General features: G+C 76.0%; 48 protein-coding genes (1 of these 48 only partly in view). 19 read left to right on the forward strand and 29 right to left on the reverse strand.

Features of this window, described 5'->3' with window-relative positions; all coding sequences use genetic code 11:
• Positions 1-61 precede the first annotated feature (61 nt).
• From ABT238_RS06670 to ABT238_RS06680, 3 genes are all read right to left on the reverse strand, one after another.
• Positions 62-1,348, reverse strand: coding sequence for a glycerophosphodiester phosphodiesterase (locus ABT238_RS06670; RefSeq protein ID WP_350570935.1), 1,287 nt, complete (start codon positions 1,346-1,348; stop codon positions 62-64).
• A gap of 430 nt (positions 1,349-1,778) precedes the next feature.
• Complete coding sequence (locus ABT238_RS06675) at positions 1,779-2,327, reverse strand: RBBP9/YdeN family alpha/beta hydrolase (RefSeq protein ID WP_350570937.1); 549 nt, start codon at positions 2,325-2,327, stop codon at positions 1,779-1,781.
• A gap of 160 nt (positions 2,328-2,487) precedes the next feature.
• Positions 2,488-4,662: a TerD family protein gene (locus ABT238_RS06680; RefSeq protein WP_350755827.1), complete on the reverse strand. Its 2,175-nt coding sequence runs from the start codon at positions 4,660-4,662 to the stop codon at positions 2,488-2,490.
• Positions 4,663-4,887: 225 nt separating this feature from the next.
• Between ABT238_RS06680 and ABT238_RS06685 the strand changes: the two genes are divergently transcribed.
• The 3 genes from ABT238_RS06685 (at position 4,888) to ABT238_RS06695 (ending at position 7,581) form a co-directional block, all read left to right on the forward strand.
• Positions 4,888-5,454, forward strand: coding sequence for a DJ-1/PfpI family protein (locus ABT238_RS06685; RefSeq protein WP_350570940.1), 567 nt, complete (start codon positions 4,888-4,890; stop codon positions 5,452-5,454).
• Between the two features lie 207 nt (positions 5,455-5,661).
• A complete protein-coding gene (locus tag ABT238_RS06690; protein ID WP_350755829.1) occupies positions 5,662-6,948 on the forward strand; it encodes a serine hydrolase domain-containing protein in 1,287 nt (428 codons plus the stop codon).
• A gap of 87 nt (positions 6,949-7,035) precedes the next feature.
• A complete protein-coding gene (locus ABT238_RS06695; protein ID WP_350570945.1) occupies positions 7,036-7,581 on the forward strand; it encodes a gamma carbonic anhydrase family protein in 546 nt (181 codons plus the stop codon).
• Between the two features lie 12 nt (positions 7,582-7,593).
• Here ABT238_RS06695 and ABT238_RS06700 read toward each other — a convergent pair whose 3' ends face one another.
• Positions 7,594-8,847, reverse strand: a complete 1,254-nt coding sequence (locus ABT238_RS06700) for an MFS transporter (RefSeq protein WP_350755831.1) — start codon at positions 8,845-8,847, stop codon at positions 7,594-7,596.
• A gap of 149 nt (positions 8,848-8,996) precedes the next feature.
• On the opposite strand from ABT238_RS06700, the gene ABT238_RS06705 reads away from it, so the two are divergent.
• The 4 genes from ABT238_RS06705 (at position 8,997) to ABT238_RS06720 (ending at position 10,897) form a co-directional block, all read left to right on the forward strand.
• On the forward strand, positions 8,997-9,233 hold the full coding sequence (locus ABT238_RS06705) for a DUF2277 domain-containing protein (RefSeq protein ID WP_350570949.1): 237 nt from the start codon (positions 8,997-8,999) through the stop codon (positions 9,231-9,233).
• Positions 9,234-9,312: 79 nt separating this feature from the next.
• Positions 9,313-9,549: a DUF6296 family protein gene (locus ABT238_RS06710; RefSeq protein WP_350570950.1), complete on the forward strand. Its 237-nt coding sequence runs from the start codon at positions 9,313-9,315 to the stop codon at positions 9,547-9,549.
• Between the two features lie 43 nt (positions 9,550-9,592).
• Positions 9,593-9,877: a DUF427 domain-containing protein gene (locus tag ABT238_RS06715; RefSeq protein ID WP_350570951.1), complete on the forward strand. Its 285-nt coding sequence runs from the start codon at positions 9,593-9,595 to the stop codon at positions 9,875-9,877.
• 117 nt (positions 9,878-9,994) lie between these two features.
• Positions 9,995-10,897: a hypothetical protein gene (locus ABT238_RS06720; RefSeq protein ID WP_350755833.1), complete on the forward strand. Its 903-nt coding sequence runs from the start codon at positions 9,995-9,997 to the stop codon at positions 10,895-10,897.
• Positions 10,898-10,953: 56 nt separating this feature from the next.
• Here ABT238_RS06720 and ABT238_RS06725 read toward each other — a convergent pair whose 3' ends face one another.
• The 5 genes from ABT238_RS06725 to ABT238_RS06745 all read right to left on the reverse strand — a co-directional run bounded on the left by ABT238_RS06725 (position 10,954) and on the right by ABT238_RS06745 (position 15,099).
• Positions 10,954-11,271 carry a hypothetical protein gene (locus tag ABT238_RS06725; protein ID WP_350570965.1) on the reverse strand — a complete coding sequence of 106 codons (318 nt, stop codon included), beginning with the start codon at positions 11,269-11,271 and terminating at the stop codon, positions 10,954-10,956.
• 198 nt (positions 11,272-11,469) lie between these two features.
• A complete protein-coding gene (locus ABT238_RS06730) occupies positions 11,470-11,631 on the reverse strand; it encodes a hypothetical protein (protein ID WP_350570955.1) in 162 nt (53 codons plus the stop codon).
• A gap of 174 nt (positions 11,632-11,805) precedes the next feature.
• Complete coding sequence (locus ABT238_RS06735) at positions 11,806-13,011, reverse strand: cytochrome P450 (RefSeq protein WP_350755835.1); 1,206 nt, start codon at positions 13,009-13,011, stop codon at positions 11,806-11,808.
• An 86-nt stretch (positions 13,012-13,097) separates the two neighbouring features.
• Positions 13,098-13,316, reverse strand: coding sequence for a ferredoxin (locus ABT238_RS06740; protein ID WP_350570966.1), 219 nt, complete (start codon positions 13,314-13,316; stop codon positions 13,098-13,100).
• Positions 13,317-13,494: 178 nt separating this feature from the next.
• On the reverse strand, positions 13,495-15,099 hold the full coding sequence (locus tag ABT238_RS06745; RefSeq protein WP_350755837.1) for an ATP-dependent DNA ligase: 1,605 nt from the start codon (positions 15,097-15,099) through the stop codon (positions 13,495-13,497).
• 233 nt (positions 15,100-15,332) lie between these two features.
• Here ABT238_RS06745 and ABT238_RS06750 point away from each other — a divergent pair, with 233 nt between their 5' ends.
• The 3 genes from ABT238_RS06750 to ABT238_RS06760 all read left to right on the forward strand — a co-directional run bounded on the left by ABT238_RS06750 (position 15,333) and on the right by ABT238_RS06760 (position 18,923).
• Entirely contained in the window at positions 15,333-15,866 is a 534-nt protein-coding gene (locus ABT238_RS06750) for a GNAT family N-acetyltransferase (RefSeq protein WP_350755839.1), read from the forward strand.
• Positions 15,867-16,042: 176 nt separating this feature from the next.
• Positions 16,043-17,092 (forward strand): CAP domain-containing protein, encoded by a 1,050-nt coding sequence (locus ABT238_RS06755; protein WP_350755841.1) that lies wholly within the window; start codon positions 16,043-16,045, stop codon positions 17,090-17,092.
• Between the two features lie 184 nt (positions 17,093-17,276).
• Positions 17,277-18,923, forward strand: coding sequence for a sigma-70 family RNA polymerase sigma factor (locus ABT238_RS06760; RefSeq protein ID WP_350755843.1), 1,647 nt, complete (start codon positions 17,277-17,279; stop codon positions 18,921-18,923).
• Between the two features lie 21 nt (positions 18,924-18,944).
• On the opposite strand, the gene ABT238_RS06765 is transcribed toward ABT238_RS06760, so the two are convergent.
• The 4 genes from ABT238_RS06765 to ABT238_RS06780 form a co-directional block, all read right to left on the reverse strand.
• On the reverse strand, positions 18,945-19,187 hold the full coding sequence (locus ABT238_RS06765; RefSeq protein ID WP_350755845.1) for a hypothetical protein: 243 nt from the start codon (positions 19,185-19,187) through the stop codon (positions 18,945-18,947).
• Between the two features lie 85 nt (positions 19,188-19,272).
• The gene (locus ABT238_RS06770) at positions 19,273-20,190 is read right to left on the reverse strand and encodes a hypothetical protein (protein WP_350755847.1); all 918 of its coding nucleotides are present in this window, start codon (positions 20,188-20,190) and stop codon (positions 19,273-19,275) included.
• A complete protein-coding gene (locus ABT238_RS06775) occupies positions 20,177-20,698 on the reverse strand; it encodes a SigE family RNA polymerase sigma factor (RefSeq protein ID WP_350559259.1) in 522 nt (173 codons plus the stop codon). Before ABT238_RS06775 ends, ABT238_RS06770 begins: the two co-directional genes overlap by 14 nt.
• Before the next feature lie 462 nt (positions 20,699-21,160).
• Positions 21,161-22,669, reverse strand: coding sequence for a M1 family metallopeptidase (locus tag ABT238_RS06780; RefSeq protein ID WP_502891405.1), 1,509 nt, complete (start codon positions 22,667-22,669; stop codon positions 21,161-21,163).
• A gap of 347 nt (positions 22,670-23,016) precedes the next feature.
• On the opposite strand from ABT238_RS06780, the gene ABT238_RS06785 reads away from it, so the two are divergent.
• Positions 23,017-23,910: a carbohydrate kinase family protein gene (locus ABT238_RS06785; RefSeq protein WP_350559265.1), complete on the forward strand. Its 894-nt coding sequence runs from the start codon at positions 23,017-23,019 to the stop codon at positions 23,908-23,910.
• Between the two features lie 251 nt (positions 23,911-24,161).
• Positions 24,162-24,614, forward strand: a complete 453-nt coding sequence (locus tag ABT238_RS06790) for a hypothetical protein (protein WP_350755852.1) — start codon at positions 24,162-24,164, stop codon at positions 24,612-24,614.
• Positions 24,615-25,186: 572 nt separating this feature from the next.
• Here the strand turns inward: ABT238_RS06790 and ABT238_RS06795 are convergent.
• Entirely contained in the window at positions 25,187-25,723 is a 537-nt protein-coding gene (locus ABT238_RS06795; RefSeq protein WP_350755854.1) for a 2'-5' RNA ligase family protein, read from the reverse strand.
• The gene (locus ABT238_RS06800) at positions 25,710-26,243 is read right to left on the reverse strand and encodes a GNAT family N-acetyltransferase (protein ID WP_350559277.1); all 534 of its coding nucleotides are present in this window, start codon (positions 26,241-26,243) and stop codon (positions 25,710-25,712) included. The genes ABT238_RS06795 and ABT238_RS06800 overlap by 14 nt, the downstream gene beginning before the upstream one ends.
• A 307-nt stretch (positions 26,244-26,550) precedes the next feature.
• Between ABT238_RS06800 and ABT238_RS06805 the strand changes: the two genes are divergently transcribed.
• Complete coding sequence (locus ABT238_RS06805; RefSeq protein ID WP_350559280.1) at positions 26,551-27,357, forward strand: polysaccharide deacetylase family protein; 807 nt, start codon at positions 26,551-26,553, stop codon at positions 27,355-27,357.
• Between the two features lie 25 nt (positions 27,358-27,382).
• Here the strand turns inward: ABT238_RS06805 and ABT238_RS06810 are convergent, their stop codons facing one another.
• Entirely contained in the window at positions 27,383-27,820 is a 438-nt protein-coding gene (locus tag ABT238_RS06810) for a YchJ family protein (protein WP_350755856.1), read from the reverse strand.
• A 584-nt stretch (positions 27,821-28,404) separates the two neighbouring features.
• Here ABT238_RS06810 and ABT238_RS06815 point away from each other — a divergent pair.
• Positions 28,405-33,378, forward strand: a complete 4,974-nt coding sequence (locus ABT238_RS06815; protein WP_350755858.1) for a non-ribosomal peptide synthetase — start codon at positions 28,405-28,407, stop codon at positions 33,376-33,378.
• A 103-nt stretch (positions 33,379-33,481) separates the two neighbouring features.
• Entirely contained in the window at positions 33,482-39,013 is a 5,532-nt protein-coding gene (locus ABT238_RS06820) for a non-ribosomal peptide synthetase/MFS transporter (protein WP_350559289.1), read from the forward strand.
• 61 nt (positions 39,014-39,074) lie between these two features.
• Here the strand turns inward: ABT238_RS06820 and ABT238_RS06825 are convergent, their stop codons facing one another.
• Positions 39,075-39,731 carry an NADPH-dependent F420 reductase gene (locus tag ABT238_RS06825; RefSeq protein WP_350559292.1) on the reverse strand — a complete coding sequence of 219 codons (657 nt, stop codon included), beginning with the start codon at positions 39,729-39,731 and terminating at the stop codon, positions 39,075-39,077.
• 145 nt (positions 39,732-39,876) lie between these two features.
• Between ABT238_RS06825 and ABT238_RS06830 the strand changes: the two genes are divergently transcribed.
• Positions 39,877-41,508: an outer membrane protein assembly factor BamB family protein gene (locus ABT238_RS06830; protein ID WP_350755860.1), complete on the forward strand. Its 1,632-nt coding sequence runs from the start codon at positions 39,877-39,879 to the stop codon at positions 41,506-41,508.
• 54 nt (positions 41,509-41,562) lie between these two features.
• On the opposite strand, the gene ABT238_RS06835 is transcribed toward ABT238_RS06830, so the two are convergent.
• The 10 genes from ABT238_RS06835 to ABT238_RS06880 form a co-directional block, all read right to left on the reverse strand.
• The gene (locus ABT238_RS06835) at positions 41,563-41,895 is read right to left on the reverse strand and encodes a hypothetical protein (protein WP_350559298.1); all 333 of its coding nucleotides are present in this window, start codon (positions 41,893-41,895) and stop codon (positions 41,563-41,565) included.
• A 114-nt stretch (positions 41,896-42,009) separates the two neighbouring features.
• A complete protein-coding gene (locus tag ABT238_RS06840) occupies positions 42,010-43,389 on the reverse strand; it encodes an aldehyde dehydrogenase family protein (protein ID WP_350755862.1) in 1,380 nt (459 codons plus the stop codon).
• 46 nt (positions 43,390-43,435) lie between these two features.
• Positions 43,436-45,172 carry an asparagine synthetase B family protein gene (locus tag ABT238_RS06845; RefSeq protein ID WP_350755864.1) on the reverse strand — a complete coding sequence of 579 codons (1,737 nt, stop codon included), beginning with the start codon at positions 45,170-45,172 and terminating at the stop codon, positions 43,436-43,438.
• 69 nt (positions 45,173-45,241) lie between these two features.
• Positions 45,242-45,805, reverse strand: a complete 564-nt coding sequence (locus ABT238_RS06850) for a hypothetical protein (protein ID WP_350755866.1) — start codon at positions 45,803-45,805, stop codon at positions 45,242-45,244.
• A gap of 63 nt (positions 45,806-45,868) precedes the next feature.
• A complete protein-coding gene (locus ABT238_RS06855) occupies positions 45,869-46,711 on the reverse strand; it encodes a hypothetical protein (protein ID WP_350559310.1) in 843 nt (280 codons plus the stop codon).
• Positions 46,712-46,740: 29 nt separating this feature from the next.
• On the reverse strand, positions 46,741-47,916 hold the full coding sequence (locus ABT238_RS06860) for a hypothetical protein (protein WP_350559313.1): 1,176 nt from the start codon (positions 47,914-47,916) through the stop codon (positions 46,741-46,743).
• Positions 47,913-49,064, reverse strand: coding sequence for a hypothetical protein (locus ABT238_RS06865; protein WP_350755868.1), 1,152 nt, complete (start codon positions 49,062-49,064; stop codon positions 47,913-47,915). Before ABT238_RS06865 ends, ABT238_RS06860 begins: the two co-directional genes overlap by 4 nt.
• The gene (locus ABT238_RS06870) at positions 49,061-49,732 is read right to left on the reverse strand and encodes a cupin domain-containing protein (protein ID WP_350559319.1); all 672 of its coding nucleotides are present in this window, start codon (positions 49,730-49,732) and stop codon (positions 49,061-49,063) included. The genes ABT238_RS06865 and ABT238_RS06870 overlap by 4 nt, the downstream gene beginning before the upstream one ends.
• A 136-nt stretch (positions 49,733-49,868) precedes the next feature.
• Complete coding sequence (locus tag ABT238_RS06875; RefSeq protein WP_350559322.1) at positions 49,869-50,948, reverse strand: polyprenyl synthetase family protein; 1,080 nt, start codon at positions 50,946-50,948, stop codon at positions 49,869-49,871.
• A complete protein-coding gene (locus ABT238_RS06880) occupies positions 50,945-51,388 on the reverse strand; it encodes a hypothetical protein (protein WP_350559325.1) in 444 nt (147 codons plus the stop codon). Before ABT238_RS06880 ends, ABT238_RS06875 begins: the two co-directional genes overlap by 4 nt.
• A 354-nt stretch (positions 51,389-51,742) precedes the next feature.
• Here ABT238_RS06880 and ABT238_RS06885 point away from each other — a divergent pair, with 354 nt between their 5' ends.
• Positions 51,743-52,120 carry a hypothetical protein gene (locus tag ABT238_RS06885; RefSeq protein WP_350755870.1) on the forward strand — a complete coding sequence of 126 codons (378 nt, stop codon included), beginning with the start codon at positions 51,743-51,745 and terminating at the stop codon, positions 52,118-52,120.
• 79 nt (positions 52,121-52,199) lie between these two features.
• Here ABT238_RS06885 and qcrB read toward each other — a convergent pair whose 3' ends face one another.
• Positions 52,200-53,777, reverse strand: a complete 1,578-nt coding sequence (qcrB, locus tag ABT238_RS06890) for a cytochrome bc1 complex cytochrome b subunit (protein ID WP_350560048.1) — start codon at positions 53,775-53,777, stop codon at positions 52,200-52,202.
• 449 nt (positions 53,778-54,226) lie between these two features.
• Between qcrB and ABT238_RS06895 the strand changes: the two genes are divergently transcribed.
• Both ABT238_RS06895 and ABT238_RS06900 read left to right on the forward strand, forming a co-directional pair.
• On the forward strand, positions 54,227-54,574 hold the full coding sequence (locus ABT238_RS06895; RefSeq protein WP_350559331.1) for a hypothetical protein: 348 nt from the start codon (positions 54,227-54,229) through the stop codon (positions 54,572-54,574).
• A 117-nt stretch (positions 54,575-54,691) separates the two neighbouring features.
• The gene (locus tag ABT238_RS06900; protein ID WP_350559334.1) at positions 54,692-55,057 is read left to right on the forward strand and encodes an ArsR/SmtB family transcription factor; all 366 of its coding nucleotides are present in this window, start codon (positions 54,692-54,694) and stop codon (positions 55,055-55,057) included.
• Positions 55,058-55,098: 41 nt separating this feature from the next.
• Here the strand turns inward: ABT238_RS06900 and ABT238_RS06905 are convergent, their stop codons facing one another.
• Positions 55,099-56,988, reverse strand: partial view of a non-ribosomal peptide synthetase family protein gene (locus tag ABT238_RS06905; protein ID WP_350755872.1) — the end only. The gene runs 2,010 nt beyond the window's last position; the window shows 1,890 of its 3,900 coding nt (coding positions 2,011-3,900); its start codon lies beyond the right edge, outside the window; its stop codon occupies positions 55,099-55,101.

Consider the following 56,988-nt stretch of genomic DNA (forward strand, 5'->3'; position numbering starts at 1 on the left):
GCCCCGGAACGTCCGGCGACGTTCCGGGGCGCGGTGCCGTTCGGGCGCCTGGCGTCAGGCGTCAGTGCACGCCCTTGGCGGCCCAGAAGTCCTGGCGGGCCAGCACGCTGCTGTCCGCCTGGTCGGTGAAGAAGCCGTCCACCCCGAGCTCGTAGAGGTACTTCGCCCAGCCGATCGCGTCGCCGTACGCGTTCGGGTCGGTGCCCCGGCGGAAGTCCAGCGGCAGGAAGGCGTTCTCGTTGCGCACCGTGTACGGGTGCAGCAGCAGGCCCGCCGCGTGCGCGTCCCTGACCAGGGTGGTCGGCGGCAGCAGCTTGCCGGTCGCGTCGACGGGCGCGATCAGCGTGGTGGTCGGGCCGAGGCCGTGCGCGAAGGAGGCGATCCAGCGCAGGCCCTCGGGCTTCACCAGGTCGGCCACCGTGCGCGTGTCGCCGGACAGCACGAAGTCGTACGGCCGGCTGGTCGGGCCGCTGAGCAGGAAGACCTTCGGGTTGTCGACCAGCTTGGCGAGCCGCTGCAGGCTGCTCGGCTCGAAGGACTGCAGGATCGCCCGGCCGTTCCGCCCGGCCAGGCCGGTGCGGCGCAGGTCGTCGGCGAGGCGCTCCTCCAGCGGAAGGCCGATCGAGCGGAAGTAGCTCGGGTGCTTGGTCTCGGGGTAGACCCAGACGTCCCGGCCCAGCTCGCGGCCGCGCTTGCGGGCGAAGTCGGCCACCTCGCGGAAGGTCGGCACGGCCCAGCGGCCGTCGTAGAGGGTGTTGCGCTGGCGCTGCTGCGGCAGCCGCTCCTTGGCGCGCAGGGTGCGCAGCTCGGCGAGCGTGAAGTCCTCGGTGAACCAGCCGGTCTGCGCCGCGCCGTCGATGGTCCTGGTGGTGCGGCGGTCCGCGAACTCCTTGTGGTCGGCGACGTCCGTGGTGTCCGTGATGTTGTTCTCGTGGCGGACCACCAGGTGGCCGTCCTTGGTCGGGACGAGGTCCGGCTCGATGACGTCCGCGCCCAGCTGCAGCGCCAGGTCGTAGGAGCCCAGGGTGTGCTCGGGGCGGTAACCGGGGGCACCGCGGTGGCCGACGATCAGCGGGTGCGGCAGGCGGTCCAGGCCGGTGCCGGTGCGCACCGGCGGGCGGGTGCCGGCCGGGCGGCCCGCGGCGACGCCGCGCTCGTCGGCGGCACCGTACTGCTCGTCGCCCGGCTGGTCCCCGGCGGGGGCGGCGAAGGCCTCGCCGGCACCGGCCGCGAGGGCCGCCGCGCCGAGCCCGGCCGCACCGGTGGCCCGCAGGAAGGTCCGGCGGGAGGACGCGGTGGCGTCGGCGGACTGCGCCGGGGTGCTGCCGTCGGACGGACGGTACGTCATGGATGCTCCTAGCTCGCACTGATGGCGTCGCGGTGTGGGTGCCGCCCGCAGACTAGGAGCAGCGGCGCCCCGCCGGGTGGCCGGCGGGCGAACTGCGGGAGAAGTTCCCGCACCCGCCGTCCGCCGCACCCGCCGTCCGCCGCGTCACCATCCGCCGTACCGCCGTCCGCCCGCGCCCGGACGCCCGCGTGCGGGAGTGCCCGGACACGGGGGTGCGCGGACACCGCGGTGCCCGGCCGCGGGTGGGCCGGCCGCGGTCACGCACCGCGGCCGGCCGTCGGTCCGGGGGACGGACCGCTCGGGAGGCCGGCCGGCGCGATCGCTGGTCCGCGCCGGTCGGCCTGCGCCCAGTCTGTCCCGAGGGGCGGGCGCCGTCCCATCCCCGGATCCTGGGATGCTCCGGGCCATCGCCGCCCTCCGTCCCGCCCGTTCAGAGCGCGGCGAGCAGTTCCCGCCCGAGCGGCCAGTCGCCCAGCCCGGAGTCGGAGTTGAGGTGCCCGAAGGCGCCGGGCTCGACGTAGCGCGCGCCCCAGGCCTCGGCGAACCGCCGGGCGCGCTCCGGGGTGACCCACGGGTCGTCGGTGCTGGAGACCACGGTGGCCGGGAACGGCAGGGCGGCCAGCGCCACCGGGCGGAAGCCCAGCAGCTCGGGCACGTCCGCGTGGTCGACGTCGGCGGGCGCGACCAGCAGCGCGCCCCGCACGGCGGCCGTCCGCCCGGCCGGCGCGCCGGCCGCCCAGCGGGCGATCGTCACGCAGCCGAGGCTGTGCGCCACCAGCACCACGGGCCCCTCGGCCGCCGCCGCGGCGACCGCCTCGTCCACCCGGGCCACCCAGGAGTCCGGGTCCGGGTGGTCCCAGTCGTCCTGCCGCACCCGCACGAACGCCGCCGGGTCGGCGGCCTCCCAGCGGCTCTGCCAGTGCGCCGGCCCGGAGTTCTGGTAGCCGGGCAGAACGAGGAAGGTGGTGCGGTCGGACATCGGGGCGGGGTCCCTCCGGGGAAGTCACGGACACGACGACGCCGGGGCGCGGAAACCGCACCCCGGCGTTGGGTCGACGGCGAGGAGAGCGAAGGGGCTGGATTCAATAAGGAGTGAGAAGGAAGCCCCTTCATGGCCTCGCCGGGGCTCACGCTACCAGTCAGGCCGGGACCAGGTCGCGCAGATTTCCGGGGGTGACGACCCGGGAGTCCGGGTGGAGCCCCTCCGGCCGCTCCAGGCCGATGTAGGTCACGGGTCCGGCGGGGACCGCCGCGCCGTCCCACAGGGTGACGGAGGCGGCCCGCTGCCCCATCAGGTCGGTGAGGTGGCGGACCGTGAGGTAGTCGCGTTCGACGACGCCGCGCAGCAGCGTCGCGACCGACAGCTGGTTCTCCTCGACCCGGTTGGCGGCGGGCATGCCGACGAGGTGCAGGTGCAGCCACTTGGCGCGCCAGCGGCCGTCGGCCCCGCGCAGGAACGCCAGCGGCAGGGCTACCCGTCCCGGGCCGCGCAGGTCCGACTTCATCCGCACGGTGCGCGGCTCGAAGGGCCGCCCCGCCTGCTCGCCGTCCCGCAGCATGAAGCCGAAGAACGACTCCTCGACCTCCTCGAAGTCCTCGCCCGCGTAGACGTCGACCTGCGGCACGACGAACGCGCCCCGCACCGCGTCCAGCCGCAGGTTGATGAACTCCGAAGCGCCCTCGGGCGCTTCGGTGACGTCTCCGGAGTGCTCGCCGCCGATCTCGGTGAGCGAGGTGTACGAGAGCCAGGAGACGGTCTCGTACGACTCGTCCAGCATCAGCGCCGTCAGGTCGAGGTCGGTGCGCCGCTCGCGCTGCTTCCAGTACATGAAGAAGCGCAGCAACTCGCCGTCGACCGGGCAGAGCGAGCCGCGGGGCAGCACGCCCAGGCCCGCGGACGTCGCGTTGCCGCTGAGCGGCAGGGCGACGTCGAGGACGGCCGGGTCGATCAGCAGGTGCCCCGGATCCGGGAGACGGCGGCTCACCTCGGCGTCCAGCGCGGCGATCAGGCGCGCGTGCTCGGCGGGCGGCAGCGGTGGCCGGGTGTCGGCGACGACCCGGCCGCGGCCGGCCCGGTTGACGAAGACCCGGCGCTCCCCGGCCCCCTCGGTGCGGCGGTTGTGCAGGTGTTCGCGGACCGACAGCAGCAGGCGCCCGGCCACCTGCCCGGCCGCCGCCTCGGCGGCGGCCACCACGGCCTCGCGCTGCTCCGCGGTGGCGCAGGCGCGCAGCAGCCGGTCGAGCGCGCGGAACAGCTTGCCCGGGGCGGCGGCCAGCAGCCGCACCGCCGCGCCGACGTCGTCCGCGCCGAGCGCCTCCTCGACGCGGCCGTCGAAGGACCGGGCCTCCCGCTCGCCCCGGGCGACCGCGAACACCTCGGCGGCGTGCGGCCAGCGCGGGTACTCGTGCGGGTGGAGCCGCTCGCCGAGGCGCTTGAACATCTCGCGGTGCGTGCCGACGTCGCCGAGCTTGGCGGGGGCCGCGGCGACCACCGCGTCCAGACCGGCGAGCAGAGCCCGGCGCACCGGCCGGGGGAACGGGCGGAACCGGGTCGGCTGCGTGAGCGTGACGTCCCCCTCCGACAGCGCGCAGGCGAGGCGGAGCACGTCGGTGACGGTGTCCAGCAGGAGGTCGGCTCCGGCGTGGAGGCGGGCCCGGTTGACGACGGCGCGGTTCTCCCGGACCGGGATCGCCCCGGGCTGCGGCCCGTGCACGCGGTGCCCGGCGAGTTCGCCGAGGTCGCGCAGGGCCTCCTCGCCCAGCGGGGTGACGCTGCCCGCCAGCGCCAGGTACAGGGCGGTGACCTCCTCCTCCAGCGCGCCACCGGCGTGCAGGACGGTCATCCGGTCGCCGGCGGCGGCGATCAGCTCGTCGTGGGCGGCGAGCAGTTCGGCGTACGTGTGCTGGTAGCGGCCGTAGCGGGGCAGCGTCAGCAGGTCGACCACGCCGGCGTCGAGCTGGGCGAGGGTGCGCTCGCCGGTGTCGTCGTCGGCGAGCGCCTCGGTGATGCACCGCATCCAGAAGTGCACGGTGTCCGGCACGTTGGCCGGGAAGTCGATGAAGTAGGCGTTGTGCCGGACGTGGTCGCCGGCCAGCTCGCGCACGGTGGCCAGGGTGCGGACGGCCGTCTCGCGGACGGTCTGCGCGCTGAGCCCCGACAGCCGTTCCAGCGCCTCGGCCGAGAGCTTGAAGCCCACGGACATCAGCGCGGCGTCGAACTGACGGGCCGCGGCCTCGCCGTTCCCGGCCGGACCGTCGGGGGTGGGCAGGCGGAAGGTGTGCCGGACGACCATGGATTCGAGACGCTGGGACATCCCCGCATGGTCCCAGAGCCGTGCGGACCGCCGCACCCGGGTTTCGCGGCCCTCGCCCACGACCGGTCCGGGGGCGTGCGCCCGGGGAAGCGCGCCGTGCCCCGGCGGTGCGCGCCGTTGCGTGGGGACACCGGGTGCGGGAGGTTGGTGCGGTCCCGCGCCGGAGGGCTCCGACCCGGGACGGCTACTGCTTCGACGGTCGATCACTTCGGAGGGATGTCGGCGATGACATCGAAGATCCTGCTCGTCACCGGGGACGCCGCGGAGTCGCTGGAGGTGTTCTACCCGTACCAGCGGCTGCGCGAGGAGGGCTATCAGGTCGACGTCGCGGCGCCGGCGAAGAAGCGGCTCCAGTTCGTGGTGCACGACTTCGTCGAGGGGTTCGACACCTACACCGAGAAGCCGGGCTACACCTGGCCGGCCGACGTGGCGTTCGCCGACGTCGACCCGGCCGACTACGTGGCCCTGGTGATCCCCGGCGGGCGCGCCCCCGAGTACCTGCGCAACGACCCCGAGGTGCAGCGGATCGTCCGGCACTTCTACGAGGGCGAGAAGCCGGTCGCCCAGATCTGCCACGGCCCGCTGGTGCCGGCCGCCGCCGGGGTGCTCGCCGGGCGCACCAGCGCCGCCTACCCGGCGCTGGAGCCGGATGTGCGGGCGGCGGGCGCCACCTACGTGGACGGCGAGGCGGTGGTGGACGGCGTGGTCGTCTCGGCCCGCGCCTGGCCCGACCACCCGGCGTGGCTGCGGGCGTTCATCGAGGTCCTGCGCGTCAAGGCGCCGGTCGCCTGACCGGCCCCGGCCCGGGCCACCCCCGAGCGGCTCTCGGGGTTGGCCCGGAGCGGGCCTCGGGGGCGGCCCCTCCCTGAGGGGGAGCGACCCGCCGCGCGAAGGTCGCTCCCGGGGCTGAGGACCTCCGCGCCACCGCCTGCCAGAGTGTCAAGTGCCGATATCAACAGGGGTGTTGTGGGCACCCGTCGGACGGACACGGGAGAGCGCATGAGCGTGGCGGAGCACACGGACGGGACGGACCGGGGGAGCGGCGGGGGCAGGGGGCGTCGGCGGCGCCGCCCGGCCGCGCGCCTCGTCGCACTCGCGCTCGCGGGCGCGGGACTGGTGGGCGTGACGGCCCCGGCGGCCGGCGCCCTCGGCACGGCGGAACCGATCGGGGTGGTCACGGTGACCAGCACGCAGGACGTGCCGGCGCCGGACGCCGCCGGGCGCGGGCCGTGGAAGGGCGTCGACACCGGGGCCCTGAACGCCTCGCTGCGCGGCATGACCGACTCCGGCGGCGTCTCCGCCGCGCTGGCCCGGGTCGGCGACCACGGCCGCACCCTGTGGAAGGGCGCCTCCGGCGTCGCCGACCGCACCACCGGTGCCCCGGCCTCCCCGGACGGCCGGTTCCGGATCGGCAGCGTGACCAAGACCTTCGTCGCCACCGTCGCCCTCCAGCTGGTCGCCGAGGGGCGGCTCGGCCTGGACGACCCGGTGGAGCGCCTGCTGCCGGGCACGGTGCCGAACGGCGCGGAGATCACCCTGCGCCAGCTGCTCGGCCACACCAGCGGGGTGTTCAACTACACCGAGGACGACGCCTTCGACGTCAACCGGCCCGGCGTCATCGAGCAGTGGCTGGAGTCCGGCCGCTACACCCGCTGGACGCCGCAGCAGCTCGTCGCGCTGGCCAACGCCCACCCGGCGTACTTCGCGCCCGGCCAGGGCTTCCACTACTCCAACACCAACTACGTCCTGGTCGGCCTGATCATCGAGCGGGCCACCGGCCGCAGCTGGCAGCAGGAGGTGGAGCGGCGCGTCGTCCGCCCGCTGCACCTGACCGGCACCTTCATGCCCGACCACGGGACGGCCGTCCCCGGCCCGCACGCGCACGGCTACTACGACCTGCCCACCGGCCCGGTGGACGTCACCGAGCTGGACCCGAGCATGGCGGGCGCGTCCGGCGCCGGGATCTCGACCACGGCCGACCTCAACACCTTCATCACGGCCCTGATCGGCGGCCGGCTGCTGCCCCGCCCGCAGCTCGCCGAGATGATGACCGCCACCCCGCAGAGCGGGAACCGCTACGGCCTCGGCCTGGAGCGGGCGACCACGGACTGCGGCGTGCTCTGGGGCCACACCGGCGGCATCCCCGGCTACAACACCGTCCTGTACACCAGCGCCGACCTCCGCCGGCAGCTCGCGGTCTCGATGAACGCCCAGGGCATCTCGACCCCGCCGGAGACCAGGGAGGCCTACGAGAAGCTGCAGAGCGCCGGGACCTGCACCGGCTGACCGGGGGCCACCCGGCCCCGGACCGGCGGAGCGGGGATGCCATCATGGCCCGCACCTGAAGGGCCGTCGGCACGAGGAGGACGAGAGATGGCAGAGCCGCTGATCGCCGAGGTCGGGGGCCGGGTGCCCGCCGTCGACCCGGGCGCCTTCGTCGCGCCGAACGCGGTGGTGGTGGGCAGCGTGACGGTGGGCGCCGGGGCGAGCGTCTGGTACGGCGCGGTGCTGCGCGGGGACGCCGAGGCGATCACGGTCGGTGCGGACAGCAACGTCCAGGACAACTGCACCCTGCACGCCGATCTCGGCTTCCCGCTGGTGATGGGGGAGCGGGTCTCGGTCGGCCACAACGCCGTGCTGCACGGCTGCCTGATCGAGGACGACGTCCTGGTCGGGATGAACGCCACGGTGCTCAACGGCGCCCGCATCGGCGCGGGCTCGCTGGTCGCCGCGGGCGCCGTGGTGCCGCAGGGCATGCGGGTCCCGCCCGGTTCGCTGGTCGCCGGGGTGCCGGCCAAGGTCCGCCGCGCGTTGACCGAGGAGGAGCGGGCCGGCATCACCTTCAACGCCGAGGGCTACCGGCTCCTGGCCGACGGCCACCGCGGGCTCCGCCCGCTGCCGCCGGCCGAGCCCGCCTGACCGCGCCCGCCCTCAGCGGGCCGGGCGGGCCGGCGCGCCGATCCGGTCGTCCGGGGCCGGCGCGGGCCCCGGCACCCGGGCCCCGGCGCCGCCCGCGGCGACCACGACCGCCGGCGCGGCCGGGCGCCGCCGGGCGGCGGCCCAGGCGGCCACCGCGATCACCGCCCCCGAGGCCGCCAGGCCGGAGCCGACCAGCGGCGGCGAGGTCCAGCCCAGCCCCGCGTCCAGCGCCAGCCCGCCGAAGAACGCGCCCTGGGCGTTGGCCAGGTTGAACGCGCCCTGCACCGTCGCCGAGGCCAGCGTCGGCGCGCCCCGCGCCTCGCGCATCACCAGCGTCTGCACGGCCGGCACGATCGCGAACCCGAACATCCCGACCAGCACCACCGTCACCGCCGCCGACCACTCGGCGCGCGCGGTCACCGCGAACAGCGCCAGCACGCCGGCGAGCAGGACGAAGGCGGCGCACACCGTCGGCCGCAGCGCGCGGTCGGCCGCGTACCCGCCGAGCAGGTTGCCGATCGTCATCCCCACCCCGAACAGCGCCAGCACCAGGGTCACCGAGCCGGTGGCGTAGCCGGAGACCTCGGTCAGCAGCGGGGTGATGTACGAGTAGCAGGCGAAGAAGCCGCCGCAGCCGAAGACCACCGTGGCCAGCGCCAGCCAGAGCTGGCCGCTGCGGAAGGCGCCCAGCTCGTGCCGCAGGCCCGCCTGCGCGGGGGAGGGCAGCGCCGGGACGAGCCGGGCGATCGCCACCGTCCCCGCCGCGCCGATCGCGACCACCACCAGCATGGTCGCCCGCCACCCCAGGTGCTGGCCGAGCAGGGTCGCGGCCGGCACTCCGACGACATTGGCCAGGGTCAGGCCGGAGAACATCACGGCGACCGCCCGGGCCCGCCTGTCCGGGGCCACCAGTTCGGCCGCCGCCACCGCCCCGGCACCGAAGAACGCCCCGTGCGGCAGTCCGGTGACCAGCCGGGCGGCGGCCAGCGTCCAGAAGTCGGGGGCCAGCGCGCAGAGCAGGTTGCCGAAGGCGAAGAAGCCGGCCAGCGCGACCAGCACCGCCTTCCGGGGCCGCCCGGCGGCGAGCGCGGTGAGCAGCGGCGCCCCGATCACCACACCGAGCGCGTAGGCCGAGATCAGCCAGCCGGCCTGCGGGATCGAGACGTCCAGACCGTCCGCCACCTGGGGGAGCAGCCCCATGGCGGCGAACTCGGTGGTTCCGATGGCGAACGCGGTGACGGCCAGGGCGACCAGCGCGAGAGGCAAGGGGGTACTCCCGGAAAAAGGAACAGGAGGAGTCGGGATTGTTCGTCCGAAATCCTAATCCGATCGGATGACGTGCCCGTGTGGTGCGTAAGTCGGTCCGGTGACGGACGGGGGTCGCCACCCGGGCGTCCGCGCGCGAGACTGGGGTCATGTGCCGCAGTATCAAGACGCTGAGACCGCCCGTGACGCCCGACGCCACCGAGGAGGACTACCACGCGGCCGCGCTGCAGTACGTGCGGAAGGTGTCCGGGTTCCGGGCGCCGGCCGCGCACAACCGTGAGGCCTTCGACCGGGCCGTGGACGCCGTCACCGAGGCCACCGCACGACTGCTCGCCGAGCTGGAGGTCCGCGGCGCCTCCGCCCGTCCGACCCGGGCCACCGCCTGAGGGAGGACCGCGTGCGCGGGACCCGCCGGGAGCGCCGGCGGGGGTCCGAGCGCGTCGCACAGGGACCAGGAGGTCGGTGATGAGCCCCGTCACCCGTTACGCACTCACCTTCCCGGGCACTCCCGGCACCCAGGCCCCGCAGGACGTGGTCGTGGTCGAGCGGACCAGCGCCACCGGGCCCGGCGGACACCCGGTGTACGAGGACGCCAGCGGCATCGTCCGGGCCGAGATCAGCGAGGCGGGGGAGGTCCGGATGCTCGCCAGCGGCGGACACCAGACCCCGCACTGCCCGGTGCACGCCCAGCCGCTGCCCTGACGCCCTGCTGACAGCGCCCGGCCCCGTGGGGCAGACTCCCGGTATGACCACAGCGCGCTGGCAGGGCACCGTCGTCGCCGAGAGCGAGGACACCGTCGTCGTCGAGGGCAACCACTACTTTCCGGCCGACTCCGTGCGCACCGAGTACCTGCGCCCGTCCGACACCACCACCGTCTGCGGATGGAAGGGCACCGCCGAGTACTACTCGCTGCACGTCGACGGCGCGACCAACCCGGACGCCGCCTGGTACTACGCGGACCCCGACCCCGCGGCCGAGCAGATCCGCGGCCGGGTGGCGTTCTGGCGGGGCGTGGAGATCACCGACTGAACCGCCCGGCCCCGGCCGAGGGCCGAACGGGCCCCGGGACACGGCCGTCGTCGTCCTGTCGCAGGACCGCGACACCCCCGGGGCGTGTTCCGCCGCCCCGCCGGGTACGGCCACACCATGGCCATCTTCAGGAAACCGGGACGCCCCGAGCAGCCCGAGCCCACCCCGGACCGCCTCGCCGACGAGCTGGCCGGCCTGGTCGAGGAACTCGAACCCGCCGCACCCGGGGAGCCCGGCGCGCCCGCCGAGGGCGGCCCCGGCGGGCTGGCCGAGTACCGGGCGGGCACGGAGCGCGGCCGGCGGCGCGGCGCCCGGCTGGTCGCCGCCATCGCCCGTCGGCTCGGCTCCGGAAGCCGGGCCGCCGCCAAGGGCGCCGCGTACGGCGGCCGGGCCCTCACCGAGCAGCTGCTCCAGACCGCCCCGCGCATCCCCGTCCGCAGCCTCGCCACGCTGCGCTCCCAGCACCCCGGCGCCGCCGACCCGGAGAAGCTCGCCGACCTGCTGGTCACCGGCGCGGGCCGGGCCTCCAGCGCGCTCGGCGCCGGGGTCGGAGCCGCCGCGATGCTCCCGGTGCCGCCCGCGATGCCGGTGGAGATCGCCGCCGAGACGATCGCCGTCGCCGCCGTCGAGATCAAGCTGATCGCCGAGCTGCACGAGGTCTACGGCTTCCCCGTCCAGGGGACCGCCGCCCAGAAGGCCGGCGCGTACGTCGGCGCCTGGGCCAACCGCCGGGGCATCGACCCCACGCTGCTCGCCAAACCGGCCGGTCTGGCCGCGATGGCGCTCGGCAGCGAGGTCCGCCAGCAGGTGCGCCGCCGGCTCACCCGCAGCTCGCTGCGCCGGCTGCCGTCGCTGACCCCGCTGCTGGTCGGTGCGGGCATCGGCGCCACGGTCAATCTGCGCGACACCCGCAGGGTGGCCCGCGAGGTCCGCACCGACCTGCGCGGACGCCCGCCGGCCGACCCGGGGTACTGGGCGGCCGCCGCCCCGGGCCCGCGCGGGGAGAAGCACGGCGACTGACCGCCGGGGACCGGCCACCGGGCGTGGCCGGCCGCCCCCGGGGGCCGAGGGCCGGGTCAGCCGCCCGGGGCCTGCGGGGCCCCGGCGCCCCGCCCCGCCTTGACCGCGTTCACCATCGCCTGGTGGACGGCCCGCGCCGTGGTCTCGTCGACCGCCGGAACGGGGCTGCCCGCCACCGAGTACCAGTCCAGCGCCCCGGTGTACTGCACCGTGAGCCGCGCCTCGCCGTCCACCCAGGTGGTGTGCACGGTGAGGTCGCCCGAGATCGGGCCGACCTCGACGGTGGTCACCCCGCCGGGCCCGCTGATGATCGACTGGGTGGTCCAGGTGGCCCACGAGGCCCGGGGGTCGAGCGGGGGCTGCGCCCGCTCCACCGTCCCGCCCGGCCCGCCCGCCGGGCCCGGTCCCTGTCCTGCCGTGCCCTGCTGCTGTTCGGTCATGCGCCCATCCTCCCCCGCCGGTCCGCCGCCGCTGGGGCAGCGACACCGGCGGTCGCGAAGGCCGCCCGGGGGCCGGGCGGCCTTGTGGCCATTCGCTGGTGGCAACTCGTCGGTCGGAACGGTCCGGGCGCCTCAGCCGCCCGCCCCCGGCTCCTCCAGGGGCTCGCCCTCGGCCTGCGAGGTGTCCTGTGCGTGCTGGTTCTGCATCGAGGTGATGCCCTCCTCGGGGTCGGCCGCGCGGACGTCCTCCTCCCGCTCGGTGCTCACCTCGGAGCGTGCGCTCATGTCGGTCATCGCGGGCTCCGTCTCCTCGGCCGGCGGGGCGACCGGGACCGCCGCGCTACGCCGTGGCGTCGGGCGGCCGCCGGGCCGGTGCTCTGTCTCGCCCCTCAAGCCTGCCTCCGCGCCCCGGCAAGGGCCAACCGGGCCGGTCAGGCGGTCCGCTCCGCCCCCGCCGGCCCGGGCGTCTCACCAGGTGACCGGCAACGACTTCAGCCCGTAGATCAGCGCCTCCGGGCGGAACTCCAGCGCCTCCTCCGGCACCGCCAGCCGCAGCCCCGGCAGCCGCCGGAACAGCGTGGCCAGGGCGATCTGCAGCTCGGCCCGGGCCAGCGGCTGCCCCAGACACTGGTGCACCCCGAAGCCGAAGGCGAGGTGCCGGCGCGCCTCCCTGCCGAGGTCGACCTCGGCCACGCCGAGGTGGCCCTCGGCGCCGAACAGCCCGTCGTCCCGGTTGGCCGTCGACAGCATGGCGATCACACCGTCCCCGGCGCGGATCAGGGTGCCGCCCAGCTCGACGTCCTCCACCGCCAGCCGCGGCACCCCGGTGTGCAGGATGGTCAGCACCCGCAGCAGCTCCTCCACCGCCCCGGGCACCGTCGCGGGGTCGGCGAGCCGGGCGGCCTGCTCGGGGTGGCGCAGCAGCAGCGCGGTGGAGAGCCCGATCATGTTGGCGGTGGTCTCGTGCCCGGCGACCAGCAGCAGCACCCCGGTCGAGGCGATCTCGCGCAGGGTGAGGTCGTCGCGCATCGCCAGCCGGCTCAGGGTGTCCTCGCCGGGCCGGGCGCGCTTCCGCTCGGCGAGCCGGGTCAGGTAGTCGAGCAGCTCCTCCTGGGCCCGGGCGATGTCCCGGTCGTCGGCGTCGGTGGCGAGCAGCAGCCGGCTGTTCGCCTGGAACGCCTCCCGGTCCTCGTACGGGACGCCGAGCAGCAGGCAGATCACCAGCGAGGGCACCGGCAGCGCGAACTCGGCGACCAGGTCGGCCGGGCCGCCCCCGGCCGTCATCCGGTCGAGCGCCTCGTCCACGATCCGCCGGATGCCGGGGCGCATCGCCTCCACCCGCTTGACCAGGAAGTCCCCGGTGACCATGCGGCGCAGCCGCGCGTGCTCGGGGTCGTCCAGACGCAGGAAGGACGGGTTGGCGGCGACGATCTTGCGCCGCCCCTCGGTGAGGAACGGGAAGCCGGGCCGGCGGGCGTCGGCGCTGAACCGGCGGTCCGAGAGCACCGTGCGGACCTCCGGGTACCCGGTGACCAGCCAGCAGGGGCTGCCGTCGGGGAGTTCCGCGCGGCCGACCGGACCGGTGCTCGCGGCCTCGGTGTACGCGGGCGGCGGCGCGAACGGGCAGGCCGTTTCGTACCGGGCCGGGATCGGGATGACGGGAACGGTGGACATGCTCAAGGTGGTCTCCTCGCGTGACAGGTGAGGCCCGTGGCAGGCGGTGGGAGACGGCGGGAGGGGGCGTGCGGTCCGGGCGGCCGTCAGACGGCGGTGCCGGCTCCGTCGGCCTCGGTGACGGCGATCGCGCCGCCCGGGCAGAGGTCGGCGGCGAGGCGAACGTCGCCGCGGAGGGACGCCGGGACGACGGGCCGCAGGACGGTCACCAGGCCGTCGAGATCGTCCTGCTCGAAGACCTCGGGCGCCGTCATGACGCACTGGCCGGAGCTGCAGCAGCGGTCCCGGTCGACGTTCACCTGCATGTCGGACACCTCTCCGTGGTGGGGCACCGGTCCGCCCGGGCCGGGCCGCCCTCCGCTGTCATGGTCAAGCTATCCCCGCCACCCGTCGCACACGAAGAGTGAACGGCCACCTCGCGAAGAATGGCCGATATGCCTCTGGTCGTGAACGATTTTGCGATAAAAGGAGTTTGATGACCCGTCATCCCTGTTGTCCTGGCTCTTCGACGGGTCCGGGGACGGGGCTCGGGCCGGGGTCCCGCCCGATTCCCGCGGCGGCGGCGATCTCCCGGACGGCGGCGACGGTGTCCGCCTCCGCCGCGCTCTTGTCGGGCCGGTGGCGCACCACCCGGGCGAACCGCAGCGCCAGCCCCGCCGGATAGCGCGGGCTGCGCTGGACCCCGTCGAAGGCGATCTCCACCACCAGCTCCGGCCGCACCCGGACGGTCCAGGCGTCCCGCTCCACCTCGCGCTCCAGCAGCGCCCCGGTCTGCCAGGCGAGCATCTCGTCGGTGAGCCCCTTGAAGGTCTTGCCCAGCATCACCCACGGGCCGAGCCCCGGCTCACCGGCGGCCCGCGCGCCCAGGTGCAGATTGCTGAGGAAGCCGTGCCGGCGCCCGCTGCCCCACTCGGCGGCCAGCACCACCAGGTCCAGGGTGTGCCGCGGCTTCACCTTGACCCACCCGGCGCCGCGCCGTCCGGCCCGGTAGCCGGCCGCCGGGTCCTTCACCAGCACGCCCTCGTGGCCGCGGGCGAGGGCGGCCCGGAAGAACGCCAGCGCCGCGTCCCGGTCGCCGGTCTCGGTGCGCGCCACCCGCAGTCCGGCCGGGACGGCCCCGGCGAGCGCGGCCCAGCGCTCCCGGCCCGGGCGGTCCACCAGGTCCTCGCCGTCCCGGTGCAGCAGGTCGAAGAAGTACGCGCTGAGCGGGACCTCGGCCCGCAGCCGGTCCGGGTCCCGGCGGGCCGCCGTGCGGGCGGCGGTCTCCTGGAACGGCCGCGGCCGGCCGTCCGGCCCGAGCGCGATCGCCTCGCCGTCCAGCACCGCCGAGCGCACCGGCAGCTCCAGCGCCGCCTCCACCACCTCGGGCACCCGGGCGGTGATGTCGTCCAGCGACCGGGTGAAGACGCCGACGTCCCGGCCGTCCCGGTGCACCTGCACCCGGATGCCGTCCAGCTTCCACTCCAGCGCCGCCGGGACGGCGAAACGATCCAGCGCCGTGCCGACGTCCGGCGCCGAGGCCGCCAGCATCGGCCGCACCGGCCGGCCCACCTCCAGTCGGAACGCGGCCAGGCCCGGCTCGCCGCCGGCCAGCGCGGCCGCGGCGACCGCCCGGGCCGAGCCGCGGAACATCAGCGCCCGGCGCACCGCCGCCGCCGGCACCCCGGCGGCCTGCGCGACCGCGTCCGCGACCACCGCGTCCAGCGCTCCCTGGCGCAGGTCGCCGACCAGCACGGCGCGCAGGAACGCCTGCTCGGTGCCGGTGGCCCGCCCGAAGAGGCCGGTCAGCAGCCGGCGCCGCTTCGCCAGGGCGCCCGCCCCGTGCACGGCGGCGATCTCCTCCAGTGCCCGCTCGGTCTCGCGCACCCCCAGCCGAGGGTCGGCGGCGGGCGGCGGCAGGTCGCGCAGGGCGGCCGGGCCGATGCCGGTGCGCAGCCGCTGCGACTCGCCGGACAGCAGCGCGACCGCCGCCGGCGCCTCGTCCGGGCCGAGCTCGCGCAGGCAGTCGGCGAGCAGCCCGGTCTTGGCCCGGCGGCCGGGCTCGGCCGCCGCGGCGCGCGAGGTGAGGGCCAGGCGGTGGAGCGGCATCGCGGGCCTCCTCGGGAGGGCGGGCGGGGTGTTCAGGATCGGCGATCGGGGCGGCCGGCGCGCGTCGGGCACCCGTGAGCCCCGGGCCGGTCGGGCCGGCCCGGACATGGCACCGGCTGCCGGATCGGCGTGGAAGCGGGGCGTTCTTGGCCGCACCGTCGATCGGCACGGAGCCGACGGGCCGTCATGCTGGCGCGCATCCGGCCACCCCACCCACCGACGGGAGCCCCCGTATGACCCAGGACACCGCCGCGCCGACCGCCGCCGCGCCGACCGCCGCCGCGCCGACCGCCGCCGCGCCGCCCGCCGCCGCCCGTTTCCGCGTCGAGGTGCCCACCGGCGCCGACTTCCCCGCCTGGCGCGAGCTGTTCCGCGGCTACTGCGCCTTCTACCGGGTGCCGATCCCCGACGAGAAGGCCGAGCTGGTCTGGTCCTGGCTCACCGACCCGGCCCACGAACTGGACGCTCTGCTGGTCCGCGACGCCGACGGCACCCCGGTCGGGTTCGCCCACTACCGGCCCTTCGTCCGCCCGCTGCACGGCGCGGTCGCCGGGTTCCTCGACGACCTGTACGTGGCGCCCGCCGCCCGGGGCACCGGCGCCGTCGACCTCCTGCTGACCCGGCTGCGCGCGATCGCCGCCGAGCGCGGGTGGAACGCCGTGCGCTGGATCACCTCGGAGACCAACTACCGGGCCCGCGGCAAGTACGACCAGGTCGCCACCCGCACCGGGTTCGTCACCTACGACATGCCCCCGGCCGGCGCCTGAGCGGCGTCCGGTCCGCCCGCGCGGCCGCCGCGCCTCCACCGCGCCGCCCCGCGTTCGGAAATCAGTTCGCACTTTTCTGTTATCCGGTCACCGCCCGCCGGTCTCCCAGGTGTCGGCACCCGTCCGCCGGACCCTCCCGGCGGACCCGACGGCCCGAATACAGGAAGCGTGCGCAGGTGAACAGCGAAGACCGGACCACCATCCTCCCCGCGACCGGGCGCCCCGGCCCCGGCGGGCGCTCCGCGCGCCGCGCCGCGGAACGGCGGCGCGGCCACGGCCGCCGGCGCCGCCGCGGCGGCGCCGGGCCGATGGTGGCCGTGGTCGCGGCCGTCGCCGGGACGGGCGTGATCGCCGCGCTGACCGGCGCCGGGTACGCGGTGTTCCGGGGCGAGGAAGGGGCCGACGCGGGCGCGCGGGCCGCCGCCTACGAACCGCTGGTCGCCGCGGAGGCTGGCGACCGCAACGGCATCCAGGTGCCCGGCGCGGGCCTCGGCGCCCCGGACCTGCTCCCGTCCGCCACCGACCAGGCCCACGCGGCCACGGCCGGTCCCACGGCCACCGCCGCCACCACCGCCCCCGTGACGCCCTCGCCCTCGGCCTCGGCCGCCACCCCGGGCCGGAGCGCCTCCGCCGCCCCCGGCACCGCCTCCGCCACGCCCCATGACCCGGCCGCGAGCACGGCGCCCGGTGGCGCTCCCGGCGGTGCCCCCGGCGGTCCGGCAGGTCCGGCCGGACCGCAGCAGCCGAGTGCCCCGGCCCCGGCCCCGACCACCGCGACCGCCAGGCCCTCCGCGACCGCCCCGCGCCCGACCGCCACCGCCGACCCGGGCGGCTCGTCCAACGGCTCCTTCGCCCAGCAGGTGGTGGACCTGGTCAACGTCCGGCGCGCGCAGGCCGGCTGCGGGCCGCTCACCGCCGAACCCCGGCTGACCACCGCCGCCCAGTTCCACAGCGACGACATGGCGAACCGCGGCTTCTTCGACCACGCCAGCCCCGAGGGCCGGCACGCCGACCAGCGCATCGAGGCGGCCGGCTACCGCTGGAGCACCTGGGGCGAGAACATAGCGCGCGGCCAGAAGGACCCGGCGGCGGTGATGGAGTCCTGGATGAACAGCCCCGGCCACCGCGCCAACATCCTCAACTGCTCCTTCAAGCAGATCGGGGTCGGCGTACGGACCGGCTCGGGCGGCCCCTGGTGGACGCAGGTCTTCGCCGCGCCGTCCTGACGGGTGTTCCGAACCACCCTCCCCGGCGGCGGTCCGGCCCCGCGCGCACCCGTGGGGCCGGACCGCCGCACCCCCGCCGACCTCCGATTTTCCGAATCAGCGTGAATTGTTGTTATCTGAGCACTCCCCGGAGGTCTCCCAGGAGGCAGGGCGGACGGATGACAGCAAGACGGAGTGCGGACCCATGAACGTTGACGTGCAGGGCGGTGCCGGGGCGACCCTGGTGCTCGCGGCCCAGGCGGGCGACCCGCAGGCGCGCGAGGCGCTGGTCGCCGCCTGGTTCCCGCTGGTCTACAACGTCGCCGGCCGGGCACTGAACGGCCACGCCGACGTGGACGACATCGCCCAGGAGACCATGATCCGGGCCCTGGACGGCCTGGAGGACCTGCGTGACCCGCAGGCGTTCCGCTCCTGGCTGGTCGCGATCACCATGAACCAGGTCCGCCGCCGGTCGACCGGCCAGCAGAAGGCGGCCGTCGGCGGCCTGGACGAGAGCTGGGAGCTGGCCGACCCGCGCGCGGACTTCACCGACCTGACCATCCTGCGGCTCGGCCTCTCCGGCCAGCGCCGGGAGGTCGCCGAGGCCACCCGCTGGCTGGACCCGGACGACCGGGAACTGCTCGCCCTCTGGTGGCTGGAGGCCGGCGGTGAGCTGACCCGCGCCGAACTCGCCGAGGCGCTCGACCTGACGCCGCAGCACGCCGCCGTCCGCGTCCAGCGGATGAAGAAGCAGCTGGAGGCCGGCCGGGTGGTGGTCCGCGCGCTCGGGGCCTACCCGCGCTGCCCGGAACTCGTCGAGCTGACGGCGGGCTGGGACGGCACGCCGAACTCGGTCTGGCGCAAGCGGATAGCCCGGCACATCCGCGGCTGCGCCGCCTGCGACGGGCTGGGACGCGATCTGTTCCCGGCCGAGGGACTGCTGGCCGGGCTGGCGCTGGTCCCCGTGCCGATGGACGCCCCGGGCGGACTCGCCCTCCAGGCCGCGGGCGCGGCGGCCGGCGGCTCCCCGGCCTCGTCCGCCTCCGCCGGCGCCTCCTCCGGAGCTGCGGCCGGCGCACCGGTGGGCGGTGCTCCGGAGGGAGCACCGCCCACCGACCCGGCCGGCGGACCGGGCGGCCGTGCGGGGTCCGTCCGCCGCAAGACGGTGCTGGCGGGCGGGACGGCGGCCGTGCTCGCCGCGGCGACGCTCGTGATGGTCTGGCCCCAGCACACCGGACCGGGCGATCCCGTGCCCGGAGCGACCACCCCGGTCAGCACCCTCGACACCGCGCCGCCGACGGCCGCCGTGACCGCGACGGCCACCGCGCCGATTCCCGCGGCCCAGCCGCCCACGGCCGCCGCTCCGATCGCGACACCGCCGGCGGCCGAAGTGCCGGCCCCGGCGGCCACCCCGACGGCGAGTGCGAGCCCGGGCCCGAGCGGCACCCGGCCGAGCACGGCCCCGGCCACCCAGGAACGCCAGCTGGTCGACCTGGTCAACGCCGAGCGGGCCAGGCGCGGCTGCGCCCCCCTGCGGATCGACCCGAAGCTGCGCGCCGCCGCCCAGAGGCACTCCGACGACATGGCCGCCCGCAACTTCTTCGACCACGCCGCCCCCGACGGCAGCCGCGCGGACACCCGGCTGAACGCGGCCGGCTACCGGTGGTCGCAGTGGGGCGAGAACCTCGACCGGGGACCGAACTCCCCGGCCGCGGTCTTCACGCGCTGGATGGACGGCGGTATCCACCAGTCGAACATGCTGGACTGCGCGTTCAAGGACGTCGGCATCGGCGTGGCCACCGGCCCCGGGGGCGTCTACTGGACCCAGGACCTCGCCGCCCCGCTCGGCTGACCGGGGCGGCGAGGAGGCGGGTCAGACCGGCAGGCCGACCAGACCGGGCGCCTCGCCCGTGACGTGGCCGGTCGCCTGACCGACCACCGCGCCGGCGTCCGCGACCTGCCCCGGCAGGGCGTCCGGCACCGAGGAGAGCGGCCCGCCCCGGAGCGGTCCGGTCAGCTCGCCCCGGCCGTCGGCGGCGTGGGCACTGGGAGCGGTCAGGGAGGCCACGACGCCGACGGCGAGCGAGGCGACGGCAAGCATGCTGCGCTTCTTCATGTCCGGTCCAACGACGCTCCGCCACCCGGGTTACGGCCCGGCCGCCACGACGGGGCGCGCCGGGGCCGGCGGCGCGCCCTCCGCCTCATGGCGTCGGGGCGAGCGGTGAGCGCGGACCCCCCGGGACCACCGAGGCGGTCGGGACGGTCGAGCCGTCCGGGGCGGTGGCGGCCGGGCGCAGCGAGGCGGCCAGCTTCGACAGTGCCGTGAGCGTCTCGTCCGTCGGGCGGCTCGCACAGGCCGTCAGCTGGACGACCTCCGGCCTGCCGTTGAGCAGCATGGCCCGGGACCCGAACAGCTGCAGGGTGCCGCCCCGGGCCTCGCAGTCCTTGTCGCGCGCCATGTTCTGCATCGTGCCCACCTCGCCCAGGTACTTGCCGACGGCGTTCGGGTCGCGGATCAGCCGGAGCGTGACCAGCACACCGTCGTCGAGCAGCGTCCCCGCGGTGAGGCACACCGACTCCTGCCGGCCGTCGCGGGTCGGGCAGCCGGTTCCACCCGCGAGCCGCTGGCTGGCGAGGTAGCCGACCGGATCCAGCTGTCCGACGCCGGGCAGCACGGTGAGGTCGTACCAGCCTCCCGGCACGTCCACGGCCACGTCGTCCAGCACGGTGAACCGGACCGTCCTGGCCCCGGTGGATCCGGCGCCCGGCGCGGCGCTCGGGGGCACGCTCGACGGCCGTGCGCCGGGCGGGACCGCGCCGAGGGCCGGACCGGAGGCGGCCGGGCCGAGCGCGGTGCCGCCCGGCCCCGGCGCCAGCGCGGGGGCCGCGGCCAGCGCGGCCGCGGTCAGGCCGACGGCGAGTCCGCCCGCGAGGGCGGCCCGGCGGCGGCGACGGCGCGTGCGGGCCGCCCGGGCCAGCACGCGCTCCATCCGGTCCTCGGGCGCCGGCAGGTGGGGGGCGGCCAGCTGAAGCAGGACCCGCAGCTCGTCCGCCACCTCGCGGTCCTCGTCGCCCTCCGGGGCACCGGGGTCCCAGCCGGTGTCCTCAGGCCCCGTCACGACGCCCCCCGTCCAGGAGCAGTTCCCGGGTGGGCAGCTTGCCGCGCAGCGCCTGCAGGGCGCGGTGCGTCTGGCTCTTGACGGTGCCCGTGCTGCAGCCCAGCGCCTCGGCGGTGTCCTCCACACTGAGGTCCTCGAAGAAGCGCAGCACCACCACCGCCCGCTGCCGGGGCGGCAGCGCCCGCACGGCGGTCGCCACCACCTGGCCCAGCACCACGTCGTCGAACGGGTCGGCGGCCGCCGGCGGCTCCGGCAGCTGGTCGTGCGGCAGCTCCCCGTGCCAGCGGCGGCGCCACCACGAGACGTGCGAGTTCACCAGCACCCGGCGGACGTACGCCTCGGGCCGGTCGATGGAGATCTGCGCCCAGCGCGGCCACACCTTGGCGAGGGCCGTCTGCAGCAGGTCCTCGGCCAGGTGCGGGTCGCCGGTGAGCAGCCAGGCCATCCGGAGCAGCCGGGGGCTGCGGGCGGCGACGAACTCCTCGAAGTCCGGTGTCGCGTCCCTCATCCCGCCGCCCCCGCCATGCCGTTCCCGCCACCGTCTCCGTCGCCCGTGCCGCCACCCCGGTGGCGGCGGTCCTGCCGGTCGGCCGTGGCCGCCGGGTCCTCGCTGTCGTTCTCACGGCTGCTGAACGCGCTGGGGTCCGCTCCGGGTTGCCCGGTCGGCGGGCCCATTTTTCCCGGGCCGGTGGGGCGGGGGCCACGCGGGGGGCCGGGCGGTGGCGTGAGGGGCCGGGCGGTGGCGGGAACGGCATGGCGGGGCCGGCCGGGGACGCTGGACGGCCCGCGAGCCGGCCGGGACTCGGCCGGGCGGCGGGCGGGCCGTGGCCACCACGATCCGCCCCCCTCCCGCGCCCGCCAAGGGCGCGCGGAGGGCGCCCGGGGGCACCCGCAGGGCGCGCCGGGCGAAGCGGCCCGCCCGCCGTCCGCCGTCTCCCGCCCCCGCGCGTCCACCGGTCTCCCGTACGGCTCAGAGCGTCCCCGACCCGCGCGGCACACCGCCCGGACGCCGGGCGGCGTCGGGATCCACCGGGTCCACCGTCCAGTCCGGGTGACCGGGCATCGGCGGGGTCCGCTCGCCGTAGAGCCACTCGCGCAGGAAGCCGTCCAGCGGCTGCCCGGAGACCTCGGCGGCGGTGCGCAGGAAGTCGGCGGTGGTGGCGGTGCCGTGGCGGTGACGCCGCAGGAAGGCCCGCTCGATCCGGTCGAACACCTCCGGCCCGACCAGCTCCCGCAGCGCGAACAGCACCAGCGCGCCGCCGGTGTACCGCTGGCTGTCGAACAGCGTCGCGGCGGTCGGCACGGCCACCGGGCCGGAGTCGTGGCGCCACTGGTCGCCCTGGGCGTAGACCCGGCGCATCCGGTCGGTGAGCGTGGTGGAGCCGCCGGAGTCCGGCCAGCCGCGCTCGTAGCGGTACGTCAGCCCGTAGAAGTCGGCATGGCCCTCGTTGAGCCAGAGGTCGGCCCAGGTGCCCGGGGTGACGCTGTTGCCGAACCAGGAGTGCACCAGCTCGTGCATCATGTGGGAGCCGATCAGCGGCTCCGGCTGGCGCAGGAAGTTCGGTTTGTAGAGCGTCAGGGTCTGCGTCTCCAGCCCGGTGAAGCCGAACGCCTGCGGGTCGTCGGTGTCGGCCGGCAGCAGCCCGTACGTCTCGAACGGGTACCGCCCGAGGTGCTGCTCGGCCCAGGCCAGCTGGCCGGGGGTCAGGGCGAGGGCCGGCTCCAGGTCGGCGGCGCGCGCGGTGGGCACGACGTCGCGCAGCGGCTGCCCCTGCGGGCCCCGGCGCTCGCGGACCGTGTAGCGGCCCACCGAGGCCTGGAGCAGCTCGGTCGCCATCGGCTCGCGGACGGCGTACCGCCGGGTGGTGGTGCCGTCGGCGTGCGGCTCGGTGGAGGTGGGCAGGCCGTTGGCCACGCCGAGGAGGTCGTCCGGCGCGGTGACGGCGATGGTGAAGCGGGCCTTGTCGCCCGGCCGGTCGTTGCAGGGGAAGACGGTGTGCGCGCCGTCCGGCTGCCCGGCCACCGCGAAGCCGTCGGGCGTCACCACCCAGCCCGTGTGCGGCAGCGTGGCGCGCGGGTCGGCGGTGTACTCGACCTCCACCCGCAGCACGGTGCCCGCCCGTACCGGACGGGCGGGCAGCACGGTGAGCTTCTCGTCGTGCGCCCGGAACCCGGCCGGGCGGCCGTCGACCCGCACGGCGTGCACGTCCAGGCCCAGCGCGTCCAGCTCCAGCTCCGCCGTCCTGGTCAGCGCGCGGGCGGTCAGCACGGTGGTGCCGTCGACCGTGCGGGTGGCGGGCCGGTAGGTGAACGCGAGGTCGTAGGCGAGCGCGTCGTAGGCGGTGGTGCCGAGCGAGGGGTAGACGGGGTCCCCGGTGCCCCCGGCCGGTGCTGCGGCGGCCGCGGCCGGTCCGAGCGGGAGCGCCGCCAGCGCGAGCGCGGCGGCGAGGGCGGAACGGTGCCAGGACAAGGTGATCACCTCTCTCGTGTCGTACGGACCGGCGCCCGGCCCGGGAACGGTTCCGGCTTCGGTTCCGGTTCCGCTGAGCGATGCTCCGGACACGGACCGTAGCAGAGTGCTCCGACAGTCCGGGCGACACGCGGCGTCGCCCGGACGGACCACCGGAGTAGCGGGGCGGCTGCGCAGTGTCATACCTTCGAAGTGCTCCGCCCCCTGACGGACGGAGCCACGGCCGTCGGAGCGCCTGGCCAGGTCCGGCGGCCGTACTCGTGCCCGCACACCCGGGCCCGTCACCTCGTAGGCTGGGCAGCCGTGCCGGCCGCCCGCAGCCCTGCCGGCCCACCGGACCGGCAGGAGCGAGCCCCGTGACCAGCCCGCACTTCGTGGTGATCGGTGAGTGCGTCGCCGACGTCGTCCGCACCGACGGCGCGCCCGACGCGATCCACCCGGGCGGCAGCCCGGCCAACGTCGCGTACGGGCTGGCGCGGCTGGGGCAGCCCGTCGCGCTGCTCACCGAGCTCGCCGACGACCCGTACGGGCGGCTGATCCGCGCCCATCTGGAGTCGGCCGGCGTCACCCTGCTGCGCGAGCCGGCCGCCGGGGACGACGGCCCGCGCACCCCCTCGGCGGTGGTGCGGCTGGACGCCGAGGGCCGGGCGCACTACACCTTCGACATCGGCTGGACCCTCCCGGCGATCGAACTCCCCTTTCCGCCGGGGCACCTGCACATCGGCTCGATCGCGGCCGTCACCGAGCCCGGCGCGGCGGCCGTGCTGGCCCTGGTCGAGCGCCGGCGCGGCCGGGCGTCCGTCAGCTACGACCCGAACGTGCGGCCCGCGCTGATGGGGGAGCACGCCGAGGCCGTCCGCCGGGTGGAGCGCTGCGTGGCGCTCAGCGACCTGGTCAAGGCCAGCGACGAGGACCTCGCCTGGCTCTATCCGGACCGCACCCCGGAGGAGTCCGCCCGCCACTGGCTCGGCCTCGGCCCGGCCACCGTCGCGGTCACCCGGGGCCCGGCCGGCGCCTTCGCGCTCACCGCCGACGGCCGCCGCGCCGAGGCGCCCGCCCGTCCGGTCCGGGTCGCCGACACCGTCGGCGCCGGCGACGCCTTCACGGCCGCCCTCCTGCACGCCCGTTACGCCGGCGCCGACCTCCCCGCCGCGCTCACCCGTGCCACGACCGCCGCCACCCTCACCGTCACCCGCCCCGGCGCCACCCCGCCCGACGGCGCCGAACTCACCGCCGCCCTGCGCGCCTGACCCCCTGCCGGGGCGGCGCGGCGGGCCGCTCCGCACGGTCCGGCGGACACCCGCCGCGCCCAGCGGCCGCTGCTGTCAAGGGACTCCGGCCGGGGATCCGGGCGCCGAAGCCCTGCTCGCGGACGCGGCGGACGGCCCGGCCGGTAGGGGGTGGCGGTCGACGCCGCGTCGGCCCTGGTTCATGGGTTGGTCAAATCCGCGATCCCGCCCGGGCGTTCGCAAGCCACGGTGCGCGAACCCGCGGCGCGCTGATGCCGCACGCCGTGCCGCCCGGCGCGGGCGCGATGGCGGCGCTGATCATGACCGGCGTCGCGGACAGCGACGCGTCCGGGCCGATCCGGGCGGCGGGCACCGAGGTGGTCAACCACGACTCGCCCGACCAGGTGGTGATCGGCGGCAGCACGGAGAGCGTGGAGCGGGCCGGGGCCGCGCTGGAGGAGGCGCTGCCGGACCTGACGTTCGTCCGGCTCCGGGGCAGCGCGCCGTTCCACTCGACCCCGATGGGCGCCCGGGAGCGGTTCGGGGAGCCGCTCGCGCGCTGCGCGGACCGGCTGCGGCCCGAGCGGGCGGCGCAGGTCACCTCCAACTACACCGGCGGGTTCCACGATCCGGACACGCTGCTCGAACACCTGCGCGGGCAGGTGGCCGGCCCGGTGCGCTGGACCGACAAACATGCGGGCGCTGCGTGCCCGCGCCGGCCGTGATCGCCGACCCGGTCCCGGTCCCCGTCGCCGCGCCCGCGGCGGCGTCCTGCGACGACGGGCCCGCCACGCTGGGCGATCCCGGGTTCCGGCGGGACCGCAACACCCGCCCGGAGCTGGTGGTCGGCCTGGGCCGGGCGGGGCTGCTGGGCCACCTCGGCCCCGGCGGTCTGTCCCGGGAACGGGCGGCGGAGGACCTCCGCCGGGTCCGCGCCGCGCTGCCGCCCGGCGCACCGTGGGGGGGCGACCCTCACCCGCGACCCGCGCCCGGACCTGGTGGCGGCCCGGGCCGACCTGCTGCTCGCCCACGAGGTGCCGGGGATCGAGGCGCTCGGCTTCACCGGCCCCGACCCAGCCCTGGTGCGGCTGCGGCTGGCGGGCCTGCGGCCCGGCCCCGACGGCACCGCCGTGCCGGCCCGCAGGCTGCTCGTCCGGATCTCCCGCACCGACGTGGCGCGGGCGTTCACGGAACCGGCCCGGCCGAGCCGTGCTCCGCCCGTCACCGCCGGGCCCGCTGGCTCCGCCTCGAACACCGGCCCGGCTACCGCAGCCCGGTCGGCCGGCGCTGACGGGTGTCACCCGTGGCCGGGGGCGCCCAGGGGGCGGGTTCGCTGGGTGTCGGAGTCGAAGGTGCGGGCGGCGGTGAAGGTGCCGGTGAGATCGGGGTGGCGGCCGAGGAGGGTGTGGGCGAGGGTGACGGCCTCCGGGGTGAGGCGGCGGGTCAGTCCGAGGTGGGGGGACCAGCGGCCGGGGACGTAGTGGGGGTCGGGCTCCTCGGCGTGCTCCAGCACCTCCCAGACGCGCTGGTGCAGCCGCAGCAGGTCCAGGGTGGGCACGACCGACCAGCTGAGCACCCGGCGCCGGCTGCGGGCGGAGAAGGAGAGCGGGCCGGTCATCCGCACGGTCAGCGGCAGGGAGCCGGCGAGGAGTCCGTCCAGCCGCTCGCCCGCCCCGGCGGGCATCCGGGCGCAGGAGGCCAGGGTGAGGTGGGGGCGGTGGCCGGGGTGCTGGTTGTGGGCGAGGCTGTCCACTCCGCCGTCGGCGAGCCGCTGCCAGACCTCGCGCACGGCGCGGTCCAGCGGCGGGTCGCAGAGCAGTTCAACGGTCTGCACGGGTGAGGTCCTTGGCGTACCAGATCTCGGCGTACGGGCGGTCGGAGTAGGCGGGGATCTCCCGGTAGCCGTGCCGGGCGTACAGGGCGCGGGCCTCCACCAGGTCGAGCCGGGTGTCCAGGACGATCCGCTCGGCGCCCAGCGCCCGCGCCGCCTCGTCGACGGCGGCCATCAGCCGGGGCCCGCCGCCGGTGCCGCGGCGGGCCGGGCGGACGTAGACCCGGGTCAGTTCGACCGTGGTGGCGTCGACGACCCGCAGCCCGGCGCAGGCGGCGCTCTCCCCGGCGTAGCGGCCGACCAGGAACACGCCGGTGGGCGGCGCGAGGTCGTCGCTGGGCGAGCCGGCGAGCCCGGTCTCGATCTCCTCCGGAGTCCCCTCCCGGCCGAGGCGCAGCCGGTAGTAGCTGTTGGCGACGTCGATGTAGTAGTCCCGGAGCAGCGCCAGGGCCTCCGCGGACCCGACATCGGCGGGCGCGATCGCCCAGTGTTCGGTCGTACTGGGCTGCGTGCTGGCTGTCATGCGCGCATTATCGACGGCCCGCCGCTTCCCCGGCGAGCCCTTTTCGATCATCGTCGGCCCGGTGGGCCGGGCGGGTGACGGGGGGATTGGGCGGCCGGTGTGGCGGGGGAGCAGTGGGTCTATGGACAGACCATCAGATTGTCGTAGGGGCGGAGGGGTGGCGGGGCGCCGGCGTCGGCGGGGACGCGGCGGGCTGCTCGCGGCGGTGTGCCTGGCGGCCGCGGTCGCGGGGTGCGGCGGGCAGGGCGGGGACGGGGCGGCGCCGTCGGCCGCGCGGAACGGGGCGGACCCGGTGGCGGACCGCGGGGTGCCCCGCCCGCCCGCGGCGCCGCTGGTGCTGCCGGGGCCGGCCCGGGCGGAGGAGGAGGCCGGCGGCGAGGCGGTGGCCCGCAAGGCGCGGGAGGCCAGGGCGGTGCTGGAGACCGCGGCGCGCTGGGGTCTGGCACGCCCGCCGCTGCCCGCCCCGCCGCCCCCGGCGAGCCGGCCCGCGCTGTACGCCGCGCAGGGGGTGAAGCTCGCCGACGGGCTGCCGCCGGTGGTCTACCGGGTGCCCACCGACGAGAAGATCGTCTTCCTGACCGTGGACGACGGCGCCGAGAAGGACCCGGAGTTCAACCGGATGGCCAACGAGCTGGGCGTCCCGCTGTCCACCTTCGTCGCGGACTACCTGGCCCGCTCCGACTACGGCTACTTCCGCGGGCTCGCGGCCCAGGGCGACGCGGTGAACAACCACACGATCAACCACCGCAACCTCAAGCTGCTCGGCTACGGCACCCAGCGCGAGGAGATCTGCCGCCAGCAGGACCAGCTGGAGGAGCAGATCGGCACCCGTCCGCGGCTGTTCCGCCCGCCGTACGGCGAGTACAACGAGGACACCCTGCGGGCCGCCGCCTCCTGCGGCATCGAGGCGGTGCCGCTGTGGAACGAGGAGGCGTTCCCGGACCGCATGGAGTACCGCTACGAGGACCAGCGGCTCCACCCGGGCGACATCATCCTCACCCACTTCCGCGGCGCCGACCTGTGGCCTGGCACCATGCCGGACCTGCTGCGCAAGGTGGTCGACGAGGTGACCGCGCAGGGCTACGCGCTGGCCCGGCTGGACGACTACCTGTAGGCCCCGGAGCGGGGGCCCGGCGGCGTCAGCCGAGCGAGAGGGCGTCCAGGTACACCCAGGCGCCCTCGTGCCGGACGAACCGGCTGTCCTCGGTGAGGACGCCCTCCTCGCGCCCGTCCGCGTAGTGGGCCCGGAAGGCCACCGTGCCCTCGGCGTGGAACGGCCCGCCCTCGGTGCCGGAGAGCACCTCCAGCCGCAGCCAGCGCAGCGCCGGGTCGAAGTCGACGCTGTCCGGCCGGGTGTCCGGGTGCCAGGTGCGCAGCAGGTAGGCCTCGTCCCGGGCGGCGAAGGCGCTGTAACGCGAGCGCATCAGCGCCTCCGCGGTGGTCGCGGCGGCCTGGCCGCGGTGCAGCCGGCCGCAGCAATCGGCGTAGCTGGCGGGCAGGCCGCAGGGACAGGGCGAGGAGGGCAGCAGGCGCGGCGCGGGGGCGGCGGCGCGGGTGGCGGATCGGCGTCGGGACATGGCTCCATTCTTGCGCCTCGCGGGGGCGGCTCGCGCCCGGCGTCCGGTCCGGGACGTCCCGGACCGCCGTGGGCGGGTGCCCGGGACGGGGCGGGCGCCGGTCCGGCGCCGGACCGGGGCCGGGACGCGGCCGACGCCCCAGGCGTCCGGGACGGCGGGTGGCGGACCTTGGAGGCGGAGCCGGTGCCCGCCGGGTCCGCGTCCCGCCCGCCCCCTCCCACGAGTCTCCCCACGACACCCCTCGATTGACTGTCCTCGGACAATGTAAAGTCCGGAAATCTGCTTGCGGTGTCGGCAGGGCGCACGGGTGCCCGAGCTGACGGACCGTTGGCGAAGACGGTAGCGGTCCGAACTGTCGCTGCCAAGGGGGCGTCGAGGGGGCTGACAATCTGTAAGAAATCGCCAACGAACCGTCACGCTTCAGCACCGCTGACGGGGGAGAAGAGGGTGATCTTTCCGGCATATCGAACGAGTGACGGAAATGTGCTGGTGATTCGTAGATCTTTACCCCACCATCTCCCAGGGCACACCGCCCATTTCTCGCCGACCACAAGTCGATGCAGCAGCACCCTCGGGAGATAGTGATGAGTTCGACGGGACTTCCTCCGCTGGATCCGGCCGCGCCGCTGGCCGAACTGGTAGCAGCCCAGGCCAGACGGAGTCCGGACGCCACCGCCGTGATCGACGGCACGCGCCGGCTGACCTACCGCGAGCTGGATGCCGCGGCCGACGCGATGGCGGGCCGGCTGGCCGCCGCCGGTGTCCGGGCCGGGACACTGGTCGGTGTCTGCCTGCCGCGGACGGCGGAGCTCGTGGTCGGCCTGCTGGCGGTGCTGCGGGCCGGCGGGGCGTACGTGCCGCTCGACCCGGCCTATCCGCGCGACCGCCTGGAGCTGGTCATCGGCGACGCGCAGGCCCCCGTCGTGGTCACCGACCGCGCCCACGAGCACCTGCTGAACGGCGCCGGCGCCACCCTGCTGTACGTCGACGGCGAGAGCCCCGCCGCCGCGCTCGACCCGGCCGCCGCGCACCCCACCACCGGTGACGCCACCACCGACGCGCTCGCGTACGTGCTCTACACCTCCGGCTCCACCGGCCGCCCCAAGGGCGTCTCGGTCACCCAGCGCGGCGTCAACGCCATGCTCCGCTGGGCCGCCGGCACCTACACCGCCGCCGACCTCGCCGGCGTGCTCCTCGGCACCTCCGTGTGCTTCGACATCTCGGTGTACGAGCTGTTCCTCCCGCTCTCCGTCGGCGGTACGATCATCGTCGCCGAGAACGTCCTCGCCCTGCCCGAGCTGCCCGCCCGGGACGAGGTCACCCTGGTCAACACCGTGCCCAGTGCCATGGCGGCCCTGCTGCGCGGCGACGGTCTTCCCGGCGGCGGGGGTCTGCCGGGCACGGTGCGCGTGGTCAACCTCGCCGGCGAGGCGCTGCCCCGCCACCTGGCCGACAAGGTCTACGCCCAGCCCCAGGTCGAGCGCCTCTACAACCTCTACGGGCCCACCGAGGACACCGTCTACTCCACCTGGTCGCTGGTCGCCCGCGACGAGGCCGGCGAGCCGGTCATCGGCCGCCCGCTCGAAGGCACCCTCGGCCACGTCCTCGACGAGCACCGGATACCCGTGCCCGACGGCGGCATCGGCGAGCTCTACCTCTCCGGCGAGGGCCTGGCCCGCGGCTACCACGGCCGCCCCGACCTCACCGAGGAGCGCTTCGTCCACGTCGACGGCGTGCGCTGCTACCGCACCGGCGACCTGGTCCGCCGGCTGCCCGGCGGCGACCTGGAGTACCACGGCCGCGTCGACCACCAGGTGAAGGTCCGCGGCTTCCGCGTGGAACTCGGCGAGATCGAGGCCGTGCTCGCCACCCACCCCGCCGTCGAGGCCGCCGCCGCCGTCGTCCAGCGCGACGAGGCCGGCGACTACCTGGCCGCCTTCGTCCAGCCCGCCCCCGGCGCCGCCGAGCCGACGCCCGCCGAGCTGCGCGCCCACTGCGCCGCCGCCCTGCCCGGCTACATGGTGCCGCTGGCCGTCGCCGTCCTGGAGCGGATGCCGCTCACCCCCAACGGCAAGACCGACCGCAAGGCGCTGCCCCCGGTCGCCCGCAGCCGCGCCGGGCACGAGCTGTTCGTCGCCCCCCGCACCCCCGTCGAGACCCGGATCGCCGAACTCTGGCAGGGCCTGCTCGGCGTCCCCGAGGTCGGCGTCCACGACGTCTTCCTCGACCTCGGCGGCCACTCCCTGCTCGCCGCCGGCCTGCTCGCCCGGATCGAGCGCGAGTTCGGCACCCGGGTGCCGCTCGCCGAGTTCTTCGCCGCCCCGACCATCGCCTCCCTCGCCGTGCGCGTCGCCAACGGCGGCGGCGGACGGGCCTTGGTGGAGCCCCCGAAGCGCGAGGCCGAACTGCCCGCCCGCGCCACCGACTTCCAGCGCGAGCTGTGGCTGCACGAGTCCATGCAGCACGACAGCCCGCTCTACAACGTGCCGCTGCGCATCCGCGCCGAGGGCGCCCTCGACCGCGAGGCCCTCGGCCGCGCGCTCAGCGAGGTCGTCCGCCGCCACGAGGCGCTGCGCACCGCGCTGCGCGGAGCCCCGATCCCGACCGAGCACGACCCGGTCGTCGCCGACGTCCGCCCCCCGTACGCCGTCGACGTCCCGCTGCTCGACCTCACCGGGCCCGACGGCACGGCCCCCGACGAGCAGGCGCTGGACGCCGCGCTGCGCGCCGAGGCCGCCCGCCCGCTGGACCTCTTCAACGGTCGGCTGCTGCGCGTCCTCGCCGTGCGCACCGGCGAGGACCGGCACGAACTGCTGTTCACCGTGCACCACGCCGCGATGGACGGCTGGGCCGCCGGACTGCTGCTCGCCGAACTCGCCCGCGCCTACCGGGACGGCGAACTGCCCGAGCCCGCGCTCCAGCTGTCCGACGTCGCCCGCTGGGAGGAGCGCAACGTCGAGGCCGGCCGCGAGGCCGCCCAGCGCTGGGGCGAGCGGCTGCGCGGCATCGAGGGCGACCAGCACCTGCCCGGCGACCGCCCGCACCCCAACCCGCAGGACATCGCCGGCCGCCGGATCGCCCGCCCGCTCGACGCCGCCCTCGTCACCGGCGTCGAGAAGTGGGCCGCCCAGGAGGGCGCCAGCCTCTACATGGCCGTGCTCGCCGCGCTCGGCGGAGTGCTGCACCGCTACACCGGCCACACCGACATCGCGGTGATCAGCCCCTTCTCCGTCCGCCCGGTGCCCGAGCTGGAGACGGTGCTCGGCTCGCTGATCAACACCGTCGCGCTGCGCTTCGACGTGGCCGGCACCGACACCTTCCGCGAGCTGCTCGCCCGGGTGCGCCCGACCGTGCTGGAGGCCGCCGAGCACAGCGGCCACCCGTTCGTCGACCACGCCCGCCGCTCCGGCGGCTCGGCCGGCCTCACCGCCTCGCCGATCTCCCAGGTGCTGCTCGCGGTCCAGAACCACCCGGTGGCCGGCGTCCGGCTGCCCGGCCTGGACCTGACGTTCGTCGCCGAGGTGGACAACAGCACCGCCAAGACCGACCTGTCGCTGTTCCTGGAGTTCCCGGTCGACGGCCCGCTGCTGTCCGCCGAGTACCGCACCTCGCGCTACGACGAGCGCTCCGTGCGCGCCGCGCTCGACCACCTGGTCACGCTGCTCGCCGCCGCCGTCGCCGAACCCGACCGCCCGCTCGGCGAGCTCGCCATGCTCTCCGCCGCCGAACGCGAGGCCGACGAGCCGGTCAACCGCACCGAGGCGCCGATCCCCGGTGCCCGGCTGCACGAGCTGGTCGCCGCCCAGGCCGCCCGCACCCCGGACGCGCCCGCGGTGTCCGCCGCCGACGGCACCCTCGGCTACGCCGAACTCGACGCCGCCGCCAACCGGCTGGCCCACCTGCTGGCCGCCCGCGGGGCCGGCCCCGGCAGCATCGTCGCCGTCGCCGTGCGGCGCGGCCGGCTGCTGCCCGCCGCCCTGCTCGGCGTGCTGCGCAGCGGCGCCGCCTACCTGCCGCTCGACGTCGACCAGCCGCTCGCCCGCAACCGGGGCGTGCTCGACGACGCCGGCATCACCCTGCTGGTCGCCGAGAGCGCCACCGCCGGCGACGAGCTGCTGCACGGCCGCGAGGCCGTCCTGGTGGACGGCCCCGAGCACGCCGCGGCCCCCGCCGAGGCGCCCGCCGTCACCGTCGGCCCGGAGGACCCGGCCTACCTGCTGTACACCTCCGGCTCCACCGGCCGCCCCAAGGGCGTCGCCGTGCCGCACCGCGCGATCGTCAACTTCCTGACCTCGATGGGCCGCGAACCCGGCCTCACCGAGCGGGACGTGATGGCCGCCGTCACCACCGTCACCTTCGACATCGCCGGCCTGGAGCTGTGGCTGCCGCTGGTCACCGGCGCCCGGGTGGAGATCGCCGACCGCGCCACCGCCACCGACGGCACCGCGCTCGCCGCGTGGCTCGACAAGCAGGGCGTCACCCACCTCCAGGCCACCCCCGCCACCTGGCGGATGCTGCTGGAGGCCGACTGGGCCGGCCGCCCCGGGCTGACCGCCCTGTGCGGCGGCGAGGCGCTCACCGCCGACCTCGCCCGCGCCCTGCTCGGCCGGGTCGGCGCGCTGTGGAACCTGTACGGCCCGACCGAGACCACCGTCTGGTCCACCGTCCAGCGGGTCACCCCCGAACTCGCCGCCCACGGCGGCGTGGTGGCCCTCGGCGCGCCCATCGCCAACACCCGGCTGCACCTGCTCGGCGCGGCCGGGCAGCCCGTGCCGGTCAACGGCATCGGCGAACTGTGCATCGCCGGCGCCGGCGTCGCGCTCGGCTACCACGGCCGGGCCGACCTGACCGCCGAACGGTTCACCGCCGAACCCGGCCGCACCGACGGCGCGCGGATGTACCGCACCGGCGACCTCGCCTGCCGCCGCGCCGACGGCCGCCTGGAGTACCACGGCCGCGCCGACGCCCAGGTCAAGCTCCGCGGCTTCCGCATCGAGCTGGGCGAGATCGAGGCCGCGATCACCGCCGTCCCCGGCGTCGCCGCGGGCGCCGCCCGGCTGATCGAGACCCCGGCCGGCGCGGCCCTGGCCGGCTACGCCGTCGCCCCCGGCCTCACCGAGGACGCGCTGCGCATCGCCCTGACCGAGCGGCTGCCCGACTACATGGTGCCCGCCGGCCTCGTCCTGCTCGACGCGCTGCCGCTCACGCCGGCCGGCAAGGTCGACCGGGCCGCCCTGCCCGTGCCGCAGCTCGGCGGCGCCGGCGCCCCGCCCGAGGGCGACTGCGAGGAACTGCTCGCCGACCTGTGGATCGAGGTCCTCAAGGTCGAGCGCGTCTCCCGGCACGACGACTTCTTCGCGCTCGGCGGCCACTCCCTGCTCGCCACCCGACTGCTCGCCAGGATCCGCGACACCTTCGAAACCGAACTGCCCCTGCGCGTCGTCTTCGAGGACCGGACCCTGGCCGCCCTGGCCCGCCGCGTCGAGGAGCGCCTGCTGGAGGAGATCGACGACCTCGACGACCTCGGCCTCGACCGGACCACCGGGAGCGCGCTGTGACCCGACCCACCGTATCCGCACCCACCGGCAACACCGGTGGGTCCGGACCCATGAACGCACGCCCGGCCGCCGGCGACACCGGCGCCCCGACGGGGGAGACCGCATGACCGACCAGCACACCGCCGGGACCGTTCCGGAACCGGATCCCGCCGCCCGGCGGCAGGAACTGCTGCGCGCCCGCCTCGCCAAGGCCAAGGCCGCCAAGGCGGCGGCCGCGGCCGGCGGCGCCGAGCGCCGCACCATAGCCCCGCGCCCCGAGGGCACCCCGGCACCGCTCTCCTTCGCCCAGCGCCGGATGTGGTTCCTCGCCCAGTACGAGCCGGACAGCGCCGCGTACCACATCCCGCTCGCCCTGCACCTCGACGGCGAGCCCGACGAGGCCGCCCTCGGCGCCGCCCTCACCGACGTCCTCGCCCGGCACGAGGTGCTGCGCACCGTCTACCCGGAGGTCGACGGCGAGGTGCGCGCCGAGGCGCTGCCCGCCGACCGCTTCACCCTCACCACCGCCGACGTCCCCGCCGACGAGGTCGACGCCTGGCTGGCGACCGAGGCCCACCGCCCCTTCGACCTCGCCGCCGACCTGCCGCTGCGCGCCGCCCTGCTGCGCACCGGCGACGGCGCGGTGCTCACCCTGGTGCTGCACCACATCGCGGCCGACGGCTGGTCGATCGGCGTCCTGTTCGGCGACCTCGCCGCCGCCTACGGCGCCCGGCGCACCGGCGCCGCCCCGGCGTTCGAGCCGCTGCCCGTCCAGTACGCGGACGTCGCGCACTGGCAGCAGACCGGGCTCGCCGCCGAACTCGACCGCCAGCAGGCCTGGTGGCAGGAGCGCCTGCGCGGCGCCACCGCCACCGTCACGGTGCCCGCCGACCGGCCCCGGCCGGCCGTCGCCGGCACCGCGGGCGCCCGGTTCACCGCCGAACTCGGCGCCGAGCGCAGCCGCCGGATCCGCGCCCTCGCCGAACAGACCGGCACCACCGTCTACATGGTGCTGCTGGCCGCCCTGCAGACCGTCCTCGGCCGCTACACCGGCAGCGAGGACGTCACCGTCGGCACCCCGATCGCCGGTCGCACCCGCAGCGAGACCGAGCCGCTGGTCGGCTGCTTCGTCAACACCCTGGCGATGCGCACCGACCTCTCCGGCGACCCGACGGTCCGCGAACTCCTGGAGCGGGTCAAGGACGCCACCCTCGGCGCCTACGGCCACCAGGACCTGCCCTTCGAGCGGCTGATCGACGCCCTCGGCCTGGAGCGCGAACTCGCGCACACCCCGCTGTTCCAGGTCCTGCTCAACGTCCACAACCAGGCCGAGGCCCGTCCCGAGCTGCCCGGACACACCGTCAGCTGGTGGCCGATCGGCACCGACACCGCCAAGTTCGACCTGTCGGTGGCCGTCGTCGACACCGGCGGCGACCTCGCCGCCGACCTGATCTGGCGCACCGAGCTGTACGACGAGGCCACCGTCCACCGCGTCTTCGGCCACCTCACCACGGTGCTCGACGCGATGGCCGCCGGCCCCGACCGCCCGCTCGCCGACCTGCCCCTGCTCACCCCGTCCGAGCAGCGGCAGCTCACCGTCTGGGACGAGGAGACCCTGCGCGACTGGGACCTCGACGGCACCCTGCACGCCCTGGTCGAGGAGCAGGCCCGCCGCACCCCCGACGCGCCCGCCGTGCGCGGCGCCGACGGCGTGCTCAGCTACGCCGAACTCGACCGGCGCGCCAACGCGCTGGCCCACCGGCTGCGCGCGCACGGCGTCGGCCCGGACCGCCCGGTCGGCCTGCTGGTCGAGCGCTCCGCCGCCCTGGTCGTCGGCATGCTCGGCATCCTCAAGGCCGGCGGCGCCTACCTGCCGCTCGACCCGGTCTACCCCGACGGGCGCATCCACGGGCTGCTCGACGCCTCCGGCGCCGCCGCCGTCGTCACCACCGACGACCTGCGCGAGCGGCTCACCGGCGAGCTGCCGGTGGTCGTCCCGGACGGCGAGGAGCGCGCCGACGCGCCCGAGGCGGACGTCCGCCCCGAGCACCTCTGCTACCTCATCTTCACCTCCGGCTCCACCGGCGCGCCCAAGGGCGTCGCCGTCGAGCACCGCAACTACCGCAACTACCTGCACGGCCTGCGCGAGCGGATCGGCGGCGACCAGCAGGGCTGGAACTGGGCCCTGGTCTCCACCTTCGCCGCCGACCTCGGCACCACCAACGTGTTCGGCGCGCTCACCGGCGGCGGCTGCCTGCACCTGCTGACCCGCGACCAGGCCACCGACCCGGACGCCTTCGCCGCCTACGCGGCCGAGCACCGGATCGACGCCATGAAGCTGGTCCCCAGCCACCTGGAGGGCCTGGCCGCGCACGGCACCGGCCTCGGCGGGATCCTCCCCGCCCGGCTGCTGATCTGCGCCGGCGAGGCGCTGCGCCCCGACCTGGTGGACCGGATCCGCGCCGCCCGGCCCGACCTGCCGCTGCACAACCACTACGGGCCCACCGAGACCACCGTCTCGATGCTCGGCACGCCGGTGCCCGCCGACCTCGGCGACGCGGCCACCGCGCCGCTCGGCCGGCCGTTCGGCAACGTCCGCGCCCACCTGCTGGACGCCCGCCGCCGCCCCGTCCCGGTCGGCGTCCCCGGCGAGCTGTACGTCTCCGGCGGCGGCGTCGCCCGCGGCTACCTGGGCCGCGACGACCTCACCGCCGAGCGCTTCCTGGAGGTCGACGGCCGCCGCTGCTACCGCACCGGCGACCTGGTCCGCCGCCGCCCCGACGGCGCCGTCGAGTTCCTCGGCCGGATCGACCACCAGGTCAAGATCCGCGGCTTCCGGGTCGAGATCGGCGAGGTCGAGGCCGAGCTGACCGCCCGACCCGAGGTGCGCGAGGCCGTGGTGGTCGCCCGCGGCGAGGGCGCCGCCCGCACCCTGGTCGGCTACCTGGTGCCCGCCGACCCGGCCACCGCGCCCGACCCGGGCGAGCTGCGCGCCGCGCTGCGCACCCGGCTGCCCGACTACATGGTCCCGGCCGCCCTGGTCGTCCTGGACGCCCTGCCGCTGAACGCCAACGGCAAGGTCGACCGGGCCGCCCTGCCCGAGCCGCTCGCCGCCCAGCCGGTCTCCGGCGGCGGCGAGCTGACCACCGACACCGAGCACGCGGTGGCCGAGGTCTACCGCAAGGTGCTGGAGGTCGAGGAGGTCGGCGCGGCGGACGACTTCTTCGCGCTCGGCGGCGACTCCTTCTCCGCCGTGCGCGCCGTGCGCCTGATCGGTGACGGCCTGTCGGTCATCGACCTCTTCCAGCACCCCACCGTCCGCGAGATCGCCGCGCTGATGGACGCCCGGGCCGGCGGCTGCGCCGACGAGGGCCCGCGCACCCTTCTGCACAAGCTCACCCGGGGCAACGCCCCGGCCGAGGTCAACGTGGTCTGCGTGCCCTACGGCGGCGGCAGCCCGATCACCTTCCAGCCGCTCGCCGACGCGCTGCCCGCCGGCCACCGGCTGTACGCCGTCGAGCTGCCCGGCCACGACCCGAGCCGCCCCGACGACGAGCTCGCCGATCTCGACACCCTCGCCGACACGCTGACCGCCCAGGTGCTGGAGAAGGTCGACGGCCCGGTGCTGCTCTACGGCCACTGCCTCGGCGGGGCGCTGGCCACCGCCCTCGGCTCCCGGCTGGAGGCGGCCGGCGTCGACCTGCGCGGCCTCGCGCTCGGCGGCACCTTCCCGGCGGCCCGCCTGCCCGGCCGCTTCGCCGAGTGGATGGCGCGCCGGATGCCGGGCGACCGGGCGCTGTCCAACCGCGGCTACCTCGAGTACCTGCGCGCCATGGGCGGCTTCACCGACGTCTACGACCAGGCCGAGCAGGACTTCCTGGTCCGGGCGCTGCGCCACGACGTGCGCCAGGCCGAGGAGTTCTACACCCGCGCCTACGGGGACGAGCGGCCGCAGAAGATCGACGCCCCGATCCTGTGCGTGGTCGGCGAGAAGGACCGCGCCACCCTGCTCTACGAGGAGCGGTTCACCGAGTGGGAGCACTTCGGCGACACCGTCGACCTCGCGGTCGTCCCGCGCGCCGGGCACTACTTCCTCAAGCACCAGGCCGACGAGCTCGCCCGGGTGCTGGCGGAGTTCTCCGCCACCGGCACGGTGGCCGAGCAGGTCGCGGGCAAGCGCCCGGCGGCCCGGGCCGAACTGGGCACCTTCGCCAAGGTGGCGCTCGGCCAGTTCGTCTCGATGATCGGCACCAGCCTGTCCACCTTCGCCCTCGGCGTCTGGGTCTACCAGCAGACCGACTCGGCCTTCGACTTCGCGATGATCTCGTTCATCGCGGTGCTGCCGGCCGTCCTGCTGCTGCCGATCGCCGGCGCGATCGCCGACCGGGTCGACCGGCGCAAGATCATGATCGTCACGGACACCGTGGCCGCCGCCGGCATGCTCGGTCTCGGCGTGCTGCTGTGGACGGACCTCCTGCAGGTCTGGCACATCTACATCGTGGCCTGCGTGGCCTCCACCTGCGGAGCCTTCCAACGGCCCGCCTACCTCGCCGCGATCACCCAACTGGTGCCCAAGCGCTACCTCGGCCAGGCCAACGGCCTCGCCCAGCTCGGCACCGGCGCCGGCGACATGATGGCCATCCTGGCCGGCGGCGTCCTGGTCTCCCTGGTCGGCCTGCACGGCGTCGTGCTGTTCGACATGGCCACCTTCCTGGTCGGCGTCACCTGCCTGCTGATCGTCCGCTTCCCGAACGCCATGTTCGACAAGCAGGAGGAGCCGCTCTGGCGGGAGGTCGTCACCGGCTGGCGGTACATCGCGCGCCGGCACAGCCTGGTCGCCATGGTGGTCTTCTTCGTGGTGTTCAACTACCTGTTCGCCGTCGCCACCGTGCTGATCACCCCGATGGTGCTGGCCAGTGGAACGCCCTTCCAGCTCAGCGTCGTCACCGCCCTCGGCGGCCTCGGCGCGATGGTCGGCGCCCTGGTCATGGGGCTCTGGGGCGGCACCCGCCGCCGCTCGGTCGGCATGATCGGCTTCACCTCGGTGGTCGGCCTCGCCGCCGTCGTCACCGGAAGCCGCCCCGAGACCGCCCTCACCGCCTGCGGACTCTTCCTGCTCTGGGCCTCGATGATGATCCTCAACTCGCACTGGATGTCGCTGATCCAGACCAAGGTGGGGATGGAGCTGCAGGGCCGCGTGCTGGCGACCAACCAGATGCTCGCCATGTCGATGATGCCGCTCGGCTTCCTCACCGCGGGACCGCTCTCCGACCACGTCTTCGAGCCCCTGATGCGCCCCGGCGGCGCGCTCGCCGACTCGGTCGGCCTGGTGCTCGGCACCGGACCGGGCCGCGGCGCCGGCCTGCTGCTGGTGGTGGTCGGCCTGATGCTCGCCGTCTGGGGTCTGCTCGGCCTCGCCTACCGTCCGCTGCGCCTGCTGGAGGACCTCCTCCCGGACGCGGTGCCGGACGCCGAGATCGGCGACAAGGACGCCATCCAGGCCGAGGCCGACCGGCAGCTCGCCCTCGCCGAGGCCGCCCGCAAGGGCCGCCGCGCCCCCGGCGCCCTCCGGGTGCCGCGCCCGTCGGGCACGCCCGAACCGGTCGAGGACGACGACCGGGCCGACCGGGTGCACGCCTCCACCGGCCGCCGGTAGCGGCACCCGCACGGACGCGCCCCCGTCCCCTCTCCGGAGGGGGCGGGGGCGCCGCCGTCCGCTACTGCGCGCGCTTGAAGGCGTAGTTGAACTCCGTGGTGCCGAAGGCCCCCATCAGCCGGATCCAGAACGGCATCGTCATCTCCATCGCCCGGGCAGCCGTGATGTCGCCCAGGTCGATCACCCACGCGGCCGGCCAGCCGAAGGTGCCCAGCAGTTCCACCGTCCGCGCCTTGGCGTCCGCGTCGTTCCCGGCCACGAACAGGTTGTGCTCGCCCTCCAGCCGGGCCGGGTCCACCATCAGCGGCGCGGTCAGCGTGTTGAGCGTCTTCACCACCAGCGCCTCGGGGAACTCCCGCTGGATCCGCTCGCCGACGCTGTCGGTGTTCACCGGGTCCAGCGTCAGCTCGCCCTCCGGCGAGAAGACCAGCGGGTTGGAGAGGTCGATCAGCAGCTTGCCGGCCAGGTGCTCCGCCCCCGCCGCCCGCAGCGCCTCCACCGCCACCGTGCCCGGGGTGGCGTTCAGCACCACCTCGCCGGACTCCGCGGCGTCCGCGAAGGTGCCGTGCCGGCCGTTCGGCCCGGCCTGACCGGCCCACTCCACGGCCGCCTCGTTGTCCTTGCTGCGCGAACCGAGCGTCACCTCGTGGCCGAGCGCCACCAGCTTGTCCGCGATCGTCCGCGCGACCCCACCCGTCCCGATGATTCCGTACCGCACCTGCCGTACCCCCTGTCACTCGGACCTCTGGGGCACCGACGATAGATCACCGCGGTCCCCGCGTCCGGCGAACGCCGCGAACGGGCGCCCGCCGACTGGACCACCCCGGCTGGTGAGGGCGACCGGCCCGCCGAACCATGGCGCCATGAACCGCACCGCCCGCCCGTACCGCCCGAGTGGCCGGAGCCGCCCGGCCCGGCTCCTGCCGCGCGCCGCCGCGCTCCTCACCGGCCTCGCCCTGCTCGGCCCGCTCGCCGCCGGCACCGCCCGCGCCGACGTCACCACCATCTCCTTCGGCACCGATCGCACCGCCTGGGACCGCTCCGAACCGTTGCTGAGCCCGGCCGAGGTCGACAAGCCGGACTTCGGCGTCCGCTTCTCCACCCAGCTCAACGGCCAGGTCTTCGCCCAGCCGCTGGTGATCGGCGACCTCGTCGTCACCGCCACCGAGACCAACCACGTGTACGGCGTCGACGCGAACACCGGGAGGATCGTCTGGCACCGCGAGATGGGCCCGGCCTGGGCGTCCGCCGCGATCGGCTGCTCGGACCCCGGCCCCAACGTCGGCACCACCTCGACCCCCGTGTACGACCCCGCCACCGGGACCGTCTACCTCACCAGCAAGGTCGACGACGGCCCCGACGACCACCACCCGCACTACTACGTGCACGCCGTCGACGCCCGCACCGGCGCCGAGCGCAGCGGCTGGCCGGTCACCGTCCAGGGCGACCCGGTCAACGCCCCCGGAAAGCCGTTCAACGCCTACCGGTCCCTCCAGCGCCCCGGGCTCCTGCTGCTGGACGGCCGGCTCTACTTCGGCTTCGGCTCGCTCTGCGGCATCGGCGACTACATCGGCACGGTCGCCGGACTGGACACCCGCACCCGCAAGCTCACCCTGTTCTCCACCGTCGCCGGCTCCGACACCCAGCGGGCCTCGGTCTGGATGTCCGGCAGCGGCCTGGTCTCCGACGGCCCCGGGCGCTTCTTCCTCACCACCGCCAACGGCCAGGGCGCCGGCGCCTCGCCCGCCCCCGGCCCCGGCAACCGTCCGCCCGGCGGCCTCGGCGAGTCGGTGATCCGCTTCGGCGTCGGGGCCGACGGCGGCTTCGCCCCCGAGGACTTCTTCAGCCCCACCGACAACGCCACCCTCGACCGGAGGGACACCGACCTCGGCTCCGGCGGCCCGGTGGCCCTCCCGTCGATGTTCGGCACCGCCGCGCACCCGCACCTGATGGTCCAGGTCGGCAAGGACGGCCGGATCTTCCTGCTCGACCGCGACGACCTCGGCGGCACGGGCCAGGGCCCGGGCGGCACCGACAAGGTCGTCGGCCGCACCGGCCCGTACGGCGGGGTCTGGGGCCACCCGGCGGTCTGGGGCGGTGACGGCGGCTACGTCTACACCGTCGAGAACTACGGCAAGCTGCGTGCCCTCAAGTACTCGGTGAGCGGCGCCGGACTGCCGCAGCTGACCAGTGCCGGCACCAGCGCCGAGGACTACCTGAAGATGTCCGGCTCGCCCGTCGTCACCTCCGACGGCACCCGCAGCGGCTCCGCCCTGCTCTGGGTGATCTGGTCCGGCACCGGCACGTACGGCGAGGGCGGTGAACTGCGCGTCTACGACCCCGTCCCGGTCGGCGGCACCCTGAAGCTGCGCCGCTCCTTCCCGCTCGGCACGGTCAGCAAGTTCTCCGTGCCCGCCACCGACCGGGGCCGGATCTACGTCGGCAGCAAGGACCACCACCTGGTCGCCCTCGGACGCCCCTCGGCCTTCGCCTGACGGCCGCCCGCCCGGTGGGACCGTCCCGCGCCGTGCGGGGCGGTCCACCGGGCGTCAGGTGCCCGGTTCGACGGCGAACAGCACGACCACCACCGCGAGCAGCGCGGCGCCGGGGGCGAGGCCCGCCGGGACGCGCGCCCGGCGGGAGAGGTAGGCGATCGGCCACTGCAGGACCGTCAGCAGCACGGCGGCGAGTAGCAGGCGGTCGGAGAGGGCGAGGCCGGCGTGGGTGCGCGGGCAGGAGCCGGGCCCGTAGCACGCGTCGGTCAGCATCTCGGCGAACCCGCGCAGCGGCAGGACGAACAGCAGGCACGCCGTGGTGACGAGGGTCGACCGCGACGGCACCCGCGTCCACTCGCCCCGCTCCGGGGCCGTTCTCCTCGTCATGACCCGATCCTGCCCGGGAGCCGGCCGCCCGGGCAGGGGACGGGTACTCGGACCGGCTTGCGCGACGTACTCAGCGCCGACGTACTCAGCGCCGACGTATCCGCGGCCGGGGCCTCAGAGCCGGGCGGTCACCGTCTTGGGCCGCTGGTACTCGTGCAGGGCCAGGACGGACAGGTCGGTGCCCTGGCCGGAGGCGCCGCGGCCGCCGTGCGGGAGTTCGGCGCTCTGCGCCAGGTGGCAGTTGATCCAGGTCTCGCCGGCGTCCAGGCGGGCGGTGAGGTCGAGGGCGATGGACAGGTCGCCGGTCCACACGCTGGCGGCGAGCGCCTGCGGCACGGCGTTGGCGAGGGCGAGCGCGGCCTCGACGGTCGGTGCGTGCTGGACGGTGAGCAGCGGGCCGAACACCTCCTCGACCACCGCCGGGTCGTCGTCCGGGAGGTCGGCGAGCAGCCGGGCGGGCCGCCACAGGCCGTCGCCGCGTCCGGGGGCGGGCAGCGAGCGCTTGGCGGCGGAGTCGGCGAGGATACGGTCGTAGCGGGCGGCCTGGTCGGGGTTGTTGAGCGGCCCGAAGTCGCGGCCTGCCTCGCGGGCGCCGAGCGCGGCGGCGAGCGCCTCGACGGTCCGCTCGTAGTTCTCGGCGAGGGTGATCACCCGGGCCGGCGCGGCGCAGCTCTGGCCCGCGTTGTAGGTGCAGGCGGCGGCGAGCGCGGACCAGGTGTGTCCGGGCGCGTCCGGCAGGACCAGCACGGGGCTGTTGCCGCCGAGTTCGAGGCTGACCCGGCGGTGGCCGGCCCGGGCGGCGATGTCGGCGCCGGCGGCGGCGCTGCCGGTGAAGGCGATGAGGTCGACCCCGGCGGCGACCAGCAGCCGGCCGCTCTCCCGGTCACCGGCCAGGGTGGTGAGCACGTCCTCGCCGAGGGCCTCGGCCGCGTGGGCGGCGAGCAGCGCGGCGGAGTCGGGGGTGGTCTCGGCGGGCTTGAGGACCACCGTGTTCCCGGCGGCGAGCGCCGGGGCGCAGCGCCAGGCGGCCATCAGCAGCGGGTAGTTCCACGGGACGACGGCGGCGACCACGCCGACCGGCTCCCAGCGCACCCAGCTCTCGTGGCCCGGCAGGTAGCGGCCGGCGGCGGGGGCGGTGCCGCCGCGCGCGGCGCCCGCGTAGAACCGGAAGAGGTCGGCGACCTCGCGTATCTCCGAGGCCGCCTCCGCCTCGGGCTTGCCGGTGCCGGCCTGCTCCAGCACGGTGTACTCGGTGAGATGACGCTCGATCAGGTCGGCGAGCGCGTCCAGCCGGCGCTCGCGCTCGCGCGGGGTGAGCGCGCGCCAGCGCGGGGCGGCGGCCCGGGCGCGGGCCACGGCCTCGGTGACCTGCCCGGCCCGCGCCGGGACGAGCGTGCCCCGGGTGTGGCCGGTGCGCGGGTCGGTCAGGTGGAGTTCGGGTGCGGCGTCGGAATCGGTGGAGGGAGCGGTGGAGGGAGCGGTGGACGGTGCCATGACGGGGCCTCCCGGGCCGGGACAGCAGGGGACGAGGGGGAGCGGGTCACAGGTCGTAGGCGCGCAGCCAGAGTTCGAGGGTGAGCACCAGCCAGAGCTTGCCGCCCTGGCGCGGCAGCAGCGTGCCCTCCCGGCGCATCCAGGTGCGGACGGTGTCCGGCCGGACCAGCCCGCGCTGCCGGGCGGTGCGCCCGAGCAGCAGGTCGCCGGAGAGCTCGCGCAGCGGCCCGTGCAGCCACTGCTGGACCGGCACCCGCATGCCGCTCTTCGGCCGGTCGACCACCGCGGCGGGCAGCAGGTCCCGCACGGCCTCCTTGAGCACCCACTTCTCCACCGTGCCGCGCAGCTTGAGGGTCGGCGGGGTGGCGAAGGCGTGGTCGACGACCTGCCGGTCGAACAGCGGCGAGCGGCCCTGCACCCCGCGCGAGGCGGTGAGCCGCTCGACCTTGGTGAGGATGTGGTGCGCGCCCTTGGTCCGCAGGTTGCAGTGCAGCAGCTGGTTGAGCAGCGCGTGCATCGGCCCGGGGGTCAGGTAGGGGGCGACGAAGCGGCGCGGCTGCGGCTCCTGGCCCAGGGCGCGCAGGGTGTCGGCGGTGAGCAGCCGGGGCAGGTCCTCGTAGCACTTGCGGTAGGACCGCAGGTAGGCCTCGGCCCGTGCCTCGGGGGCCGGGTCGTCCCGGTGCATCTCGTGGACCAGCATCGGCAGGTTCTTCGGCCCGCCGTAGACCGGGTCGCCGCCCTCGCCGTTGAGCGAGACGGTGATCCCGTCGGCGGCGACGGCCTCGGCGAGCATGAGGTTGGGGACGGTCAGCGGGTCGCCGACCGGGCTGTCCAGCAGGGCGACGGTGTCGGCGAGCCGGGCGGCGACCTCCTCGCCGGAGACGGTGAGGATCCGGTGCCGGGTGCCGCAGTGGTCGGCGACCAGCCCGGAGTACCCCAGCTCGTTGGGCAGCCGGTCGCCGAAGCTGATCGAGTAGGTGTGCACCGGGTGGTCGTGCAGCTCGGCGGCGAGCGCGGTGACCAGGGAGCTGTCGACGCCGCCGGACAGCAGCACCCCGACCGGCCCCCCGGCGGGCAGCCGCCGGGCGGTGGCCCCCTCCAGCAGGGCGCGCAGCTCCCGGGCGTACACCTCGGCGGGCGGTTCCTCGCCCTCGGGCAGGCGTTCGGCGGGCTCCCAGAACGGCTCCTGCCGGGCGGTGCCGTCGGCGGCCAGGCGCAGCACCCGGCCGGGCAGCGCCTCCTGGACGCCGCGCAGCAGGGTCTCCTCGCCGGGCAGGTAGGCGAAGGTGAGGAAGGAGCGGACGGCGGCCAGGTTGAGGCCGGTGCCGAGCGCGGGCCAGTGGCGCAGGGCGCGCAGCGAGGTGGCGGCGGCCCAGCAGCCGTCGGCGCGGGCGTAGAACAGGGTGCGGGTGCCGGTGTGGTCGCGGATCAGCACGAGGTCCGGGCCGTCGACCACGGCGAGCGCGAACATGCCGTCGGCCTGCCGCGGGCCGTCGGCGCCGAGCCGCAGCCACAGGCGCAGCAGCAGCTCGCCGTCGGTGCAGCCGGCGGGCGCGGGGGAGCCGGCCGCGGCGAGGGCGGCGAGCAGCTCGGGCCGGTTGTGCAGGGTGACCTCGCCGACGGCGGTGGTGCCGTCGACGGTGAACGGGCCGGTGGCGAAGCCGGGTTCGGCGGGGAGCAGGGCGGCCTGCGCGCCGTCGGGCGCGGGGGCGCCGGTGAGCGCGGCGAGGTGGGCGCGGGCCCGGTCGGCGTCGGGGCCGGCGCAGGCGCAGCAGCGGGGCATGGTGGTGCGGTGCCTTTCGTCGAGGGGCGGCCCGCGCCGGGGCGGGCCGGGTCCGGGAGCCGGGGCGGCTCAGCCGAAGTCGTCGCCGTCCCAGCCGTCGTCGGAGTCGTTCCAGTCGCCGAAGTCGTCGCCGGAGGCCGGGTCGTCGGCCGCGGGGTCGTCGTGGCCCGCCGCCGCCTCCCCGCCGGCACCGCCGCCCCCGCCGCCGGAGGAGTCGGCGGCCTGCTGCCGGGCCTGCGCGCGCAGTTCCTCCTCCTCGTCCTCGGACAGGGCGTCCGGCGGCAGCTGCGCGGCCGTGATCGCGGCGACGCCGGCCACGCCGAGGGCGCCGACCACGACCCCGAGCCGCCCGCCGAAGGAGCTGCGGTTGAGGGTGACCAGCCCGCCGCCCCACACGGTGCGCCCGTATCCGATGTCGCGGCCGTACTCGGTGGTGCCGTCCGCGTACCGCCGCTTCACCAGGTCACGGCCGAGGGGTTCGTCGGTGCCGGTGCGGCCGAGGCTGTCGTGCCAGTGGATCTGCCGGTCGGTGCCGCGCCGGCGCCACTCGCTGCGGCCGTCCTCGTACCGGCGGTGCACTTGGCCGTCCGCCAGCAGTTCGTCGCGGTAGCCGAGGTGGCGTGCGTTGCTCATGGGTGCGGGGTCCTCACGGATCGGGACGGGACGGGACGGGAGTCGGGCGGCGGGGGCGGGCGCTCAGCCGGTGGGCCAGCTGAGGAAACCGCTGCCGCGCGCGGTGCGCACGCGCCGGCGCAGCGGGGTGCGGCGCGGGCCGGCCGCGCCCGCGCCGCGGAGTTGGCGGATCACGGTGTGCAGCAGCCGGGCCGGGGCCACGGCGGCCAGCTCGATGGTGCGGCCGCTGCCCAGCCAGGCCCGCTCCTCGGGGCGCAGCCCGGCGGGCAGCGGTCCCCGGAAGCCGCGCGGGCCGCGTCCGGAGGTCAGGTGCAGGGTGGTGGCGTGCCGGGGCACCAGGCCCATCGAGCGCACCCGGACGTCCGCGCCCCCGGCCGGCCCGTAGGCCGCCCTGACCTCCTCGAAGCAGGCGAGCCCCGACGGGCTGGCGTCGTGCAGCACGTGCACGACGGCGCCCCCGGCCCGGGCCAGCGCGGCCACCATCCTTTCGTCGAGCGGGAGTTCACCGGCCGCGACGATCGGGCAGGCGGCTTCCAGGTGCAGGTCGTTGGCGAGCAGCATCGCGGTGATCTCCCGGCTCTGGCAGACCAGCAGCCGGGGCAGCCCGTAGTCGTAGAGGTCCGGCTCGGTGCTCGCGGCCCCCCGCGGCGCCTCCGGCCGGGGCGCTGGCGGCGGCAGCAGACCGGGCAGCTCCTCGCGGCGCGCGGCGAGCGCGGCCGCGAACCGGGCGTAGCGGACCGGCGGCGCCAGCGTGTAGGGGATCCGGCGCGGTCCGGCGTGCAGCGGCTGGAGCACCCGGCACAGCTCGTAGTAGAGCTGCCGCTCGGTGTACCGCAGCCCGCCGGGCGCCCCGGCCCGGGTGGCCGCGACGGTCAGCGCGCCGTCCAGCAGCGGACGCAGCGTCATGGGGTTCCTGCCTCTCCTCGTCCCCGCCGTCACACGGGGCCCCTGCGCGGATCCGGGCCGTTCGGTCGGCCCCCGTCCTCGGGCACGTCGCCCGCCCCGGGCTCCGGCCAGGTCATGAAGCCCACGGCCAGCGCCCGGCGGCGGGTCTCCAGCGGGTTCTCCGGCCGGCCCGCGGCCGGGGAGCGCACCGGCCCGCTCCGGAGGGCCGCGGGGTCCCGGGGCGCCGGCGGCGCGGTGATCCGCTCGGCGGCCCGGTCGGCGACGGCCATCAGCCGCTTGGGCGCCAGCGCGGCCAGCGGGGTCCACCAGCCCGCGGCGAACCACTCGCGCTGGCCGGCGGTCAGCTCCGGAACCTCGCGCTCCAGCCGTGCGGACAGCTCCTGCGGCCGGTTCAGGTCGCGCAGCAGCGTGTACTTGTGCTCGTCGACCAGCACGGTGCGCACCGACAGCCCGGCGTCCAGCACCCGCGCACCGGGGCGCGCGGCCCGGGCCTCGGCGACCAGCAGGTGCCCCTGCGGCGAGGCGTCGTGCAGCACCACCAGCGCCAGGCCCACCGGGACGGCGCGCAGGTTGTCGACGATCAGCGCGCGGTGGCGCTCGGGGTAGCCGTTGGCGCGCAGGAACACCCGGACGGTGAGGTCCGGGCAGAGCAGGGCGAACGCCGGGTCGGCGGGCGGCGGCCCGGGTGGCACCAGCGTGTCCTCCACCAGTGCGGCCGGCAGCGCGCCGTAGACCGCCCGCCAGCGGTTCAGCACGGTGTGCCGGAACGCCTCCTGGGTCCAGCGCGACTCCACCGAGGCGTCCGGCGCGGGCGTCCCGGACAGGATCCAGCTGCGCACGCCGAGGCCGATCAGCGTGAGCGCGACGAGTACCAGCAGCAGCGCGAAGCCGGGTGCGTCCAGCACCGCCGTGCCCACCAGCAGCCCGATCGCGCCGAAGCCGATCATCGAGACGGCGTTGCCCTTGTCGCCCCGGAACTTCTGCGGCGGCCGGCCCCGGTGCTGGAGGGCGTAGTTGAGCTGCCCGCTGGTGACGGTCAGCCGGCCCCCGTCGGAGAGCTTCTCCGTCACCTTGCGGATCCGCACGTCGTGCAGGCCGACGCCGTCGAGCTTCGGGTCCAGCGCGAACTCCGCGCGGCAGTACGAGCAGCGGCGCTTGGGGCGCTGACGCTGGAGCAGGTCCTTCGAGCAGTGCGGGCAGATCATCGCGGCACCTCCGGCACCGGCCAGCTGAGGAATCCGACATGGCGGTTCAGCGCCCGCTCGGCGGCCCGCTCGGCCGTCGCCAGGAGCCGTTTGGGCGGGACGGCGGCGAGCGGGCTCCACAGGCCCGCCTCGAACCAGGCGCGCTCCGCCCCGGTGAGCCGCGGCAGCCCCCGCAGCAGCGCCTCCAGCGGCTCGCGCAACTGGTGCGCGTACAGCTGGACGGCCCGGTCCTGCGCCGCGAGCACGGCGCGCGCCGACAGGCCGGCGTCCACCACCGGGCCGTCCGGCCGCGCGGCGCGGACCTCGGCGACCAGCAGACAGCCCTGCGGCGAGGCGTCGTGCAGCACCACCACCGGAAGGTCCTCCGGGAGCTGCCCGGGCGTGGCGACGAGCAGCGCCCCGTACCGCTCGGGGAAGGAGTTGGCGTGCAGGAAGGCGGTCACCGTCGGGTCGGGGCAGAGCACCGCGAGGGCCGCCGCGCCCGGCGGCACGACGGGCGTGACGGCGGAGTCCTCGACGACCCCCTCCGGGAGGCCGCCGTAGACCTCGGCCCAGGGAGCCAGGACCGAGGTGCGGAACTCCGCGGAGCTCCAGGTGGGGCGGTGGTCGAGCGGCGCGGTCCACCGCGCCGCCTCCTGCCGGTCCCGCTCCTGCTGTGCCTGCCATGCCAGTTCGGCCTTCTCCCAGGCGGCCACCGCCTTGCGGCGCCGGGACAGCCGCGCCAGATCGGACGCCGTCGAGCCGAGCGCGAGGAGGCCGAAGAAGCCCACCGGGACGGCCAGGCCGACGAGCCCCTCCAGCACGGTCAGCAGGAGGTAGGCGGCGGTCAGCAGCGCCAGGCCGACGCCGACGGTGGCGGCGATCTCGGCGGGCTCCGTGAACCGCGGCGGGACCGGCCGCCAGGAGGTGCTCCTGCGGGCCACGGGTGAGGGCCGCCCCCGGGGGTGGAGCGCCCAGCGGAGCTGCTCGGCCGTCAGGGTGACCCGGCCCTCGTCGCCGAGCCGTTCGGCGGTGCGCCGCAGCCGCACGTCGGTCAGGCCCCGGGTCCTCTTCGGCTCCAGTGCGTAGGACTGCCGGCACCTCCAGCACAACCGGTTCACGCGATGGCGGGCGGTCGGCAGTTCGGCGGAGCAGTGCGGGCACTTCATCGGCCGGAGTCCTCCAGCGCCGCCGCGAGCCGGCGCAGCCCGGCGGCCAGCCGCTCCCGCCGGCCGACCCGCCCGATCCGCTGCCCGCGCTCCACCGCCCGCAGCGCCTCGGCGAGTTCGTCCTCCGAGCGGCGCTCGGCCTCGGCCGCGGTGATCGCGTAGTCCTCGTGGTCGATGCCGTACCCGGTGTTGGCGGCCAGGATGTTGAGCGGTTCGCGGCCCCGGTTGGCGAAGGAGTGCGGCATCAGCTCGGGTATCCGGATCAGCAGTCCGGGTGTCAGCGGCACCTCCACCACCCGGCGCCGCTCGGCGTCGTACAGGCCGCAGGCGGCGTGCCCGAGGCTGAGCACCAGGTGCTCGCCGCCGTGCGCGTGCGGGGTGAAGGCGCTGCGCGGCGCGACGATGCCGAGCTTGTAGGTGGCGTTCGAGGGCCGCTCCGGCGAGGTCTTGGCGTCGCCGACCAGGTAGTGGGCGAACTGGCCCTCGTCGATGAACCGGAGCAGTTCCTCACCGGCCGGACCGTGCGCGGACGTCGGCCCCAGCTCGCGGGCGCCGTCGCGGTCCGCGAGCAGCACCCGGCCGTCCGGGCGCAGCCGGTACAGTTCGGCGCCCCCCGGCAGCCGTCCGGCGAGCCGTTCGAGTTCCCGCAGACCGGATCGTACGGACATCGGCCACCCCACCCCACCTCGTCGTGTGCGACGTCATCCCCGGTGACGCGGACCGCCGCGCGGCCGGTTCCCGCTCTCCGCGACCGGCGTTGCGGATCTTACGCACCCGAGGTGACAACGCCCAGGGGATCAGGGCTCAACGGCCGCGGGCCACCACGAAGTCGGGCAGCGCGGCGAGGAAGGCCAGGGCCTGCGCCGCCTCCTCGTCCGACGGCTCGGGCGCCCCGGCCAGCACCGCTCCGACCTCCCGCCCGGCGGCCTCCACCAGGCCGGCCGCCGCCTCCCGGGCGCTCGCCACGCAGTCGTACGCCGCCATCCGGTCGAGCAGCCAGTCCACCTCCGCCGCCGCCCCGGGGCCGCGCTGCGCCCGGGTGAGGCTCAGGTGGCGCACCACCCGGGCCCGTTCGGCGGGGGTGGCGCGCTCCAGCAGGTGGATCAGCATCAGGGTGCGCTTGCCCTCCCAGAGGTCCCCGGCGATCTCCTTGCCGTACTCCTCGGCCGCCCCGGTCAGGTTGAGCACGTCGTCCTGGATCTGGAAGGCGGCGCCCAGGTACCAGCCGAACCGGTCCAGCCGGGTCGCCGCCGTGGCCGCGCCCTCGGCGACCAGCAGGCCGGAGCGGCACGGGTAGAGGAAGGTGTACCAGGAGGTCTTCTTCAGGCACATCCGGTAGTAGTCGGTGCTGCTCAGCCCGCAGACGTTGTCCCGGATCCAGCCGATCTCCAGCGCCTGGCCCTCCAGGGACTGGCGGCACATCAGCTCGGTCTCCTCGAACAGCCGCCAGGCCAGCTCCGCGCCGAGCCCGCTCCGGTTGGCCATCACCCGGCGCAGGGCGAGCAGGTGGGTCGCGTTGCCGACGTTCAGCGCGACCTCGACGCCGTACCGGGCGGGGAGGGTGGGGGCGCCGCGGCGCAGCTCGCTGCCGTCCTGGATGTCGTCGTGGACGAGGAAGGCGTTGTGGAACAGCTCCACGGTGACGGCCGGGTTGAGGGCCCGTGCGCAGTGCCCGCCGAAGGCCGCGCAGGTGGCCAGGCAGAGCGCCGCGCGCAGGCCCTTGCACGGGCGGGTCGGATAGTCGGCGGCCAGGTCGTAGAGGTAGGGCGGGCTCTGCGCGGGGATGTGGCGCAGGAGTTCGGCCACGGTCCGCTCGCGGTAGCGGGCCAGCACCTGTTCGACCAGCGGCGCGCCGAGGGCGGGGGGTGCGGCCGGGGCCGTCACCCCTGCGGCCGCTCGTGCGGCCCGGCGCCGGGGGTCCCGTCCGCGCCGTCGCCCGGCCGCGCGGCGCGCTGCGGTCCGAAGGCGTCCTGCAGGCCGCGGTTGGCGAGGCCGGGGGCGAGCGAGCCGAGGCTCAGCAGCAGGTCGAGGACGTCGTGGGCGTTGGCGGTCAGCCGCCGGGCGTGCTCGGAGACCTCGCCGCCGGTGCCCGCGAGCACCCGCTCGCTGACCGCGTCGATGAGCTGGTGGGTGTTGTCCGAGACCCGGCGCACCAGTTGGTCGAACTCCTCCTGGTCGACGCGGTGCTCGCCGGTCAGCCGCTCCGTCGCCGCCTTGGCGTCGGCGAGTCCGGCGGCCAGCTCGCGCTCCAGGACGGCCGCCGCCTCCATCACCGCGCGCGAGCCCTGCTCGCCCCACTCGCTGAACCGACCGGCGTCGGGCATGGCTGACCTCCTGGTTCGCGTCCCGGACGGGGCCGGGGGGCGGGCCGGTCCGGCGCCGGGCAGGGCGCCGCCTCGATCGCCGATGGTACACGGGTGTGTGCGGAGCGTGTCCACGGCGGCGCGCAGTGCCGTCCGCCGCGCGCGTGTGCCGTGGTGCGCGGTCACGGCCCCGGCGCGCGACGGCGCCGCGCGCCGCCTGCCGGCCGGGCGGCTCCCGGGGCCGGCGGTGCGGCGGTCCGGCGAGTCGGGGGCCGGCCGCCGCCCGGTCACTGATAGTGGTGGCCTGCTCGCGGAGCGATCCGCCGGGGGTGGAGGGCGAAACCCGCACGGGACAGCACGGGACAGGGAGCGGTCATGGGTGGCAGGCAGCGTCCGCCGAAGGCGCAAAACGTCCGGCCGGTGGTGGACACCGGGGCGGAGATCGCGAGGTTGGAGGGCTACCTCGCCTGGGAGGCGGAGGTCGCGGCGGCCGCCCGGGACGCCCGGGCCTTCGCCGACCGCTTCCCCTGGCTCCCGGCCGACGACCGCGAGGCGCTGGAGCAGGCGTACGCCGACGACCGGCTGCGCTACGCCGAGGAGGTCGTCGACCGGGCCGTGGGCCGCTGCCGCGAGCTGGCCGCCCGCTACCGCGCCGAGTGCCGCCGGGTCTGCGCCCGCTGGGCGGCCGTCTGCCTGTCCGTGGCCTTCGCCGCGGCGCTGCTCGCCGCCCTCCCGGTGGCGCTGCGCGGCTGACGGCCCGCCACCGCGCGCGAACGGGCCCGCCGCACACCCCTCGGGTGCGCGGCGGGCCCGTTCGCGCGGTGCGCGGGTCTCAGTGGTGGCCGTGGCCGCTGCTGACCTCCCGGTGCTCCTCGGCGGTCGGCTTGGCGATCTGGGCGCCCTCGCCGTAGAAGCCGCGGGAGAGCTTGGCCCGGGTGCGCTTCCACAGCGACACCTTGCGGGCCACCCCGTTCTCGTCCACCTCGGGCGGCAGGACGACCGGCTGCGGCTGGTCGTGCGAGGTGAGGGTGTAGAGCCGCTCCTGCGGCAGCGGCGCGTGCACCTCGATGAACTCGCCGTGCTGCAGCCGCTTGATGACGCCGGTCTCGCGCCCGTGCAGCACCTTCTCCTTGTCCCGCCGCTGCAGGCCCAGGCACCAGCGCTTGGTGATCACGAAGACGATCACCGGGCCGACGAAGAAGCCGATCCGCGCCGCGATGGTGATCGCGTTGATCGACAGGTGGAAGTGGGTGGCGAGCAGGTCGTTGCCGCCGGCGGCGAGCAGGATCAGGTAGAGGCAGATCCAGGCGGCGCCGAAGGCGGTGCGCACCGGCGCGTTGCGCGGCCGGTCGGCGATGTGGTGCTCGCGCTTGTCCCCGGTGATCCAGGCCTCCAGGAACGGATAGGACCAGATCGCCACCAGTACCAGCGGGAAGATCATCAGCGGTACGAACACGCCCATCACGAGCGTGTGGCCCCACAGGCCGATCTCCCAGCCCGGCATGATCCGGATCAGGCCCTCCGAGAAGCCCATGTACCAGTCCGGCTGGGCGTCGGTGGACACCTGGTCGGGCCGGTACGGGCCGTACGCCCAGATCGGGTTGACGGTGGCGATCGCGGCCATCGCCGCGACCACGCCGAACACCAGGAAGAAGAAGCCGCCCGCCTTGGCCATGTAGACCGGCATCAGCGGCATGCCGACCACGTTCTCGTTCCTGCGGCCGGGCCCGGCGAACTGGGTGTGCTTGTGGTAGAAGACCAGGATCAGGTGGGCCACCAGCAGGCCCAGCATGATGCCCGGGATCAGCAGGATGTGCACGGTGAAGAGCCGCGGGATGATCACCGAGCCCGGGAACTGACCACCGAAGACGAACATCTCGAAGTACGAGCCGATGATCGGCACGGCGAGGACCGCGCCCTCCATGAACCGGATGCCGGTGCCGGAGAGCAGGTCGTCGGGCAGCGAGTAGCCCATGAAGCCGTCGAACATGCCGAGGATCAGCAGGCCCGCGCCGAACAGCCAGTTGAGCTCGCGGGGCTTGCGGAACGCGCCGGTGAAGAAGACCCGGAACATGTGCGCGAACATGCCGGCCACGAAGACGATCGCGGCCCAGTGGTGGATCTGGCGGATCAGCAGACCGCCGCGGATCTCGAAGCTGATGTGCAGCGTCGAGGCGTAGGCCTCCGACATCCGGATGCCCTTGAGCGGGACGTAGCTGCCCTCGTAGACCACCTCGCCCATCGACGGGATGAAGAAGAAGGTCAGCCAGACGCCGGTCAGGATGATGATGATGAAGGTGTAGAGGCAGATCTCGCCCAGCATGAAGGACCAGTGGTCCGGGAAGATCTTGCGCAGGTTGGACTTGGACAGGGCGTAGATGCCGAGCCGTCCGTCGGTCCAGTCGGCCAGCGCCTCGGCCTTGTTGGCGGGCTCCGCGCGGGTGCTGGTGACCGGTCCCGGGCCCGGCTGCTGGTCGGCTCTCACGACGGGCTCCCCGGCGTCCGCCGCGGTACGTCCTGGACGCCCGGCCCCGAAACGGCCGGCCGCTGGAGTGATGTGATCATCGGACCTCTCGATACGGGGGTGCCGGGCAGGCCGGCGCGCGGATCCGGCGACCCGCCGCCCCGTTGCTCAAAGTGATGGAGCGCTTACTCTGTCATGCTGTCGGGAGCGCGCCGACTGTGCACGTCCATCGGCCCGTCCGGCCGCTCGTGTCGGCCCGTCCGGGGGTCCGCCGCCCCGCCGCGGGGTCCGGCCGCGGCCCCGATGCTGCGCTCGGGTGCTGTTGGCGGCGCGGTGAAGCGTTTCGGCGCGCGCCGCGCCCGAGGAGGGTGCGGGGCCGGGCCTACGCTGCGCCAATGGTGGAACACCGGGAACTCTTCGAGGACGTGACAGCCGACCTGGCCAGGGCCGGCTTCGACACCGGGCGCGGGCCCTCGGGCCTGCGGATCGACCGGGGCCCGCAGGGGGTGGTGGTCGGCTGGCCGCCCGCCGAGGGCGCGGCCGGCGACCCGCCGCCCGCCGAGGGCATCCGGGCGGCGGTCACCGGCGCGGTCGCCGCCGTCCTGCGCGAGTCCGGCTACCGGGTGGCGCAGCCGGGCCCGGACGAACTGCTCGTCACCGCCGGCCCCGCGCCGCGGGTGCCGCAGGGGGCGGAGGAGCCCGGGCGCGAACCCGCCGCCGTCCCCGAGCAGTGGTGGGGCTGAGCGGAGGCGGGGCCGAGCGTGGTGGGGCCGACCGCCCGGGCCGGGGGCCGGATTGCCCCTGCTCCCGGCTGAGTGCAACCATGTGGTTGCCACTGCTGGACGGCCGAGGAGCAGCCCGTGAACGACACCGCGACGGCACCCCCCGGCCCCGGCGGCACGGCGGTCGACGGTGTGCTCGGCGCGCTCGCCGACCCGACCCGCCGCCGGCTGCTCGACCTGCTCGCCGACCGGGGCGAGGCCACCGCGACCACCCTGGCCGGGCGGCTGCCGGTCTCCCGGCAGGCCGTGGTCAAGCACCTCGCGGTGCTGGACGCCGCCGGCCTGGTCGCCGGCCACCGGACCGGCCGCGAGGTGCGCTACGCCGTCCGCCCGGCGGCCCTGGACGACACCGCGCGCTGGATGGCCGGCCTCGCGGCCGACTGGGACCGGCGCCTGGCCCGGACCGGCACCCGTGACGGGACGCCCGCGCCGCCCGGGGGCTGACGAGCGGTCCCGGGCGGCGCGGACGAGGTCCGGACGGCGGGTCAGTCCCGCGCCACGGCGGCGATCGCCGCGGCCAGCTCCGCCACGCCGGGCTCCCGCAGCACGCCGTAGTGGTCGCCGGCCAGCCGCACCGTCGCCGGCTCGGCCGCCGACCAGCCCGAGCTGCCCTCGATGAACGAGTAGTCGTCACCGGTGGCCTTGAAGACGGTCACCGGCGCCGACAGCCGCCGCTCGGCCAGCTCGCGGAAGCTGTAGTCGAACTCGTACGTCTCCCCGACGATCCGGGCGATCCGGCGGATCAGCTCCTCGTCGAGGTCCGGCAGCAGCCGGTGGACGAACGCGGCGAAGCCGTCCTCGTCGCGCACCTCGGCCAGGCACCGCTCCAGCTCCGGCCCGTGGACCGACCCGGCGAACACCGAGTACAGGATCGTCAGGTACGCCGGGTTGCGGTACGAGGACTCGCGCCCGTACCGCTCCCCGTCGGCGCGGCGCAGCTCCGGGTTGCCCGGGCAGATCAGCAGCAGGTCCGCCACCCGCTCCCCGGCCCGCTCCAGCTGCCAGGCCGCCTCGAAGGCCACCCGGGCGCCGAAGGAGTACCCCCAGAGGGTGTACGGGCCGTGCGGGCGGATCCGGCGGATCTCCGCCAGGTCGGCGGCGGCCATCTCCCGGATCGTCGGGTACGGCGTCTCCCCGGGGTTGATGCCGTGCGACTGCACCCCGAAGAACGGCCGGCCCGAGCGCCCGGCGAGCGGCCGCAGGTTCATCGGGTAGCCGCCCAGCCCCGGCCAGCAGAACACCGGCGCCCCGGCGCCCTCGCGGTGCAGCGGCACCAGCCGCGACACCGGCGCGCCCGCCGACCCGCCGGCCGCCCGGGCGGCGTCGATCCGCGCCGCCAGGTCCGCCAGCCCCGGGCACTCGAACAGCACCTGGAGCGGCAGCCGGGTGCCGAACTCCCGGTTCACCCGGTTGACCAGCGCCACCGCGATCAGCGAGTTGCCGCCCGCCGCGAAGAACTCGTCCGCCGCCGAGACGGCCTCGTACTTCAGCGCCGCCGCCCACACCCCGGCCAGCCGGCGCTCGGTCGGCGTCGACGGCGCCACGAACGGCGCGCCCGTGCCGGCGTCCCGGACCCGCTCGGCGGCGGCCAGCGCCTTGGCGTCCACCTTCCCGTTCGCGGTCAGCGGCAGCTCGTCCAGCACCAGCACCCGGTTCGGCACCATGTAGTCCGGCAGCACCGCGGCCAGCTCGTCCCTGATCAGCTCCGCCGGGCCCTTCATGTGCACGGCGTCCTCCCGCATGCCCTCGCTGCGGACCTGCTCCTCGCTCACCCGCCCGCCGAGGAAGAAGTACGACGGACCGGCCGCGATCCCGCACCCGGCCAGCACCGTCTCCATCCGCCGGGCGGACGGCAGCGGGTGGCCGCTCTTCGAGCTGTAGCCCGAGGACATGAACCCGAAGCCCAGCGCGTTGCGCTGCAGGTGGTGCAGCCGGGTGCCGAGGTCGATGTACTCCAGCCACGCCTCGGCGGCCCGGCTCACCGCCGTGACGCCGAACGCCGCCCGCCGGTACACCTGCTGGTTGATCGCGATGACGTGCCGGGACTCCACCACCGCGTCCGAGATCCGGGTCAGCTCGCCGCCCTCGTACCGGTACAGACCGGCCGGCAGGCCCTCGACCCCGCCCGGATGGGCCTGGACGAACAGCTCGGTGTCGTCCCGGCGCGGCCGACCGTCGTCCGGGACGATCGTGAAGCTGCCCAGGTAGTAGTCCTCCTCGGCGACGTCCAGCCGCCGCTGCACGTCCGGCTCGTGACCCAGCGGACGCACCGCCAGCCCGTACTCCGGCAGCACCTCCTCCAGCACGCCCAGCATGTGGCCGGTCTCGAACTCCAGCACCTCCTGGATGTTGTTGCGGTACACCGGCTCGATCGC

Source organism: Kitasatospora sp. NPDC001527, assembly GCF_040298605.1.
Taxonomy (GTDB): domain Bacteria; phylum Actinomycetota; class Actinomycetes; order Streptomycetales; family Streptomycetaceae; genus Kitasatospora.

Coding starts and splice junctions, on each gene's coding strand:
- ABT238_RS06850 (WP_350755866.1), bottom strand. CDS start 45,805: ATGAGCAACGCACGCCACCTCGGCTACCGCGACGAACTGCTGGCGGAC.
- ABT238_RS06895 (WP_350559331.1), top strand. CDS start 54,227: ATGGTGGAACACCGGGAACTCTTCGAGGACGTGACAGCCGACCTGGCC.
- ABT238_RS06800 (WP_350559277.1), bottom strand. CDS start 26,243: ATGACAGCCAGCACGCAGCCCAGTACGACCGAACACTGGGCGATCGCG.
- ABT238_RS06790 (WP_350755852.1), top strand. CDS start 24,162: ATGCCGCACGCCGTGCCGCCCGGCGCGGGCGCGATGGCGGCGCTGATC.
- ABT238_RS06880 (WP_350559325.1), bottom strand. CDS start 51,388: ATGCCCGACGCCGGTCGGTTCAGCGAGTGGGGCGAGCAGGGCTCGCGC.
- ABT238_RS06815 (WP_350755858.1), top strand. CDS start 28,405: ATGAGTTCGACGGGACTTCCTCCGCTGGATCCGGCCGCGCCGCTGGCC.
- ABT238_RS06860 (WP_350559313.1), bottom strand. CDS start 47,916: ATGATCTGCCCGCACTGCTCGAAGGACCTGCTCCAGCGTCAGCGCCCC.
- ABT238_RS06685 (WP_350570940.1), top strand. CDS start 4,888: ATGACATCGAAGATCCTGCTCGTCACCGGGGACGCCGCGGAGTCGCTG.
- ABT238_RS06745 (WP_350755837.1), bottom strand. CDS start 15,099: ATGCCGCTCCACCGCCTGGCCCTCACCTCGCGCGCCGCGGCGGCCGAG.
- ABT238_RS06730 (WP_350570955.1), bottom strand. CDS start 11,631: ATGACCGACATGAGCGCACGCTCCGAGGTGAGCACCGAGCGGGAGGAG.
- ABT238_RS06670 (WP_350570935.1), bottom strand. CDS start 1,348: ATGACGTACCGTCCGTCCGACGGCAGCACCCCGGCGCAGTCCGCCGAC.
- ABT238_RS06865 (WP_350755868.1), bottom strand. CDS start 49,064: ATGAAGTGCCCGCACTGCTCCGCCGAACTGCCGACCGCCCGCCATCGC.
- ABT238_RS06710 (WP_350570950.1), top strand. CDS start 9,313: ATGAGCCCCGTCACCCGTTACGCACTCACCTTCCCGGGCACTCCCGGC.
- ABT238_RS06845 (WP_350755864.1), bottom strand. CDS start 45,172: ATGCCCCGCTGCTGCGCCTGCGCCGGCCCCGACGCCGACCGGGCCCGC.
- ABT238_RS06765 (WP_350755845.1), bottom strand. CDS start 19,187: ATGAAGAAGCGCAGCATGCTTGCCGTCGCCTCGCTCGCCGTCGGCGTC.
- ABT238_RS06810 (WP_350755856.1), bottom strand. CDS start 27,820: ATGTCCCGACGCCGATCCGCCACCCGCGCCGCCGCCCCCGCGCCGCGC.
- ABT238_RS06690 (WP_350755829.1), top strand. CDS start 5,662: ATGAGCGTGGCGGAGCACACGGACGGGACGGACCGGGGGAGCGGCGGG.
- ABT238_RS06870 (WP_350559319.1), bottom strand. CDS start 49,732: ATGTCCGTACGATCCGGTCTGCGGGAACTCGAACGGCTCGCCGGACGG.
- ABT238_RS06855 (WP_350559310.1), bottom strand. CDS start 46,711: ATGACGCTGCGTCCGCTGCTGGACGGCGCGCTGACCGTCGCGGCCACC.
- ABT238_RS06760 (WP_350755843.1), top strand. CDS start 17,277: ATGAACGTTGACGTGCAGGGCGGTGCCGGGGCGACCCTGGTGCTCGCG.
- ABT238_RS06750 (WP_350755839.1), top strand. CDS start 15,333: ATGACCCAGGACACCGCCGCGCCGACCGCCGCCGCGCCGACCGCCGCC.
- ABT238_RS06705 (WP_350570949.1), top strand. CDS start 8,997: ATGTGCCGCAGTATCAAGACGCTGAGACCGCCCGTGACGCCCGACGCC.
- ABT238_RS06835 (WP_350559298.1), bottom strand. CDS start 41,895: ATGACGAGGAGAACGGCCCCGGAGCGGGGCGAGTGGACGCGGGTGCCG.
- ABT238_RS06840 (WP_350755862.1), bottom strand. CDS start 43,389: ATGGCACCGTCCACCGCTCCCTCCACCGCTCCCTCCACCGATTCCGAC.
- ABT238_RS06720 (WP_350755833.1), top strand. CDS start 9,995: ATGGCCATCTTCAGGAAACCGGGACGCCCCGAGCAGCCCGAGCCCACC.
- ABT238_RS06775 (WP_350559259.1), bottom strand. CDS start 20,698: ATGAGGGACGCGACACCGGACTTCGAGGAGTTCGTCGCCGCCCGCAGC.
- ABT238_RS06715 (WP_350570951.1), top strand. CDS start 9,593: ATGACCACAGCGCGCTGGCAGGGCACCGTCGTCGCCGAGAGCGAGGAC.
- ABT238_RS06675 (WP_350570937.1), bottom strand. CDS start 2,327: ATGTCCGACCGCACCACCTTCCTCGTTCTGCCCGGCTACCAGAACTCC.
- ABT238_RS06885 (WP_350755870.1), top strand. CDS start 51,743: ATGGGTGGCAGGCAGCGTCCGCCGAAGGCGCAAAACGTCCGGCCGGTG.
- ABT238_RS06680 (WP_350755827.1), bottom strand. CDS start 4,662: ATGTCCCAGCGTCTCGAATCCATGGTCGTCCGGCACACCTTCCGCCTG.
- ABT238_RS06820 (WP_350559289.1), top strand. CDS start 33,482: ATGACCGACCAGCACACCGCCGGGACCGTTCCGGAACCGGATCCCGCC.
- ABT238_RS06735 (WP_350755835.1), bottom strand. CDS start 13,011: ATGTCCACCGTTCCCGTCATCCCGATCCCGGCCCGGTACGAAACGGCC.
- ABT238_RS06695 (WP_350570945.1), top strand. CDS start 7,036: ATGGCAGAGCCGCTGATCGCCGAGGTCGGGGGCCGGGTGCCCGCCGTC.
- ABT238_RS06740 (WP_350570966.1), bottom strand. CDS start 13,316: ATGCAGGTGAACGTCGACCGGGACCGCTGCTGCAGCTCCGGCCAGTGC.
- ABT238_RS06830 (WP_350755860.1), top strand. CDS start 39,877: ATGAACCGCACCGCCCGCCCGTACCGCCCGAGTGGCCGGAGCCGCCCG.